At 62.0% G+C, this 56,885-nt stretch carries 53 protein-coding genes (2 of these 53 running past the window's edge); 31 read left to right on the forward strand and 22 right to left on the reverse strand.

Annotated features, from left to right (window positions below; all coding sequences use genetic code 11):
* The 5 genes from FHX10_RS27610 to FHX10_RS27630 form a co-directional block, all read left to right on the forward strand.
* On the forward strand, positions 1-605 hold the 3' portion of the coding sequence (locus FHX10_RS27610) for a sugar ABC transporter ATP-binding protein (RefSeq protein ID WP_063475292.1). It extends 922 nt beyond the left edge of the window; 605 of the gene's 1,527 nt are visible here — the last part of the coding sequence; the start codon falls outside the window, past its left edge; its stop codon occupies positions 603-605.
* Between the two features lie 77 nt (positions 606-682).
* Positions 683-1,687, forward strand: a complete 1,005-nt coding sequence (locus FHX10_RS27615) for an ABC transporter permease (protein ID WP_047616285.1) — start codon at positions 683-685, stop codon at positions 1,685-1,687.
* A 69-nt stretch (positions 1,688-1,756) separates the two neighbouring features.
* Positions 1,757-2,704, forward strand: coding sequence for a substrate-binding domain-containing protein (locus tag FHX10_RS27620; RefSeq protein WP_063475293.1), 948 nt, complete (start codon positions 1,757-1,759; stop codon positions 2,702-2,704).
* 250 nt (positions 2,705-2,954) lie between these two features.
* Entirely contained in the window at positions 2,955-4,010 is a 1,056-nt protein-coding gene (locus FHX10_RS27625; RefSeq protein WP_062939707.1) for a sugar phosphate isomerase/epimerase family protein, read from the forward strand.
* 191 nt (positions 4,011-4,201) lie between these two features.
* Positions 4,202-5,389 (forward strand): Gfo/Idh/MocA family protein, encoded by a 1,188-nt coding sequence (locus FHX10_RS27630; RefSeq protein ID WP_047616291.1) that lies wholly within the window; start codon positions 4,202-4,204, stop codon positions 5,387-5,389.
* Between the two features lie 75 nt (positions 5,390-5,464).
* Here FHX10_RS27630 and FHX10_RS27635 read toward each other — a convergent pair whose 3' ends face one another.
* Complete coding sequence (locus FHX10_RS27635; protein WP_047616294.1) at positions 5,465-5,869, reverse strand: DoxX family protein; 405 nt, start codon at positions 5,867-5,869, stop codon at positions 5,465-5,467.
* A gap of 265 nt (positions 5,870-6,134) precedes the next feature.
* Here FHX10_RS27635 and FHX10_RS27640 point away from each other — a divergent pair, with 265 nt between their 5' ends.
* Together FHX10_RS27640 and FHX10_RS27645 are read left to right on the forward strand one after the other, a co-directional pair.
* Positions 6,135-7,508 carry a GH1 family beta-glucosidase gene (locus FHX10_RS27640; RefSeq protein WP_063475294.1) on the forward strand — a complete coding sequence of 458 codons (1,374 nt, stop codon included), beginning with the start codon at positions 6,135-6,137 and terminating at the stop codon, positions 7,506-7,508.
* A gap of 201 nt (positions 7,509-7,709) precedes the next feature.
* Complete coding sequence (locus FHX10_RS27645; RefSeq protein ID WP_063475295.1) at positions 7,710-9,923, forward strand: putative bifunctional diguanylate cyclase/phosphodiesterase; 2,214 nt, start codon at positions 7,710-7,712, stop codon at positions 9,921-9,923.
* Positions 9,924-9,972: 49 nt separating this feature from the next.
* On the opposite strand, the gene FHX10_RS27650 is transcribed toward FHX10_RS27645, so the two are convergent.
* The 4 genes from FHX10_RS27650 to FHX10_RS27665 form a co-directional block, all read right to left on the reverse strand.
* A complete protein-coding gene (locus FHX10_RS27650) occupies positions 9,973-10,902 on the reverse strand; it encodes a rhodanese-related sulfurtransferase (protein WP_063475296.1) in 930 nt (309 codons plus the stop codon).
* A 72-nt stretch (positions 10,903-10,974) separates the two neighbouring features.
* The gene (locus FHX10_RS27655) at positions 10,975-11,451 is read right to left on the reverse strand and encodes a VOC family protein (protein ID WP_047616302.1); all 477 of its coding nucleotides are present in this window, start codon (positions 11,449-11,451) and stop codon (positions 10,975-10,977) included.
* A 150-nt stretch (positions 11,452-11,601) separates the two neighbouring features.
* Positions 11,602-12,513: a CHAD domain-containing protein gene (locus FHX10_RS27660; protein ID WP_047616304.1), complete on the reverse strand. Its 912-nt coding sequence runs from the start codon at positions 12,511-12,513 to the stop codon at positions 11,602-11,604.
* Complete coding sequence (locus FHX10_RS27665; protein WP_047616306.1) at positions 12,491-12,979, reverse strand: CYTH domain-containing protein; 489 nt, start codon at positions 12,977-12,979, stop codon at positions 12,491-12,493. The genes FHX10_RS27660 and FHX10_RS27665 overlap by 23 nt, the downstream gene beginning before the upstream one ends.
* Positions 12,980-13,133: 154 nt before the next feature.
* On the opposite strand from FHX10_RS27665, the gene FHX10_RS27670 reads away from it, so the two are divergent.
* The 4 genes from FHX10_RS27670 (at position 13,134) to FHX10_RS27685 (ending at position 15,566) form a co-directional block, all read left to right on the forward strand.
* Positions 13,134-13,772, forward strand: a complete 639-nt coding sequence (locus FHX10_RS27670) for a 2-dehydro-3-deoxy-phosphogluconate aldolase (protein ID WP_047616308.1) — start codon at positions 13,134-13,136, stop codon at positions 13,770-13,772.
* A 112-nt stretch (positions 13,773-13,884) separates the two neighbouring features.
* The gene (locus FHX10_RS27675; RefSeq protein WP_047616310.1) at positions 13,885-14,604 is read left to right on the forward strand and encodes a tellurite resistance TerB family protein; all 720 of its coding nucleotides are present in this window, start codon (positions 13,885-13,887) and stop codon (positions 14,602-14,604) included.
* Between the two features lie 63 nt (positions 14,605-14,667).
* Positions 14,668-15,363, forward strand: a complete 696-nt coding sequence (locus tag FHX10_RS27680) for a GNAT family N-acetyltransferase (protein WP_063475297.1) — start codon at positions 14,668-14,670, stop codon at positions 15,361-15,363.
* Positions 15,360-15,566 (forward strand): hypothetical protein, encoded by a 207-nt coding sequence (locus FHX10_RS27685; protein ID WP_047616314.1) that lies wholly within the window; start codon positions 15,360-15,362, stop codon positions 15,564-15,566. The genes FHX10_RS27680 and FHX10_RS27685 overlap by 4 nt, the downstream gene beginning before the upstream one ends.
* 10 nt (positions 15,567-15,576) lie before the next feature.
* Here the strand turns inward: FHX10_RS27685 and FHX10_RS27690 are convergent, their stop codons facing one another.
* From FHX10_RS27690 to FHX10_RS27700, 3 genes are all read right to left on the reverse strand, one after another.
* Positions 15,577-16,653 carry a nickel/cobalt transporter gene (locus FHX10_RS27690; protein ID WP_063475298.1) on the reverse strand — a complete coding sequence of 359 codons (1,077 nt, stop codon included), beginning with the start codon at positions 16,651-16,653 and terminating at the stop codon, positions 15,577-15,579.
* Positions 16,647-17,288: a DUF1007 family protein gene (locus FHX10_RS27695; RefSeq protein WP_047616317.1), complete on the reverse strand. Its 642-nt coding sequence runs from the start codon at positions 17,286-17,288 to the stop codon at positions 16,647-16,649. The genes FHX10_RS27690 and FHX10_RS27695 overlap by 7 nt, the downstream gene beginning before the upstream one ends.
* A gap of 107 nt (positions 17,289-17,395) precedes the next feature.
* Positions 17,396-18,289, reverse strand: a complete 894-nt coding sequence (locus tag FHX10_RS27700) for a LysR family transcriptional regulator (protein ID WP_047616318.1) — start codon at positions 18,287-18,289, stop codon at positions 17,396-17,398.
* A 529-nt stretch (positions 18,290-18,818) separates the two neighbouring features.
* On the opposite strand from FHX10_RS27700, the gene odc2 reads away from it, so the two are divergent.
* The 4 genes from odc2 (at position 18,819) to FHX10_RS27720 (ending at position 23,175) form a co-directional block, all read left to right on the forward strand.
* Positions 18,819-19,952 carry an ornithine/lysine decarboxylase gene (gene odc2 / locus FHX10_RS27705; RefSeq protein ID WP_016737287.1) on the forward strand — a complete coding sequence of 378 codons (1,134 nt, stop codon included), beginning with the start codon at positions 18,819-18,821 and terminating at the stop codon, positions 19,950-19,952.
* A 94-nt stretch (positions 19,953-20,046) separates the two neighbouring features.
* Positions 20,047-20,637: a GNAT family N-acetyltransferase gene (locus tag FHX10_RS27710; protein WP_168332549.1), complete on the forward strand. Its 591-nt coding sequence runs from the start codon at positions 20,047-20,049 to the stop codon at positions 20,635-20,637.
* Positions 20,638-20,865: 228 nt separating this feature from the next.
* Positions 20,866-21,894: a serine hydrolase domain-containing protein gene (locus FHX10_RS27715; protein ID WP_063475379.1), complete on the forward strand. Its 1,029-nt coding sequence runs from the start codon at positions 20,866-20,868 to the stop codon at positions 21,892-21,894.
* Between the two features lie 123 nt (positions 21,895-22,017).
* Positions 22,018-23,175, forward strand: a complete 1,158-nt coding sequence (locus FHX10_RS27720) for a GGDEF domain-containing protein (protein ID WP_063475299.1) — start codon at positions 22,018-22,020, stop codon at positions 23,173-23,175.
* Between the two features lie 31 nt (positions 23,176-23,206).
* Here the strand turns inward: FHX10_RS27720 and cysE are convergent, their stop codons facing one another.
* The 5 genes from cysE to FHX10_RS27745 form a co-directional block, all read right to left on the reverse strand.
* Positions 23,207-24,025, reverse strand: coding sequence for a serine O-acetyltransferase (gene cysE / locus FHX10_RS27725; protein ID WP_063475300.1), 819 nt, complete (start codon positions 24,023-24,025; stop codon positions 23,207-23,209).
* Between the two features lie 89 nt (positions 24,026-24,114).
* The gene (locus FHX10_RS27730) at positions 24,115-24,612 is read right to left on the reverse strand and encodes a GNAT family N-acetyltransferase (protein WP_063475301.1); all 498 of its coding nucleotides are present in this window, start codon (positions 24,610-24,612) and stop codon (positions 24,115-24,117) included.
* Positions 24,613-24,628: 16 nt separating this feature from the next.
* Positions 24,629-25,618 carry a WD40 repeat domain-containing protein gene (locus tag FHX10_RS27735; protein WP_063475302.1) on the reverse strand — a complete coding sequence of 330 codons (990 nt, stop codon included), beginning with the start codon at positions 25,616-25,618 and terminating at the stop codon, positions 24,629-24,631.
* A complete protein-coding gene (locus FHX10_RS27740) occupies positions 25,618-26,712 on the reverse strand; it encodes a CobW family GTP-binding protein (protein ID WP_047616331.1) in 1,095 nt (364 codons plus the stop codon). The genes FHX10_RS27735 and FHX10_RS27740 overlap by 1 nt, the downstream gene beginning before the upstream one ends.
* Positions 26,713-26,859: 147 nt before the next feature.
* Complete coding sequence (locus FHX10_RS27745) at positions 26,860-27,648, reverse strand: creatininase family protein (protein WP_063475303.1); 789 nt, start codon at positions 27,646-27,648, stop codon at positions 26,860-26,862.
* Between the two features lie 85 nt (positions 27,649-27,733).
* On the opposite strand from FHX10_RS27745, the gene FHX10_RS27750 reads away from it, so the two are divergent.
* The 3 genes from FHX10_RS27750 to FHX10_RS27760 all read left to right on the forward strand — a co-directional run bounded on the left by FHX10_RS27750 (position 27,734) and on the right by FHX10_RS27760 (position 30,373).
* Complete coding sequence (locus tag FHX10_RS27750; RefSeq protein ID WP_047616336.1) at positions 27,734-28,246, forward strand: MarR family winged helix-turn-helix transcriptional regulator; 513 nt, start codon at positions 27,734-27,736, stop codon at positions 28,244-28,246.
* A 118-nt stretch (positions 28,247-28,364) separates the two neighbouring features.
* Positions 28,365-29,387: a LacI family DNA-binding transcriptional regulator gene (locus FHX10_RS27755; protein ID WP_003590238.1), complete on the forward strand. Its 1,023-nt coding sequence runs from the start codon at positions 28,365-28,367 to the stop codon at positions 29,385-29,387.
* Between the two features lie 29 nt (positions 29,388-29,416).
* Entirely contained in the window at positions 29,417-30,373 is a 957-nt protein-coding gene (locus FHX10_RS27760) for a 2-hydroxyacid dehydrogenase (RefSeq protein ID WP_063475304.1), read from the forward strand.
* Positions 30,374-30,545: 172 nt separating this feature from the next.
* Here FHX10_RS27760 and FHX10_RS27765 read toward each other — a convergent pair whose 3' ends face one another.
* Positions 30,546-31,325, reverse strand: a complete 780-nt coding sequence (locus tag FHX10_RS27765; RefSeq protein ID WP_047616342.1) for a gamma-glutamyl-gamma-aminobutyrate hydrolase family protein — start codon at positions 31,323-31,325, stop codon at positions 30,546-30,548.
* 292 nt (positions 31,326-31,617) lie between these two features.
* On the opposite strand from FHX10_RS27765, the gene FHX10_RS27770 reads away from it, so the two are divergent.
* Positions 31,618-32,724 (forward strand): TRAP transporter substrate-binding protein, encoded by a 1,107-nt coding sequence (locus FHX10_RS27770; protein ID WP_063475305.1) that lies wholly within the window; start codon positions 31,618-31,620, stop codon positions 32,722-32,724.
* Positions 32,725-32,808: 84 nt separating this feature from the next.
* Here FHX10_RS27770 and FHX10_RS27775 read toward each other — a convergent pair whose 3' ends face one another.
* Both FHX10_RS27775 and FHX10_RS27780 read right to left on the reverse strand, forming a co-directional pair.
* Positions 32,809-34,302: a TRAP transporter large permease subunit gene (locus FHX10_RS27775; RefSeq protein WP_063475306.1), complete on the reverse strand. Its 1,494-nt coding sequence runs from the start codon at positions 34,300-34,302 to the stop codon at positions 32,809-32,811.
* 21 nt (positions 34,303-34,323) lie between these two features.
* Positions 34,324-34,863, reverse strand: a complete 540-nt coding sequence (locus FHX10_RS27780) for a TRAP transporter small permease subunit (protein ID WP_063475307.1) — start codon at positions 34,861-34,863, stop codon at positions 34,324-34,326.
* A 326-nt stretch (positions 34,864-35,189) separates the two neighbouring features.
* On the opposite strand from FHX10_RS27780, the gene FHX10_RS27785 reads away from it, so the two are divergent.
* The 6 genes from FHX10_RS27785 (at position 35,190) to FHX10_RS27810 (ending at position 41,960) form a co-directional block, all read left to right on the forward strand.
* Positions 35,190-37,493, forward strand: a complete 2,304-nt coding sequence (locus FHX10_RS27785) for a putative bifunctional diguanylate cyclase/phosphodiesterase (RefSeq protein ID WP_047616347.1) — start codon at positions 35,190-35,192, stop codon at positions 37,491-37,493.
* A 144-nt stretch (positions 37,494-37,637) separates the two neighbouring features.
* Positions 37,638-38,390: an N-acyl amino acid synthase FeeM domain-containing protein gene (locus FHX10_RS27790; RefSeq protein ID WP_047616349.1), complete on the forward strand. Its 753-nt coding sequence runs from the start codon at positions 37,638-37,640 to the stop codon at positions 38,388-38,390.
* 243 nt (positions 38,391-38,633) lie between these two features.
* Entirely contained in the window at positions 38,634-38,858 is a 225-nt protein-coding gene (locus tag FHX10_RS27795; protein WP_047616350.1) for an aa3-type cytochrome c oxidase subunit IV, read from the forward strand.
* Between the two features lie 153 nt (positions 38,859-39,011).
* The gene (locus tag FHX10_RS27800; RefSeq protein ID WP_063475308.1) at positions 39,012-40,160 is read left to right on the forward strand and encodes a Re/Si-specific NAD(P)(+) transhydrogenase subunit alpha; all 1,149 of its coding nucleotides are present in this window, start codon (positions 39,012-39,014) and stop codon (positions 40,158-40,160) included.
* Positions 40,160-40,558, forward strand: a complete 399-nt coding sequence (locus tag FHX10_RS27805; protein ID WP_003542949.1) for a proton-translocating transhydrogenase family protein — start codon at positions 40,160-40,162, stop codon at positions 40,556-40,558. Before FHX10_RS27800 ends, FHX10_RS27805 begins: the two co-directional genes overlap by 1 nt.
* A 7-nt stretch (positions 40,559-40,565) precedes the next feature.
* Positions 40,566-41,960, forward strand: a complete 1,395-nt coding sequence (locus tag FHX10_RS27810; protein ID WP_063475309.1) for an NAD(P)(+) transhydrogenase (Re/Si-specific) subunit beta — start codon at positions 40,566-40,568, stop codon at positions 41,958-41,960.
* Positions 41,961-42,023: 63 nt separating this feature from the next.
* On the opposite strand, the gene FHX10_RS27815 is transcribed toward FHX10_RS27810, so the two are convergent.
* From FHX10_RS27815 to FHX10_RS27835, 5 genes are all read right to left on the reverse strand, one after another.
* A complete protein-coding gene (locus FHX10_RS27815; RefSeq protein WP_047616357.1) occupies positions 42,024-42,506 on the reverse strand; it encodes a DUF992 domain-containing protein in 483 nt (160 codons plus the stop codon).
* Positions 42,507-42,608: 102 nt separating this feature from the next.
* Positions 42,609-44,261, reverse strand: coding sequence for a sensor histidine kinase (locus FHX10_RS27820; RefSeq protein WP_063475310.1), 1,653 nt, complete (start codon positions 44,259-44,261; stop codon positions 42,609-42,611).
* Positions 44,262-44,789: 528 nt separating this feature from the next.
* On the reverse strand, positions 44,790-45,659 hold the full coding sequence (locus tag FHX10_RS27825; protein WP_047616361.1) for a tetratricopeptide repeat protein: 870 nt from the start codon (positions 45,657-45,659) through the stop codon (positions 44,790-44,792).
* Between the two features lie 134 nt (positions 45,660-45,793).
* Positions 45,794-46,006 carry a 30S ribosomal protein S21 gene (gene rpsU / locus FHX10_RS27830; RefSeq protein WP_003585885.1) on the reverse strand — a complete coding sequence of 71 codons (213 nt, stop codon included), beginning with the start codon at positions 46,004-46,006 and terminating at the stop codon, positions 45,794-45,796.
* A 177-nt stretch (positions 46,007-46,183) separates the two neighbouring features.
* Complete coding sequence (locus tag FHX10_RS27835) at positions 46,184-47,785, reverse strand: adenylate/guanylate cyclase domain-containing protein (RefSeq protein WP_047616608.1); 1,602 nt, start codon at positions 47,783-47,785, stop codon at positions 46,184-46,186.
* Positions 47,786-48,073: 288 nt separating this feature from the next.
* Between FHX10_RS27835 and FHX10_RS27840 the strand changes: the two genes are divergently transcribed.
* Entirely contained in the window at positions 48,074-50,245 is a 2,172-nt protein-coding gene (locus FHX10_RS27840) for a CHASE2 domain-containing protein (RefSeq protein ID WP_047616792.1), read from the forward strand.
* Between the two features lie 5 nt (positions 50,246-50,250).
* Here the strand turns inward: FHX10_RS27840 and FHX10_RS27845 are convergent, their stop codons facing one another.
* Complete coding sequence (locus FHX10_RS27845) at positions 50,251-51,270, reverse strand: FecR domain-containing protein (protein WP_063475311.1); 1,020 nt, start codon at positions 51,268-51,270, stop codon at positions 50,251-50,253.
* Positions 51,271-51,517: 247 nt separating this feature from the next.
* Between FHX10_RS27845 and FHX10_RS27850 the strand changes: the two genes are divergently transcribed.
* The 5 genes from FHX10_RS27850 to FHX10_RS27870 form a co-directional block, all read left to right on the forward strand.
* Positions 51,518-52,771, forward strand: coding sequence for a sarcosine oxidase subunit beta family protein (locus FHX10_RS27850; protein WP_028756873.1), 1,254 nt, complete (start codon positions 51,518-51,520; stop codon positions 52,769-52,771).
* A gap of 115 nt (positions 52,772-52,886) precedes the next feature.
* Positions 52,887-53,228 carry a sarcosine oxidase subunit delta gene (locus FHX10_RS27855; RefSeq protein WP_063475313.1) on the forward strand — a complete coding sequence of 114 codons (342 nt, stop codon included), beginning with the start codon at positions 52,887-52,889 and terminating at the stop codon, positions 53,226-53,228.
* Positions 53,225-56,218, forward strand: coding sequence for a sarcosine oxidase subunit alpha (locus FHX10_RS27860; RefSeq protein WP_063475314.1), 2,994 nt, complete (start codon positions 53,225-53,227; stop codon positions 56,216-56,218). Before FHX10_RS27855 ends, FHX10_RS27860 begins: the two co-directional genes overlap by 4 nt.
* Complete coding sequence (locus FHX10_RS27865) at positions 56,211-56,759, forward strand: sarcosine oxidase subunit gamma (RefSeq protein WP_063475315.1); 549 nt, start codon at positions 56,211-56,213, stop codon at positions 56,757-56,759. Before FHX10_RS27860 ends, FHX10_RS27865 begins: the two co-directional genes overlap by 8 nt.
* A gap of 48 nt (positions 56,760-56,807) precedes the next feature.
* A protein-coding gene (locus tag FHX10_RS27870; protein WP_063475316.1) for a VOC family protein crosses the window boundary here: on the forward strand, positions 56,808-56,885 show its start. The gene runs 321 nt beyond the window's last position; 78 of the gene's 399 nt are visible here — the first part of the coding sequence; its start codon is at positions 56,808-56,810; the stop codon falls past the right edge of the window.

Consider the following 56,885-nt stretch of genomic DNA (forward strand, 5'->3'; position numbering starts at 1 on the left):
CCGGATTGCGGACCCGTCTCGAGGGCGAGGTGGTCATCAAGGGCGAAACGGTTCCCTCCGGCGACGTGCATGCCGCCAATCGCTGCGGGCTCGCCTATATGACCAAGGACCGCAAGTCGAAGGGCCTGCTGCTGCGCTCCGGCATGGTGACCAATCTGACGCTGCAATCGCTCGGAAGGCATGCGCGTCACGGCTATCTCAGCCCGGGAAGCGAGGCGGCCGCCATGGCAAAGGCCAAACGCCGCTTCGACATCAGGGTTCGCGACGGCAATATCGTCGCCGGGCGCATGTCGGGCGGGAACCAGCAGAAGCTGCTGCTGGCCAAGGTCATGGAGACCGATCCTGATATCATCATCATCGACGAGCCGACGCGCGGCATCGATGTCGGCACCAAGCAGCAAATCTATCATTTCATTTCGGCGCTCGCCCGGGACGGGCGGTCGATCATCGTCGTGTCGTCGGAGATGCCGGAGGTTATCGGTCTCTGCACCAGAGTGGCGGTGATGCGCGAAGGGCGTATCGTCGGCATGCTCGAAGGAGACGAGATTTCCGAGCAGGAGATCATGCGTTACGCCGCCGGGCTCAAGAAGAAGGCGGCCGCCTGAGGCTGAAGCAGGGCTTCGCCGATCAGGACGACAGATAAGATGCCCAGAAAATATGGGACGGGAGGTTGGTTTTGGAAATGAGTGTCAACGAGGAGACCAGGGAAATCCGGCGCCGATCCTGGCGGGATGTCGACCTGCGTGCGGTCGCGCCCTTTGTCGCCCTGGCCCTGCTCCTGATCGTCGGAGCCCTGGTCAATCCCAATTTCATCGGCATCACCAACCTTGCCAATGTCGCGACGCGTAGCGCCTTCATCGCCATCATCGCGGTCGGCGCGACCTTCGTGATATCAGCGGGCGACCTCGATCTGTCTGTGGGCTCCATGGTGGCCTTCGTCGCCAGCCTGATGATCCTGCTGATGAATTCGGGCGCCGTCGAAAACCCGGCTTTGATGCTGACGGTCGCGGTCGCCTTCACCATCGTCGCCGGCGCGCTCTGCGGCCTGGCAAACGGCCTGATCACCACAGTGGGCAAGATCGAGCCGTTCATCGCGACGCTCGGCACGATGGGCATCTATCGCGGCCTGACGACATGGCTGTCGCAGGGCGGCGCCATCACGCTTCGCTCCGCCGATATCCAGACGCTCTATCGTCCTGCCTATTTCGGCAATATCGCCGGCGTGCCGATACCGATCGTGGTGATCCTGGCGGTGACGGCGGTTGCAGCCTTCATCCTCTATCGCACCCGCTACGGGCGCCATGTCGTCGCAGTGGGATCGAACAGCGATGTCGCCCGCTATTCGGGCATCGCGGTCAACCGCGTCAGGACGATTGCTTTCGTCATCCAGGGACTGTGCGTAGCCATTGCCGTGCTGCTCTACGTTCCGCGTCTCGGCTCGACCTCGGCGACGACGGGCATCCTGTGGGAGCTGCAGGCGATCACCGCCGTCGTCGTCGGCGGCACGGCGCTCAAGGGCGGCGCGGGCAGGGTCTGGGGCACGATCTGCGGCGCCTTTATTCTCGAACTCGTCGGCAACATCATGCTGCTTTCGAATTTCATCAGCGAATATCTGATCGGCGCCATCCAGGGTGCGATCATCATCATTGCCATGTTCGTCCAGCGCTCGCTGGTGCGCAAATCATGAATTGACCGGGCTGACAGGGCGTCCGGTCCCGATATGGAAAAGTCCCTGAAGTTAGTGGGAGGAAATAGCATGCGTAGATTGATGTTGGGTCTCGCGGTTGCGGCGGTGACGTTCGCCGGCGCCGCTCACGCCCAGGACAAGAAATTCACCATCGGCGTCTCCATTCCGGCGGCCGACCACGGCTGGACTTCGGGCGTGGTGTTCCATGCCGAGCGCGTCGCCAAGCTGCTGATGGCCGAACATCCCGGTCTCAACGTCATCGTCAAGACCTCGCCGGATGCCGCCAGCCAGGCGAACGCCGTGCAGGATCTCGATACGCAAGGCATCGACGCCCTCGTCATCCTGCCGTCGGATCCGGATCCGCTCGTCAACGCCATCAAGGAAGTCAAGGGCAAGGGCAAGTTTGTCGCCCTCGTCGACCGTGCGCCGAGCAACAACGACAATTCCGTGCGCGACCTCTATGTCGCCGGCAACAACCCGGCTCTCGGCGAAGTCGCCGGCAAATACATCAAGGACAACACGCCTGATGCCGAAGTGGTCATCATCCGCGGTCTGCCGATCCCGATCGACCAGCAGCGCCAGGATGGTTTCGACAAGGGCATTGCCGGCTCGAACGTCAAGGTTCTCGACCGCCAGTACGGCAACTGGAACCGCGACGATGCCTTCAAGGTCATGCAGGACTACCTGACGAAGTACCAGAAGATCGACGTCGTCTGGTGCCAGGACGACGACATGGCCGTCGGCGTTCTGCAGGCGATCGAGCAGGCCAAGCGCACCGACATCAAATATGTTGTCGCCGGTGCCGGCTCCAAGGATATGGTCAAGAAGGTCATGGACGGGGATAAGCTGATCCCGGTCGACGTCCTCTATCCGCCGGCAATGGTCGGCACGGCGATGGAACTGACGGCGGCAGCCCTTTACGATCAGGTCCCGGTTCACGGCAGCTATATCCTCGACGCGACGCTCGTCACCAAGGAAAATGCCAAGGACTTCTACTTCCCGGATTCACCGTTCTGATCCATCGATTGGAGACATGCGCCCATTCGTAAGGATGGGCGCATTTTTAATGCTTCCACACAGTGTGCGGCCGAAAATGCTGCACGTACCTCTTGCCCGCCAAAGCCCATCATGATTAGCTCGCGGCCATACCGCATATGGCTTTGCGCCAAATCCGCTGGCAAGGGCGAGGAGGCGCCTTGCGCCCGCAAAATAGCGTGCTACAACACTTCAGAAACGTTTACGGTCCATATTCAGGGAGGAATCTGACATGAAGACGATCAAGGGCCCGGGCCTTTTTCTTGGCCAGTTCGCGGGCGATACTGCCCCTTTCAACTCCTGGGACGCCATCACCAAATGGGCGGCCGACATCGGCTATAAGGGTGTCCAGGTGCCGACCTGGGCCAGTCAGCTGATCGATCTGAAGAAGGCTGCCACGTCGAAGGATTATTGCGACGAATTCGCCGGCAAGGCGCGCGAAAACGGCATCGAGATCACCGAACTCTCCACCCATCTGCAGGGCCAGCTCGTCGCCGTTCATCCGGCCTATGACGAAGCCTTCGACGGGTTCGCGGCACCGGAGGTGCGCGGCAATCCGAAGGCGCGCCAGGAATGGGCTGTCGAGCAGGTCAAGATGGCGCTGACGGCATCCAAAAATCTCGGCCTCAAGGCGCATGCGACCTTCTCCGGCGCGCTTGCCTGGCCGTTCATCTATCCCTGGCCGCAGCGCCCTGCCGGTCTGGTCGAAACGGCCTTCGACGAACTCGCCCGCCGCTGGACGCCGATCCTCAACCATGCGGACGAAAACGGCATCGACGTCTGCTACGAGATCCATCCCGGTGAAGACCTGCATGACGGGATCACCTTCGAGATGTTCCTGGAGCGCGTGAAGAACCATCCGCGCGCCAACATGCTCTATGACCCCTCGCACTACGTCCTGCAGTGCCTGGATTATCTCGACAACATCGACATCTACAAGGACCGCATCAAGATGTTCCACGTCAAGGATGCGGAGTTCAATCCGACCGGGCGCCAGGGCGTCTACGGCGGCTATCAGGGCTGGGTGGAACGCGCCGGCCGGTTCCGCTCGCTCGGCGACGGCCAGGTCGATTTCGGTGCGGTGTTCTCGAAGATGACCGCCAATAATTTCGACGGCTGGGCCGTGGTCGAATGGGAATGTGCGCTGAAGCATCCGGAAGACGGTGCCCGCGAAGGCGCCGAATTCGTGGCCGCTCATATCATCCGCGTCACCGAGAAAGCCTTCGACGATTTCGCCGGCAGCGGCACGGATCAGGCGGCGAACCGGCGGATGCTGGGGCTTTCCTAAAACAGGGCATCTCGTGGGTGCCTCTCACCCTAACCCTCTCCCCGTAAACGGGGAGAGGGGAGTTGCCGCACCAGCCGTCGAGATGGGCGTAAACATCGCGGCATATCCCCCTCGCCCCGTTTACGGGGAGAAGGTGGCGGCAGCCGGATGAGGGGCGCATCCGCACCAAGTTTAAATTTCAGGAGGACAGAATGGCAATCGAAGCATCATCCGAACAGACCCGCGAGCCGCGCATCCGGCTCGGCATGGTGGGCGGCGGCGCGGGCGCGTTCATCGGCGCGGTGCACCGTATAGCGGCGCGCATCGACGATCAGTACGATCTCATCGCCGGCGCGCTGTCGTCAACGCCCGAGAAGGCCGTGCAGTCCGGCCGCGACCTCGGCCTCGATCCGTCGCGGACCTATTCCAGCTATCGCGAGATGGCGATCCGCGAGGCGAAGCTGAAGAACGGCATCGAGGCGGTGGCGATCGTGACGCCGAACCATGTGCATTACGATGCGGCCAAGGAATTCCTGAGGCGCGGCATCCATGTGATTTGCGACAAGCCGCTGACGTCAAACCTGGCCGATGCGAAGAAGCTGAAGAAGATCGCCGACGAGAGCGGTGCGCTGTTCGTGCTGACGCATAATTACACCGGCTATCCGATGGTCCGCCAGGCGCGCGAGATGATCGCGAACGGCGAACTCGGCGATATAAGAGTCGTTCAGGCCGAATATCCGCAGGACTGGCTGACGGAAGCGGTCGAGCAGACCGGCCAGAAACAGGCCGCCTGGCGCACCGATCCGGCGCAATCCGGCGTCGGTGGGTCCACAGGCGATATCGGCACGCATGCCTATAATCTTGCCGCCTTCATATCGGGCCTGGAACTCGACAGCCTTGCCGCCGATCTCGACAGCTTCGTCCCGGGCCGCCGGCTGGATGACAACGCCCATGTCTTGCTGCGCTTCAAGGCAAAAGGCTCGGAGAAGCCGGCCAAGGGCATGCTCTGGTGCAGCCAGGTGGCGCCCGGCCATGAAAACGGCCTGATGGTGCGCGTCTACGGCACCAAGGGCGGGCTGGAATGGACCCAGAAGGACCCGAACTATCTCTGGTACACGCCTTTCGGCGAGCCGAAGCGGCTGATCACCCGGGGCGGCGCCGGTTCGGGCGCGGCTGCCGGCCGTGTCTCGCGCGTGCCGTCAGGGCATCCGGAGGGGTATCTTGAAGCCTTTGCGACGATCTATACGGAAGCGGCGCATGCCATCAACGCCCGCAAGAAGGGCAAAGCTGTCGACAAGGCGGTGGTCTACCCGACGGTCGATGACGGCGTGAAGGGCGTGGCCTTCGTCGAGGCTTGCGTCGCATCTTCGAAGAAGAACGGCGCCTGGGTCAAGGTCTGAATTTGACGTTCCCAGTCACTCAATGAAAAACGCCGAGGCGGGCTCGAGTCGCCTCGGCGTTTTGTTTATTCTCGATCAGGCCGCAGCCGTGCGGCCACGCTTCAGCAGGTTGTCGACGCTGAAGGGTCCGGCGCCTGCCGCCACCAGATAAAGAAATACGAAGCAGAACAGGATTGCCGCGACGCCGCCGTTCTGCGCGGGATAGATGCCCTTCGACGCATGCCCGATGAAATAGGCGAAGGCCATCAGGCCCGAGAGCACGAAGGCGGCGATACGGGTCTGGAATCCGACCAGCACCAGGAAGCCGAGGGTGAGTTCGAGAAGACCGGCAACCCAGGACAGCGAGCCGACGGGAGGCACGCTTGCCGCAACCGGAAAATGCAAAATCTTCTGCGTTCCGTAGCTAAAAAGCACAAGTGAGGAGATGATGCGCAGCAAGCTCAACAGATGCGGCTGCAGCAGATGGATCGAAGACAGCATTGGATTCCTTTCCTGTTTGTGATGTCTTGGCTGTGCAACGATCGCGGGCGCGCCGGCAAGTCACGACTTCTGACGTTCACGTTATGGGAGCAGTCCGCGCCGGAAAGTGCGGCAGGTCAGGGCGACCGAATACTGCAGTCGCCGCCGCTTCGCGGCCGTACTGTAACGTTGCAGTTTTTCTGCGTCCGGGCCTGTACTTTGCTTTTCGGCTTGGCTAAATCCGAACCCAAACGGTTCACCCACACGCCGAGAACGGGATTTACAGATGATCGATCCGAAAAAACTCGCAGACCGCTTTCCAGGCGATTTCACTTTCGGCGTTGCCACCGCCGCCTTCCAGATCGAAGGCGCCAGCAAGGCAGACGGCCGCAAGCCGTCCATCTGGGATGCCTTCTGCAATATGCCGGGTCGCGTCTATCATCGCCATAATGGCGACGTTGCCTGCGATCACTACAATCGCCTGGAGCAGGATCTCGATCTCATCAAGGATATGGGCGTCGAAGCCTACCGGTTCTCCATTGCCTGGCCGCGCATTATCCCCGACGGCACAGGTCCGGTGAACGAGGCCGGCCTCGATTTCTACGACCGGCTGGTCGACGGTTGCAAGGCGCGGGGGATCAAGACCTTTGCGACGCTCTACCACTGGGACCTGCCTCTGCTGCTCGCCGGCGACGGCGGCTGGACGGCGCGCTCGACCGCCTATGCCTATCACCGCTATGCCAAGACGGTGATGAACCGCCTTGGCGACCGCCTCGATGCCGTCGCGACCTTCAACGAACCCTGGTGCATTGTCTGGCTGAGCCACCTTTACGGCATCCATGCTCCGGGCGAGCGCAACATGCAGGCCGCCCTTCACGCCATGCACTACATGAACCTTGCCCATGGCCTCGGCGTCGAGGCGATCCGCTCGGAAGCCCCTGATGTGCCTGTCGGGCTCGTGCTCAACGCCGCCTCGATCATCCCTGGCTCCGACAGCCCGGCCGATCTTGCCGCCGGCGAGCGTGCGCATCAGTTCCACAACGGCGCCTTCTTCGATCCTGTCTTCAAGGGCGAATATCCGAAGGAATTCGTCGAAGCGCTCGGCGACCTCATGCCCGTCATCGAAGATGGCGACATGAAGCTCATCAGCCAGAAACTCGACTGGTGGGGCCTGAACTATTACAAGCCCGAGCGAGTCACTGATGATGCCGATCGCAAAGGCGATTTCCCCTGGACGGTGGAGGCGCCGCCGGCAAGCGACGTCAAGACCGATATTGGCTGGGAAATCTATGCGCCGGGCCTGAAGCTCTCCGTCGAGGACCTCTACCGCCGCTACGAACTGCCGGAATGCTACATCACCGAGAACGGTGCCTGCGACAACACCGATGTCGTCGATGGCGAGGTCGATGACGCGATGCGCCTCGACTATGTCGGTGAGCACCTCGATGTCGTCGCCAACCTCGTCAAGGACGGCTATCCCCTGCGCGGTTATTTCGCCTGGAGCCTGATGGACAATTTCGAATGGGCGGAAGGCTACCGCATGCGCTTCGGCCTCGTCCACGTCGATTACGAGACCCAGCAGCGCACGGTGAAGAAGAGCGGCAAATGGTATCGCGACCTTGCGGCTCAATTCCCGAAGGGCAATTACAAAGCGGGTTAGCGCCATTCCTCGCGCGGGCAGTTGATAAGGCGCCTCTTGAACTCGAACTACCGGCCGGCACGGCAAGCTGACGCTGCCTGCCGTCAATGTCACGGCGGCCGGCGGCACGCATAAAAATAGATTGTCAGAAACGTACAACAGGCGGTTGCTTAAACGTTTTTGAACCCTTGACTGGCAAAGTCCAACGGTCAGGGAGTCGTAATGCAGACAGTCGGAAAGTCGCAAAGCAAGGGATCGGGAATAGGCCGCCACATCGCCGTCACCGGCGTGCTTTTCTCCTTCGCGGTCGTCGTCGCCGTCGTCACCATCATGGTGCTGACGGCGCTTGAACGCGTGGCCGAAAATGCCAATCTCCTCGATGACGAGCGCTCGCGCGAAACGACGATCGGCGCGGTGAAGACTTTCGAGGATCAGCTCGGCGCGACACTCGACGATTATGCCGCCTGGGACGACGCTGCCGTCAACGTCTACGCGCCTGACGGTATGGACTGGACGGTGAGCAATTACGGCGAGATGTCGCTCAACAGCTCGCTGTTCGACATGGCGATCGTCATCGATGACGCGAAGAAGGCGATCATCGCCTATCGCGACGGCAAACCGATGGAGGAGCCGCTCACGGATTTCTTCGCGCCGTCGCTCTGGACCCTGCTCGACACGGTGAAGGCGGCCGGCCCGGCAGATCGTCCTCAAGCGGTCGGTTTCATCACCACCAAGCGGGGCATTGCCGCTGTCGGCGTGGCATTGGTTCGGAAGAAGTCCGGTGCGCTTGACGTGCCCGCCGGCCAGCACCGCTATCTCGTTTTCGCCCGCCATCTCGATGACGACAGGGTGACCGCTCTCGGCCAGACCTATGTCATTGGCGGCCTGAGGCTGGCGCCACCCAGCTTTGCGGCCGACTATCGCGTCCCGATCGTCGATCCGACGGGGGCAACGCTCGGCAAGCTCGTCTGGACCTCGCGTTCACCCGGCGACATCGCCTATGCGCAGGTGCGGCCGATGGTCATCCAGGCGCTCGGCCTCGTCGGATTGTTTTTCGCGGTATTGCTGGTCATCGGCTTGCTTGCCGGCCGCCGCCTGAAGGCAGAGGAAGGCAGCGCCCGCGAGGAGGCGTTGCGCGACAGGCTGAGCGGCCTTTCCAATCGCGACGGGCTCGGGCTCGCCGTCGATCGTTTTGTCGTCGAAGCACGCCAGACCAGGCGCAACGTGCTGCTCCTCTATCTCGACCTCGATGGCTTCAAGGAAGTCAATGACAGCTATGGCCATGGCACCGGCGACCAGTTGATCCGTGCGGTCGCTGCCGGGCTGGAAGTGCTCATTCCACAGGATGCGGTTCTGGCGCGCATTGGCGGCGATGAATTTGCGATCGCCTTTCTCTCCGACAGCGAGAATGCCGCCGCCCTGCAGCTTGCCGAGCAGATCCTCGATTTTCTTGTCGAGCCATTGGAGATCGGCCGCCGCGTCGTCGTCGTCGGGGCCAGTATCGGCATCGCCATGTCACCCTTCGGTTCGATCGGCCGCGAGGAGCTGGTGCGCCGCTCCGATCTTGCCATGTACAAGGCGAAGGAGGCCGGCCGCGCGCGCATGACGCTCTACGATCCGTCGATGGATGCTGATAGAGAGCAGCGCAACGCGCTGGAACTCGATCTCCGGATCGCCATCGAAAGCGGTGACCTGACGCTCGCCTACCAGCCGCTGATCGATGCGACCACCCAGGCGATGACCGGCGTCGAAGCACTGGTGCGCTGGAATCGCCCGGGCCACGGTCCTGTTTCGCCCGAGCTGTTCATCCCGATCGCGGAGACCAGCGGCCTCATCGAATCGCTTGGCCTGTTCGTGCTGCGCAAGGCCTGCGAGACGGCCAAGCAATGGCCGGAACTCAACGTCTCGGTCAACGTCTCGCCCGGCCAGTTCCGCAATCCCGCCTTCAGCGACTATGTGCGTTACGTGCTGAAGCAGACGGAGATCGAAGCCAGCCGCATCACGCTCGAGATTACCGAAGGCTACATGATCCAGAATCCGCAGCGGACCCGCCAGTCGATCGAACGGCTGAAGGGGCTGGGGGTCAAGGTGGCGCTTGACGATTTCGGCTCCGGATTCTCCTCGATCGGCTATCTCAGGCAGTTCGGCTTCGACCGCATCAAGATCGACCGCTCGCTGGTCATGGGCGTCAACGAGGATAAGCGCCAGCGCGAGATGCTGCAGGCGACGGTGGCGCTTGCCCGTTCGCTCGACATTCCGGTGACGGCCGAAGGTATCGAGACCGAGGAGCAGGCGATCGCCATGCGCCTTTTCGGCTGCGACTGCCTGCAGGGCTATTTGTTCGGAAAGCCTGTTACAGCAGACCTCATCACCAAGATGCTGAACGAACGACGGGCAGCGGAGCCGACAGGCCGGCGTCGTATCGGCGCCGCCTGACCGGCGGCCTGATCTTCAGAAAGCAAATTTGATTCACACAGAATCCGGCTCAGCTGCCGATATGCCGCTGGCCGCGCTTTTTGGCGAGGGCGATCTGGTGCTGCCGCTGACGGTAGCGCAGCCGGTCTTCTTCCGTGCGCTTGGGATAACAGTGGCTGCAGGAAACGCCTTCCTCGTAGAGCGGCGAGGTGATCTCCTCTGATGTGATCGGGTTACGGCAGGCATGGCACAACCTGTGTTCGCCTTCCGTCAGCCCGTGCTCGACGGAGACGCGCTCGTCGAAGACGAAGCAGGCGCCATCCCAGAGGCTTTCCTCCTGCGGCACTTCCTCCAGATATTTCAGGATGCCGCCCTTCAGATGATAGACCTCGTCGAAGCCCTCAGCCTTCATGAAGGCCGTGGCCTTCTCGCAGCGTATGCCGCCGGTGCAATACATGGCGACCTTCGGCTTGTTGTGCAGGCCGGGATTGTTGCGCACCCAATCCGGAAATTCACGGAAGGTCTTGGTCTTCGGGTCGAGCGCGCCGCGAAAGGTGCCGATTGCCGTCTCATAATCGTTGCGGGTGTCGATGACGATCGTATCGGGATCGGATATCAGCGCGTTCCAGTCCTTGGCGGCCACATAGGTACCGACCACCTTGTTGGGGTCGATATCCTCGACGCCCATGGTGACGATTTCCTTCTTCAACTTCACCTTCATGCGCAGGAAGGGCATTTTCGAGGCGCGGCTTTCCTTGTGCTCCAGGCCCGAAAATTCCGCCTGGGCGCGCAGGAAGGAGAGCACGGCGCCAATCCCGGCATCCGGTCCGGCGATCGTGCCGTTGATGCCCTCATGCGCCAGAAGCAGCGTTCCCTTGACGCCGTTCTCCTCGCAAAGCGCCTGCAGCGGTGCCTGCAGGCTGGCAAAACGCGGCACGGAAACGAAATGGTAGAGGGCCGCCACGAGGAACGGGCTGGTGTGTGTGAGGCTGTCGGTCATAGGCCTGGAAATACAGAAAATCGGCGGGCCACGCAATTGCCTTCGCCAGAGGCGATTTCGACAGGTGGCGGACTACGCTCGCGCCTGCCATTCGGAAAACGGCCGCACGCCGAAACTCCGGTCGGGGATGGCGTCGAGAATGCTGATGAACTCGATCGAGTGCCCGTCCGGATCCTTGAAATAGATCGACAGCGCCGGCATCCAGCCGAGAACCACCGGTTCCGTTGCCGGTTCACCGTTAAAGCCGAGAGGCTCCACGCCCTTTGCCTTGAGCAAGGCGGGAGCCTGCAGCACACTATCGGCGGTCATGCGGAAGGCGATATGCAGCCGCATCTTCAACGGTCCGGTTCCGGTTTCCCAAAGGCCCAGCATGCCGGTCTTCCGGTCGTCCACCCAGAGGAACGTGACTTTGCGCTCCTCGAACGATGCTGCGGGCTCTAGCCCGACGACATCGCGGTAGAAATCCGTAGAGGTCTTGAGATCGGCAACGGTCAGATGGGTCTCGTAGAGTCCGAGCACCTTCGGCATAGCGGCATTTTCGGCGGTCATTTTTTCCTCGCAGCGTCAGGTCTTTGCTTGTTCGACCACCGGAGGCTAGGACCTCAAGACTGGTTGAGGTCAATGGGTTTGCCCATGATATTTCAGATGCGCTGAGGCATTCGGAAATGCAGCGTTCGCAAGCACTGCCGGTGTCGCCACCTATCGATTCCCGGCGGCCAGCCAGAGAAGCTCGATGCGGTCGGCTTCCTCGTCGGGATCATCGGTGAAGACGATTTCGGCTTTGACAAGCGCCTGCCGCCGGTCTTCCTGCTGGCGGAAGATGATGGCGTCAAGCAGGTGTGCGAGATCGTCGTTGCGGGTGAAGAGCTGCGGTTCGGCCTCCACCAGTTCGGAGAGCACGGCGAGATCGTGTATATGGCCGAGATCTTCGACAAGTTCCGTGGCGGCATCGCGCTTGGCCTTCATCGCGCCCGGCCAGACGTCACGCAGAAGAGCATGGTAGAGCCGATAGTCGTAGGCGCGCTTGCGCAGATCGTGGAAATCGTCGGCCGATGCCTCGCCGTGGCAGGCCGCAAGCGCGGTCTTCGCCTTGCGCGCGGTGCGGCGCCAGCTCTTTGCCAGCATGCGGGCATTCTTGCGGTGGCTGCCGTCGAAGGACACTTTATCCAGGGCTGCAATCGCCGCCGTCAGGACCGCAGAGGTTTCCGTCAGCCGCTGCTCCAGGCCGCTTTCGGCTTCGGCCATCCAGTCACGGCGTCCTTCGAGAACAGTGACGATGCGGCCGAGCGCCTCGCTTTCCTCGTTCCCCCGGGCTGATTGTTGGAGATATTGTGCGGTGCCGATGAGGGCGGCAGCGTCGCGGATCGCCGAAAGCGACGCTGCGGCATCGCGCAGCCTCGTGTTTTCCTGGGCCTGGAAATCCGGCACCTTGCGACGAACGAGGCGGTACAGCGAGCGCAGTCGTTTCACGTTCTTGCGGAAGGAATGGATTGCCTCATCGGTGCCGTCCGGCCGTTCCTCGATAAGCGTAATGGCACGTTCCAGCTGCTGTGTCGCGACGCTGCGGAACGCGTCCGTGAAATCGGCGTCAGGCCGAATGCGATAGGCCATGCCTGTCGTGCTCATATTCTGTGGCAAGGGCCTGGTTGGAATAGCGGAAATCGCCGGTCACTTCGCGGCCAAGCCAGCTGGGTAGGGCCGGATTGTCGGTTTCCGCCGTCATCTCCACCTCGGCGATGACAAGGCCACGATGCTCGCCAGTAAAGACGTCGACCTCCCAGACGAAACCCTGATGTGGAACGCGGTAGCGCGTCTTCTCGATGACGATGCCGATCGCATTCTGCAGCAGCTCTTTGGCATCGGCGATCGGGATGTCGTATTCGAATTCGTCGCGGGTAATCGTGCTGCGGCCGATCTTGATCGTCAGCTTCGCTTTCCTGTCGTCGAGGATGCGCACCCGGACGGAACGGTCGTCCATCGAAGCGATGTAACCCTGCCGGAGAACAGACTTCGTCTCGACGGCGGAACGCCATCCATCGCTGCGTACAAGAAACTTCCGCTCGATCTCTTTCGCCATATCGGTGAACCTTTTGTGACGATTGCGGCACGGTAGACCAATTTCCACCCATTTCCTACCCATCTTGTCATACGGTCTGGTTTTATCTCGACAAGGGTCGGCGGGGGCGTTATTCGGGATCCGAATTCAATCGTTTCAAGGAAGTCGCACGACCATGGGCGAGAAAACAGAAAAGCTCCTTTCCATCCTGAAACTCCAGCCGGTCGTTCCGGTCTTGATCGTCGACGACGCCAAGTCGGCGGTATCGCTGGCCCGGGCGCTCGTCGCGGGAGGCCTGAAGGCGATCGAGATCACCATGCGCACGCCGGCGGCACTCGATGCCGTGCGCGCCGTCGCAGCCGAGGTCGAGGGCGCCGAAGTCGGCGCCGGCACGATCCTGAATGCCGCCCATTGGCAAGCCGCCGTCGAGGCCGGTTCGAAGTTCATCGTCAGCCCGGGCACGACACAGGAACTGCTCGATGCCGCTGCCGACTCCGATGTGCCCTTGCTTCCGGGGGCTGCGACCGCCAGCGAAGTGATGGCTTTGCGCGAAGAAGGCTACCAAGTGTTGAAATTCTTCCCGGCGGAGCAGGCCGGTGGCGCGGCCTTGCTGAAGGCGCTCTCTTCGCCGCTCGCCGGCACGCTGTTTTGCCCGACCGGCGGCATTTCGCTGAAGAACGCCAATGATTATCTCTCGCTGCCGAACGTCATCTGCGTCGGCGGCTCCTGGGTAGCGCCGAAGGAACTGGTCGCGGCCGGCGACTGGGCTGGTATTACCAGGCTCGCGGCAGAAGCGGCGGCACTGAAGGCCTGAGTTTCGGCAGGGGTGGGGTCGGCCTTCGGGCATAATCCCCACTCCTCAATTTGTATTTCACCCGTCGCAAACCTATGTACCTCTCCAGCTTCAAACAGGGAGATGACGAGGAATGTTCGACGCAAAGAAGCTTCTCGACCAGTTCTTGGGTTCGCAGGTGCCGGGTCTCGGCGGTTCGGTCCGCGACAGGGCGGGCGACGCCGTTCAGACGGCTAAAAACAACCCGCTGGCGACAGGCGCGATTGCAGCCGCGCTTCTCGGCACCAAGACCGGCCGGGGTATTGCCGGCAATGCATTGGCGATCGGCGGTCTTGCCGCCATTGCCGGCCTCGGCTACCAGGCCTACAAGAATTACCAGGCGGGGCAGGCGCCCGCAGCCCCCTCGGATGCGCCCTCGGCCAACAATCCGGTTCTCTTGCCGCCGCCCGCCGAATCCGGTTTCGGACCGACATCCCCTGCCGGCAGCAATGAATTCGTGCTGGTGCTGATCCGCGCGATGATCGCCGCCGCCAAGGCCGACGGCCATATCGACGATGCCGAACGCGCCCTCATCATGGACAAGGTCAAGGCCGCCGACGTCAGTGGTGAGGCCGCGGCCTTCATCGAGCACGAACTCGCTTCGCCGACGGATATCGATGCGCTGGTGGCCGCGGCGAGGACCGAAGAACAGCGCGTCGAACTTTACACCGCCTCGCGGCTCACCATCGAGCCGGATTCGCGCGCCGAGCGCGGTTATCTCGATCTGCTCGCCGGCCGCCTCGGTCTTGCCGACCAGTTGGTCGACCATATCGAGGCGACGGTGTCCTCCGCCAAGGTGACCTTGTCACAGTGACAAGCAGGCCGGTTGCCTTTGTCGGGCGGCTGGCCTATCCACTCCTAGACAAGGGGAGTGAACATGCGCGATCTAGCAAATTTCAACGGTTGTCCGGCGCCGACGCCGGTCACGCTCAAGGGTCGTTTCGTCACCGTCGAGCCCTATCGGCGCGCGGAACATCTCGAGGCGCTGTGGGACGGGCTCGGCGGTATGGGCATCAACCCGCTGCTTCTCTATTTCGCGCAGGACGATTTCTCCGGTATCGACGATTTCGCCAACTGGCTGGAAGCCGTCCACACCAAGTCCGGCTGGCTCACCCATATCTTCCGTGACAACGCCACCGGCAAGATTGTCGGTATGGCGAATTACATGCGCGCCGACCCGGCAAACGGCGTCGTCGAGATCGGCGGAGTGGCGCACGGCGCCGAGATGAAGCGGTCGCCGCTTTCGACCGAGGCGCATTATCTGATGGCCAAGCACGTGTTCGAGGATCTCGGCTACCGCCGCTACGAATGGAAATGCGACAATAAGAACGAGGCGAGCAAGACGACGGCCGCGCGTTACGGCTTCAGCTTCGAAGGCGTCTTCCGCCAGCACATGATTTCCAAGCATCGCAACCGCGATACCGCCTGGTTCTCGATGATCGATGTCGAATGGCCGATGATCAACGATGCCTTCGAGGCCTGGCTTTCGCCTGAGAATTTCGACGCCGCCGGCAACCAGATCCGCCGCCTGCAGGATATCCGCGCCGATCTCGAAAAGGAAAGGCTCGTATGAGTCCGGAGAGCCGCTCGCAGGCGACAGCCGCCGGCATCATCCTGCTTGGTGCCGCCTTGGTCATCTATTTCCTGCCGACCATCGTGCTGTGGATCGGCAATTTCTCGCCGACACTGGCGATTGCCGTCGGCGTCTGCCTGATCATGGCGTTCTTCGCGGTGTTCTGGCTGCGGGCGCGCTATCAGCGCGGCAGAGAGAAATAGGGCTACAGCTCTACCCCTGCAGCGAGGCCCCGAGCAGCAGGGCGCCCATCAGCATGACGAGCACGGCGCCGAGGATTTCGATGGCGTTGCCGACCCAGATCGAGGCGGTCGAGCCGCGTCCGGAGAGTCGGACGGCCGCCCCCTTGGCCGTGACGGCAAGTGTGGCAAGCAGGGAAACGGTGATCGCCGTGCCGAGCGACATGGCGGCGACGGAAAGCACGCCGCCGAGATAGAGCCCGTTCAGCAGCGAGAAGGTCATGACCAGCAGTGCGCCCGAGCAGGGGCGCAGACCGACGGCAACGATCGCCGACCAGGCCTCGCGGGCGCTGAACCTGTCGCCGGCGAGCAGGGCCGGATCAGGCACATGGGCATTGCCGCAGGTCTCGCAGGCCATGCCGGGAACGAAGGTATGGCCGGCGTCGATGGCCTGTGCCTTGCCGTTGAAGGCATAGACCTGGCGCTCGGCCGCATTGTCCTTCCAGTCGAGCATCATGCTGACCGGGCCGGCGGACGTCGCCATCAGCCGGCGGCGCGGCATGTTGCCCACCATCGAGCGCAGTTTGCGGAACAGCAGCCAGCCGCCGAAGAGGATGACCATGACGAAGCTTGCGATTTCCATCGCATGGGTCGCCGCCGTCAGCGTGATACCGGTGCCGCGCAGCACCAGCCAGGCGCCGCCGACCAGCGCTACCGCCATCACGCCCTGGACGAAGGCCGAAATGAAGGAAATCACGACGCCGCGTTTCAACTCGACCTCGTTGGCGATCATGTAGGAGGAGATGACCGCCTTGCCGTGGCCGGGGCCAGCGGCATGGAAGACGCCGTAGGCAAAGGAGAGGCCGATCAGCGATGCCAGCTGCCACGGGTCCTGGCGCATGGCCTTCAAGGCACCGGTCAGCGCCCGGTAAAAGGCCTGCTGCTCATAGTTCACGTAGAGCAGAAGCGGTGCGAGCGGCCCGCCGGTCGGCTGGAAGCTCGGCTCCGCCGTGCCGATGCCGAGCGGCGATTGCGCATGGGCGAGGCTTGCCGCCGTCAGCAGCGCGAGAGCTGCAGCGGAAAGGGTGAGGGGTAACCGTTTCGTCAGCATGTGACCTCCAGCCGGGTGGCGAAGAGTTTGGACATGTTGGTGCCGGTGGGATCGTTGAAGAAGGCGTCCGTCAGTGACTGCTTGTTTTCCGAGATCACCTGGTCGGCATCAGGCCTTACCACCTGATGCTTGCAGGCCTTGAAACCGTCGCCGACCGTTGCCAGTTCACCGTCTGTGGGAAAATCGATCGAGGTATAGAGCGTCGGGTCGTAGACGCCGAAGGTGAGCCTGCCCTTGAGTGGCATCTTCTCCACCGGCTTCACCGCAAAGAACATCAAGAGCTGGCCGTCCTTGTAGTCGACATGGATGATGTCGGGCTTCTGGACGGTGATGTTCTTCCCGTTGATCGTCAGGTTCATGTAGTAGTCGTAATCGGCGAGCGATTGCTTCACCGTCTTTCCGACCTCGGCGAGTTCGTTCGGCTCCAGCTTCAGATCGGTGTTCTTGTCGAAATCCATGACGACGGAGGAGGAGAAGACCTCGTCGAAGCGCCAGACATTGCGCAGTTCCTCGACGCTGCCGTCCTTGCCGGCCACGACTTCGAGACGCGCCTCCACAAAGATGTGCGGATGGGCAAAGGCGGCGGCCGGCGCCAGCGAAAGAAGCGCGGCCATCAATATCGTCGAATGTTTCATCTGTTCCGCTGCCCTGTTCGGTGACCCTGACTTCTTGCCAGAAATTGGGACGGAATTGGGACCGGGTTAGTGGTGGCTGGCGCGGACGGAATGTCGCATCCGCCCCATTATGGATGTTTCTTGAACCAGTTGTGCAGGTAGTCGACGAAGATCCTCACTTTGGCCGGCAGATAGCGCCGATGCGGATAGACGGCGTAGATGCCGCGGTCGGTCGGGAGGTAGTCGTTGAACAGCGTCACCAGTGCGCCGCTCTCGATCGGCTTGCGGGCGATGAAATCCGGGATGAGGGCGATGCCGATGCCGGCGAGCGCTGCGCGCAATGTCGCATGCGGGCTGTTGACCTCGATCGGTCCGCTGACGGCGACGGCGAACGAGGTGTTGTCGGGATTGTGGAAGCGGATGCTTGCCTGGGTGCGCGCATTGGTGTCGACGATGAAGGGGACGTTGGAAATGTCGCTGGGGTGCTCGAGATCGGGATGGCGTTCGAGAAACTCCGGGGTGGCGCAGAGATGGACGCGGAAATCCGAGATCTTGCGGGCGATCATGCCGGAATCCTCGAGTTTGGTGACGCGGATCGCCACGTCGAAACCTTCCTCGATCAGGTCGACGAACCGGTCGTCGGCGGCGATCTCCAGCGAAAGGTCCGGGTTCTCCTTGGCGAAATCGATCAGCGACTGGCCGACATCGGCATCGACGAAGGTGCGCGGCACCGAGATGCGAAGCCGCCCTTTGAGCTGTGCATTGTTTTCACGCACGAGATCGGCGAGGTTGTCGATCTCCTTCAGGATATCGGAGGCGGTGCGGTAGTAGGTATGGCCAGCCTCGGTCATTGAGAACTGCCGGGTGGTGCGGTTGAGCAGCAGGGCGCCGAGCTCATCCTCCAGTTCGCGCACATATTTGGAGAGCAGCGCCTTCGAGCGGCCGGTGCGCCGCGCCGCGGCGGAAAAGCCTTCGGCCTCGACGACATCGATGAAGGCCCGTATGCGTGTCAAGGTGTCCATGGCTGTTCCCGAAGCTGTTTCGGAATGTTGAACAAATTGGGCGATTTTGTTCAATTATTTTTTTGGCCCCAGATTAAAAAATCGCTTGATTATGAAGGCGAATATTCTTATTTCCCACTCAGCCCAAAGTCGCACGTGCCCATGGGTGTCCGCCGAACCCTCGAATTGGTGAGGAAATCGGTAAGGTACCTGGAATTAACCCCTCCAGTCGCTATTCCGGCCAACCGGAAAATGCGAGGACGCCTGAAGCAACGACGGTGCGGGCCTTTTTGTTCTCTCCCTGCTTTCCATCAGCGGGGGTTACTGAAGAGGCACACCATCATTGCCGGAAGTGCGGTTGGGATTCTCCCTCCAATCCATGGCAGACAAAGCCGAACTTACACCGCGTCCGCGGCGTTGGTTCACTATCCGCGCATCGAGCGCTTGCTATGGTTCCGGGGTCTCCACCGGCTGGTTCCAATGCGAGCTATCGTATGCCCTTTGTCCTCCGGTTCATGCCGGAGCTCTGGAATTGGAAGAGGGAATCGATATGACCACCCAGCGCATCCGCGACTTTCTCGCAACCCGACGTCCCGACGGTCCCTGCCTCGTGGTTGACCTCGACGTCGTTCGCGACAATTTCCACGCCTTCCGTCACGCCATGCCGGACAGCGCCATCTACTACGCCGTCAAGGCCAACCCGGCCCCGGAAGTGCTGAAGCTGCTTGCAGGCCTCGGCTCCAATTTCGATTGCGCATCCGTAGCCGAAATCGAAATGGCGCTCGAAGCCGGTGCGACCGCCGCCCGCATCTCCTACGGCAACACGATCAAGAAGGAACGTGACGTTGCCCGCGCGCATGCGCTCGGCGTCAGCCTCTTTGCGGTCGACAGCCACGAGGAAGTCGAGAAGATCTCGCGCGCCGCTCCCGGCGCCCGCGTCTTCTGCCGCGTGCTGACCGATGGCGAAGGCGCTGAATGGCCGCTGTCGCGCAAGTTCGGCTGCGTTCCGCAGATGGCCGTCGACGTTCTCGTCTACGCTCATCAGCTTGGCCTGCAGTCCTACGGCGTCTCGTTCCATGTCGGTTCCCAGATGACCAAGGTCGATGCCTGGGATTCGGCGCTCGCCGATGCCAAGCGTGTCTTCGTATCGCTTGCCAAGCAGGGCATCCACCTGCAGATGGTCAACATGGGCGGCGGCTTCCCGACCAAGTACCTGCGCGACGTTCCGTCCGCAGAAGCTTACGGCAAGTCGATCTACCAGGCGCTGCGCACGCATTTCGGCAACCAGATCCCGCAGACGATCATCGAGCCGGGCCGCGGCATGGTCGGCAATGCCGGTGTCATCAAGGCGGAAGTCGTTCTGATTTCGAAGAAGTCGGACAATGACGATGCCCGCTGGGTCTTCCTCGACATCGGCAAGTTCGGCGGTCTCGCCGAGACGATGGACGAAGCCATCCGCTATCCGATCCGCACGGAGCACGACGGCGACGAGATGGAGCCCTGCGTCATCGCCGGCCCGACCTGCGATTCGGCCGACGTGCTCTACGAGAAGAACCTCTATCCGCTGCCGATCTCCCTTTCGATCGGCGACGAGGTCCTGATCGAAGGCACCGGCGCCTATACGACGACCTATTCGGCGGTCGCTTTCAATGGTTTCGAACCGCTGAAGGCCTACGTCATCTGAGGTCGTTTCCGCCGGCCCCGTAACCAGCCGGGGCGGCAACTTCACAATTTTCCTTCATCGCCGCTGATAACGGTATTGGGTACGGGAGGCCAAGATGGCCGCTGTTCTTGATTCTGTCCGCGCATTCTTTGCGCCCACCACTTTCACCATCGACGCCGAGAATCCCTCGGATGTCGTTGCTCGCGAAAACCTGCTCGACCGCGTCATGGGCGCGGATCGCCGCAAGAAATCGTCGGAGAAGATCCGCCGCAACCGCGTCCCGGCCGAGGGTCTTGCGCTCGTCGCGCGTGACCGCGACGGCCGGATCATCGGTACGGTGCGGCTCTGGAACATCGAGGCCGCCGTCAATGACGAAGGTACGCCGATCAATGCGCTGCTGCTCGGGCCGCTTGCCGTTGCCTCGCAACATGGCGGCAAGGGCATCGGTGCGGCGCTGATGCGGGCTGCGATCCTTGAAGCGAAGAACCGCGGGCATGGCGCCGTCCTGCTCGTCGGCGATGCTGCCTATTACGAGCGTTTCGGCTTTTTTGCCGAAAAGGCTCGCCATCTTGTCATGCCGGGTCCGTTCGAACGCTCGCGCTTTCTTGCGCTCGAGCTCACGGAAGGCTGGCTTGACGGCGCGGCCGGCATGATCGTCCCCTCGGGGCGCATGCTGGCCAGCGCGCCGGTTCGCCGCGCGGCCTGAGCTGTGTCGATGGGTCGGTCGGGGTTGGACGTCCTTTCGCCGTCCGGCAATATCCGCGCCGCTTGACCATGGAGGCAGGCGGGCCTGTCGTGGTTGCGGCGCGGATTATTCTTTTGGGCGCGAGCCCAGCTGCGGTCACCTGGGTAAGCATCGCGCGCGGAAACACAATCGCGTGAAAAGTGCCGCAGTCACGCGAACATGGCGCGGCGATATCCTATCTTGCGCCAGATGATCCGTCTTCTCTCCCTTCTGCTTCTCTTCTGCATGCCGCTTGCAGCGGCGGAATCGGCGGTTGCCCAGAGCACGGCTTCCACCGCCGGTGGGCTTGGGCCGCGTCTCGATCGAGTGGCGACCGATCCTGCGATGCGGCCTCTAAAGACGGTGATTGTTGCTCGCGATGGGCGTGTGCTTACCGAACGCGGATTTCATGGTCATTCGCCGGCGGAATCGACCAATATCAAATCCGCTTCGAAATCGATCATTTCGGCGCTGGTCGGTATCGCCATCGACAAAGGCCTGCTTTCGGGGCCGGATCAGAAGATCGCGCCGATCCTGAAGGTCGATCTCCCGCTAACGCCGGATCCGCGCCTCAACGACATCACCATCGGCAATCTTCTCTCCATGCAAGCCGGGCTCGATCGCATGTCGGGGGCGAACTACGGCCGCTGGGTTTCCTCGCGCAACTGGGTACGTTTTGCGCTCTCGCAGCCTTTCGTCGATCAGCCCGGTGGCGAGATGCTCTATTCCACCGCGTCCACGCATCTGCTCTCGGCCATTCTCACGAAGGTCAGCCGGCGGTCGACGCTGGCCTTGGCGCAGGAATGGCTCGGTCCGGTCGATGGTTTCCGCATCGGCGCATGGGAGCGCGATCCGCAGGGCATCTATCTCGGCGGCAATCAGATGGCGATGAGCGCCCGGTCCCTGCTTGCCTTCGGTGAACTCTATCGCAACGGCGGCAAGACTGCCGACGGCCGCCAGATCGTATCTGCCGACTGGATCTCCCAGTCGTGGCAGCCTCGCACCAACTCGCGCTTCTCCGGCGATGCATATGGCTATGGCTGGTTCACGCGGCAGATCGGCGGCGAAGAGGTGCATTTCGCCTGGGGTTACGGCGGGCAGATGCTCTACATCGTCCCGTCGCTCGATCTCACCGTCGTCATGACTTCGGAAGAGAGCGGTCCGTCTGCCCGAAACGGCTACCGGGATCTGTTGCATGGTCTGTTGGCTGATATCATCGGCACGGTGCGGGCCGCCTGACGGCAGCATCCCTTGAATTGTGCTGCAGCGGAAAAACCGCGATCGTTAAAGTCTTAGCGAAGCCTCCAATCAAACCGCAAAGCGCTTGCTGTAGCTTCCCCGCCAGAACTTCGGGAAAGCGCCATGTTGCTGGATCTCAGGACAATCTATTTCATTGTTGCCGTGAGTTGCTTCGTACTGGGCATTCTCCAGCTTGCAGCCTATGCGACCGGTCGCTTTGAGCGGTGGCCGCTCTGGTGGGGCTTGAGCAACCTTCTTGTCGGCATCGGGTCTTTCCTCGTCGCGTTGCGCAATCTCGTTCCCTATTCGGTCTCGATCGACGGCGGCAATATCGTCACCATCGCCGGCTACATGCTGATGTTCTTTGCCGTACGCGTGTTTTCGGGGCGAGCGCTCGACCAGCGTTCTTTCTGGTTGGCCATCTTGCTCGTCAGCGTGCCTGTCGTGCTCATCGTCAGCGATCCCTCGGCGGTATCGGCGAGGCTCCTCTACGTCTCGGTCATCTGCTGCCTCTGTGATCTTGCCGTCGCAAGGGAGGCAATCAGCATTGTCCGGCGCGAGAGGCTTTATTCGGCAGCCCTGCTTGTCGGCCTCTATGTCTGCACTGCCGCGATCTTTGCGGCTCGCAGCATTCTCGCGGCGACCGGCGAGATCGGCGGGCCGGATCCTTTCGGCGCCAATGTGGTCCATAGCTGGATGGCGGTATCGGCGGTCGCGTTCATCATGCTCCGCAGCATGGCGATGGTGCTGATGGCCGCCGAGCGCAGCCGAAATCAGCTGATGGAACTCGCTCACCACGATCCGCTGACCGGCGCGCTCAATCGCGGCGGCCTTGCGCAGCGTCTGCCCGCTCTCGGTTCTCAGCCGGCATCGCTGCTCATCATCGATATCGATCATTTCAAGCAGTTGAACGACCGGCATGGCCACGCCGCCGGCGACGATATCCTGCAGCTTTTCGCCCGTGTTGCGAGAGGCATCATGGGGTCCGGCGATCTGCTCGCCCGTCAAGGCGGGGATGAGTTCCTGGCGGTGCTGAAAAATATCTCCTGCGAAGATGCGGTGGCGATTGCCGAGCGCATCCGTCTCACCTTCGCCGCCGCCGTCATGCAGCGGCCGGATCTGGCGATCTTTCCGACGCTCAGCATCGGCGTTGCCGCGCGTCGGGAAAACGATGAAGATTTTGAACGGCTGATGCAGAAGGCGGATGAGGCGCTCTATCGTTCGAAGCGCGAAGGCCGCAACCGGGTCGAAGCCTTCGGAGAGAATCAGCAGGCCGCGTAGGATCGGGCGAATTCCCCATCTCAGAGCGACCCTAGATATTCTGATCCATCGTCTCGGCCGGGATTTCGTCGGCGCGGTGGACGCGCACGAGCGTTGCCGGCACGCCGGCGACCGTGCAATGGGTGGGCACCGGCTTCAGCACGACGCTGCCGGCGGCGACCTTGCTGAAGGCGCCGATTTCGATATTGCCGAGGATCTTGGCGCCGGCGCCGATCATCACACCGTGGCGGATCTTCGGGTGGCGATCGCCGGTCTCCTTGCCGGTGCCGCCGAGCGTGACGTTCTGCAGGATCGACACTTCGTCCTCGATGACAGCCGTTTCGCCGATGACGATGCCCGAACCATGGTCGAGCATGATCGACGCGCCGATCGTTGCTGCCGGATGGATATCCGGGCCGAAGACCAGCGAAACCAGATTGGCGAGCCAGCTGGCGATCTCCGGCCGGCCGGCGATCCACAGCGCATGGGCGATGCGGTGCGTCTGCAGCGCATGAAAGCCCTTGAGATTGAGAAGTGCGTGCAGAAATGTCGTGCAGGCCGGATCGCGTTCGCGCACGGCGATGAGATCGGCCTCGACCTGCCGCATGATATCGTCGTTCAATGTGGATCGGATGAGATCGAAGATATCCCCCGTTTCCACCTGCGCCACCGAAAGCCGGGCGGCCAGCACGCGGGCGATGATATCCTCATTGCCGGCGGTGTCCGTCACCTGCGCGGCCAGCAGCCGCTGCAATATCGGTTCGCGTGCGGCAAGCTCGGCCGCTTCGGCGCGGATCACCGCCCAGACGGATGCGCCGCCCAAAGCCTGCGTCTGTTGCTCGGCCAAACCGAGGCCGGTTGATTTCGGCATTTCCGTTTCCTCTGTCAGCCAGGCGCCGGCGCAAGCGCTTGCTGCGTGGTTCATGTTTCGCCCGGGCAAGGCATTTGGCAAGCTTTATTCTAGTTGCTGGACGGTTGCAGGGCCGGTGTCAGCGTCGGACGCCGGCGCCAATGATAGAGCACATCCGGCTCTCTTTCCTCGTTATCGGCACCGTCGGTCTCCTCCTCGGCGGTAAAGCCGTGTTTCTCGTAGAAAGCGCGTGCACCGATATTGCGCCGGAACGTCCAGAGCCTGATCTCGTCCATCTCCTCCTTGGCGCGGCCGAGAAGCAGAGAGCCGATGCCCATGCCCTGAAAGCCGGGAAGGATGTAAAGCTGCTCTATCCAGTTGTCGCCATAGGCGATGACGCCGACCAGCCGGTTGGCCATGGCAGCACCTAAGATGGTGCAGTTCGGCAGCAGATGCATGCGCCAATACTGCTCTTCTTCGGCCGGCGTATGCAGGTCCGGCAGCCAGGGCAGCCGCTGCCACAAGGAGACACGTCTGATACCGGCGGCCGCCTGCATGTGGTCGGCCGCGAGCGCCACGATGTCCGGCTCGATCGAAATGTCATTCATCGCCGGCTATGTGGCCTCAAGCCGAAATATCGATGACGCCGCAATCGCCGGCTTCGGAGGCGAAGGCAAGCAGCTTGCCGTTTTTGCTCCAGCTCATCGCCGTGATCGCCCCCTTGCCGGGGCGGCGCAGCAGCGCCTCCTTGCTGTCGGCAATGCGCACGGCCAGGATCATGCCGTCGATGAAGCCGATGGCGAGGATGTCCTCGAGCGGATGGAATTTTACGGCGGTCGCCATGATATTGGCGCGGGTGCCGAGTTCCAGCGGTGCCTTGCCCATCGGCCCGTCCTTGCCCTGGAAGGGCCAGACGATTGCCGCCGGCGCGCCCGAAGAGGCGAGCCATTTGCCCTTGACCGACCAGGAGAGCGATTTGACCTTGGCGGGGTAACCGGTCATGCGCATGTGGCGGGCCTCAGCGCCGGGCTTGATGTCGAGCTTCCAGCCGTGCAGCGCGTTTTCCTGCATCGAGGTGACGAGGAAATTACCATCCGGCGAGAAGGTGACGCCGGTATGCGCACCCTTCCATTCCAGATCGACCGGCTTGGCGTTCATGCCGATCCAATGCAGCGACACACCGTTGTAGCGCGCAGCCGCAATCCGCAGGCCTTTCGGCGCAAAGGCCAGGCCTTCGACCGTGCGCTCTTCGGGGAATTCCTTGGTCGTGCCGTCGGCAAGGCGGACGAGCGAACTCTTGCCGTAGGAATAGGCAACGGCACCCTGCGGGCCGGCTGCGACCTGCGAAATCCACTTGCGCGGCGCGGTGGCGATCTCGCTGACGCTACCGTCGGCGGCAATGCGCAGCACCTTACCGTCCTCGCCGCCCGAGATCAGACTCTCGCTATAGGGATCGCGGATGACGGTGAGCATGCCCTGATGGGCTTCGGACACCCTGTCGCCGCCGTCCAGCCGGTGGAATGTACCGTTTGCGCTTGCGAAGAAGGGAACATCACCTAAAAATTCGACGGCCAGAACGTGGCCGTCGAGATCAAGCGGTGCAACTGTCGGCATCAGGCGGCTGCCTCACAGGCCTTGAAGGAGGCTTCAAGCTTTGCGCGATCAAGATCGCGGCCGATGAAGACGAGACGGCTCTCGTGCTTCTCGCCTTCTTTCCACGGCCGCTGGTGATCCCCCTCGATGATCATGTGCACGCCCTGAACGACGTAGCGCTCGGGATCGTCCTTGAAGGCGATGATGCCCTTGAGCCGCAGAATATTCGGCCCCTGTGTCTGGGTAATCTTCTGGATCCAGGGGAAGAAACGCTCCGGGTTCATCTGGCCGCCGCGCAGCGACACCGACTGCACGGTGATATCGTGGATCGCCGACATCGCACCATGATGATGATCGTGGTGATGGTCATGACCGTGGTGATCATGATGATCGTGGTCATGATGGTGGTGGTCGTGATCACAATCGGGGCCGCAGACATGGTCGTCATGGCCGTGCTCCAGGAAATGCGGATCGTTTTCGAGCGCGCGCTCCAGGTTGAAGGCGCCCTGGTCGAGCACGCGGGCGAGATCGACGCCGGAGCGGCTGGTCTTGTAGACGCGGGCGGCCGGGTTGATGGCGCGGACGATGTCCTCGATCACATCAAGTTCTTCCGGGGTCACGAGGTCGCTCTTGTTGATGATGACGACGTCGGCGAAGGCGATCTGGTCTTCGGCTTCGCGGCTGTCCTTCAGACGCAACGGCAGGTGCTTGGCGTCGACGAGGGCGACGACGGCGTCGAGCTCGGTCTTGGCGCGCACATCGTCATCCATGAAGAAGGTCTGGGCGACCGGGACCGGATCGGCAAGGCCCGTCGTCTCGACGATGATTCCGTCGAAGCGGCCGGGGCGGCGCATCAGGCCTTCGACGACGCGGATCAGGTCGCCGCGCACCGTGCAACAGACGCAGCCATTGTTCATCTCGTAGATTTCCTCGTCCGACTCGACGATCAGGTCGTTGTCGATGCCGATTTCGCCGAACTCGTTGACGATGACCGCATATTTCTTGCCGTGATTTTCGGACAGGATGCGGTTGAGCAAGGTCGTCTTGCCGGCGCCGAGATAACCGGTGAGCACGGTAACGGGAATAGGCTTCTGGGTGGAGATCGCGTCGGTCATGAGAACCTCTAGGATTAGGCGTGCGGCCGAGCGGCTGGGATCGGCTGCTTGAACGGTTGGTCTCATATAATGGCTTGGGCGTGGCAGTTCAAAGGGTTTTATAATGTTATAAGATCACATCGTCTGGCCGGTGCAGGTGACGCATCTTCATCGGAGTTGCGTGACGTCGAATGCATCGACATCTTCGAGCAATTCCGCCAGTCCCTTCACCGCGTGGGTAATCAGCGCTTCACCCTTTTCTGCCGTTGCGGCCGCGGCGTTGCCTGCTGCGCCTGCGGTATTGAGATCCGACATCTTCCAGCCGAAGGCGTGCGGCCCGTAGGCGCGCAGATGTTTGAAACGCGCGGCAAACTCCGTCTGCCGCGAGGAAAAGTCCGCCGCCTTCGCCATATCAACCTTGTCGGGATGAAGCGCCAGCATCACCGAGGTCTCGATATCGCCGCCATGGATGCCGATCGCCTTTTCCTCCGGCGCGACCACGCCATCGGGCATGCCGAAGCGGGTCCAGCTCGTCGCCACCGCCAGCATGGCAAAGCGGATCCGCGCCTCGGTCGCGACGATTGATATCAAGGGCGAATTGCCGCCATGGGCGTTCAGCATCACGAATTTGCGGATGCCCTGCTTCGCCACGCCTTCAGCGATGCCGAGCCAGCGGTTCACCGCTTCGTCGAAAGCAAGCGACTTCGTTCCTTCAACATCCATATGCTCTATGGAGTAGCCGACGGATTCGGCGGGCAGAAAGGTGACCGGCCGGCCGGCAGGCAAGGCCATCTTCAATCGTCCGGCGATACCTTCGGCAATCAGCGTGTCGGTTTCAAAGGGCAGGTGAGGGCCGTGCTGTTCATGGGCGCCGAGCGGCAGCACGGCGATCAGACGGCCTCCGTCCGGGGCAAAGGCCGGGTTGCTGTCCTCGAAGCGCGGCGAAGGCGTCATCATCCGGTCGTAGCCTCTTGTTTATGACGAGATCCTGGGCAATGTCATATCGCAGCGGCGCCGGGGCTTAAAGATCAAAGGGATGGCTATGGGAAAGAAGCACAAGGACGGCAAAAAGAACAAGTCCAAGAAGAAGGACCAGACCGAGTATACGCTCGTCGATCTCTCTCCGGCGCTCACCCAGGCGGCGCGTTCCATGCGTACGGTGCTGTCGCGCAACCTGCTTGAAAGCGGCCTCTATGCCGGCCAGGACGGCGTCATTCTCGCGCTTGCCGAGAGCGACGGCATGACGGCTGGCGGCCTTGCCCAGAAGCTCGGCGTCAAGGCGCCGACGATGACGCGCACGATCGGCCGCATGGAGGCGCAGGGCTTCCTCGAGCGCAAGCCCGATGCCGAGGATGCCCGCCTCACCAAGGTCTATCTCACTGAACTCGGCCGCGGCAGCGTGCAGGGGATCGAGATGGCGGCTTCGGCCTGCGACAAGCTGGCGACGCAGGAGTTTTCCGAAAAGGAAATCCGAAATCTCGTCCGCCTGCTGAAGGCGATCGATGCCAATCTGCAGGCCGAAGCCATTCATATCGAAGAACCGGACGAAGACTGAAATTTCCCTGAAAGACGAATTGCTTCCGCCGATTAAATCTTTTAATTAAACATTTTAAGGGCCGCGCCGGTTTCCGGCGGGGTCTTGCCTGTCTTGCGTGCTGCCTGGAGGAGGACACGTGGTCCAGAAAATCAAGCTTTCGACAATCGCCGAAACACTCGGCATTTCAACGGCGACCGTATCGCTTGCCTTACGCGACAGCCCGCTCGTCGCCGGTAATACCCGGGAGAAGATCAAGGAACAGGCGCGCGCGCTCGGCTACATCTACAATCGCCGCGCCGCCAGCCTTCGCACCTCGCGCTCCGGCATCATCGGCGTCGTCGTGCATGACATCATGAACCCCTTCTACGGGGAGATCCTGAAGGCGATCGAAAGCGAGCTCGACCGCAGCCGCCACACCTTCATCCTGTCCAACCATTACGACAATGTCGAGAAGCAGCGCACCTTCATCGAGACGCTCCTGCAGCTCGGCGGCGACGGCGTCATCATGTCGCCGGCGATCGGTACCCCGCCTGAGGACGTGCAACTGGCCGAAGAGAACGGCATGCCGGCGATCCTGGTCGCCCGCTCGATGGAAGGGCAGGACCTGCCGACCTATCGGGGTGACGACAGCTACGGCATCTCGCTTGCCACCAATCACCTGATCGGCCTCGGCCACCGCTCGATTGCCATGATCGGCGGCACGGACCAGACATCCACCGGCCGCGATCGTTACCAGGGTTATGTCAATGCGCTGCGCAAGGCCGGCATCGAGGTCGATCCGAACCTGCGCATTCCCGGCCCGCGCTCGAAGCAGGGCGGATTCGAGGCCGCCGTGCATTTCCTGTCGCTGCCGCAAAAGCCGACGGCAGCCGTCTGCTGGAACGATCTCGTGGCGATCGGTCTGATGAACGGCATTGCGCGCGCCGGCCTGGTGCCCGGACGCGATATTTCCGTCACCGGTTACGACGATCTCGAGGAGGCCTCGATCGCCACTCCGGCGCTGACGACTGTCTGGAACGGCCAGACCGAAGTCGGGCGCCTGGCCGCCCGGGCGCTGCTCGATCGCCTTGCCGGCAGCCATGAGCCCGACGGCATGCATCTGATCAAGCCAGAAATGCGCATTCGCCAATCCACCAGTCCCCATCGGCCCCGCGCCTGAACCAAGACCGTCATCCAAGAGGAAAAGCCATGTCCCGCATTGCCATTCTCGTCCCTGGGAAGATACACGAGCGTGTTCTCGAAAGGCTGAAGGATCGTTTTGATATCATCGCCGTCGCACGCGAGGAAAGGCTTGCGCTTGAGGGCGAGACTGCCGGCCGTATCCGCGGCGTCGCCGTTTCCGGCCCGTTTCCGGGCGCCTGGATGGACCAACTGCCTGGAGTCGAGGTGGTCGCCAATTTCGGTGTCGGTTATGACGGCGTCGATGTGAAACATGCCGCCGAGAAAGGCATCGTCGTCACCAATACGCCTGATGTCCTGAACGACGAGGTCGCCGATACGGCGATCGGCCTGCTGCTGAATACGGTCCGCGAGTTGCCGCGGGCCGAAGCCTGGCTGCGGGCGGGCAACTGGAAGCCGGGCACGGCCTATCCGCTGTCGCGCTTCTCGCTCAAGGGCCGCCATGTCGGGCTTTATGGTCTTGGCCGCATCGGGCTCGAAATCGCCAAGCGGCTCGAGCCGTTCAAGGTGAAGATCAGTTATCACACGCGGTCGCGCCATGCCGATGTGGCCTACGATTATCACCCGACATTGAAGGGGCTGGCGGAAGCGGTGGATACGCTGATCGCGATCGTTCCGAAGACGCCGCAAACGCACAAGACGATCGATGCCGATATTCTGGCCGCACTCGGCCCGAACGGCATTCTCGTCAATGTCGGTCGCGGCTGGACGGTGGACGAGCAGGCGCTGAGTGCTGCCCTCGCTTCCGGCGCGCTCGGAGCGGCCGGCCTCGACGTTTTCTATGAAGAGCCGACCGTGCCGGCCGACTTGCTGGTGCCGGCCAATGCCGTGCTGCTGCCGCACGTCGCCTCCGCGTCGGTGCCGACGCGCAATGCGATGGCCGATCTCGTCGCTGACAATCTCATCGCCTGGTTCGAGAACGGTGCGGCGCTGACGCCGGTGCCGGAGACGCCGCAGAAGGCTTAGGCGTGTCGCATAGACTCTGCGGCCGGCTCACGCACGCTGTCTAGAGCAATTCCAGGAAAAGTGCGGAGCGGTTTTCCGTCCGGAATTGTGTAAAAACAAAAAGTTAGAGCGGTTCTGCGTTTTCGTGAAAAGCTGAAGCGCTCTAACGCACGGCGCGTCGGCGCCGCGCCGATCAAGCGATTGCCTGCGCGGGGATGGCTGGCAGCTTGCCGGCGGCATAGGCGCGGACGGCGTCGCCGAAAGCGGCGAACAGCTTGTTCGAAGGCTTGTCGGTTTCAGCCCAATATTCCGGATGCCATTGCACGCCGACGGCGAAGGCCTTGGCGTCGATGACGGAAACGGCTTCCACCGTGCCGTCCTCGGCGGTCGCTTCCACCTGCAGGCGCGGGGCGGTCCTGGCAATCGCCTGGCGATGCAGGGAATTCACGCGGACCTCGCCCGGGCCGAGAATGCCGGCGATGCAGGATCCTTCCTTGACGTGGACGCTCTGGCGAACGGCGTACATGCCGTCCCGGTCGACGCCTTCCGGCCGGCGATGGTCCCAGATGCCGGGCTGCTCCTGGATCTCGCTTGCCAGCGAGCCGCCGAGGGCGACATTCAGCTCCTGGATGCCGCGGCAGATGGCGAGCATCGGGATGGCGCGGTCGATGGCGCGGCGGATGAGCGGCAGGCTGGTGGCGTCGCGGGCAGGGTCGAAAGGGCCGTCCTTGTCACTCGCCTCGGCGCCGTAGAGCGAGGGATGAACATTGCTGGCCGAGCCGGAAACCAGCAGGCCGTCGACGCGGTCGAGAATCGCGTCGGTATCGTAGCCTTCCTCGAAAGCGGGGATGATGAAGGCCATGACGCCCGCCGCATTCAATGCAGCACGCAGATATTGATGCTGCGCGGCGTGCCAGGTGGCGCCGTCGAAGCTACGGATATCGGCAGGAATGGCAACGATCGGTTTCGTCATATCAGCCCCGGTCAAAAATGTTATGCTGGTCATTTCTGCCGCCAGAACAGCCGTCAAGTCAACGTTTGGCTGTATCAGCCAGGCAAATTGCGGCGGAGGCGGTGCCGCCGCTGGCGTTTGCCGCTAAGCCGCTGATTCTGATGGGTACGTGTGCGCCGTCCTATTGCCATCTTGATGCCAAAGGCTAATAGACTAAAGCTTGAATCGCGGCCACTGCCATGCTTAGCTTTGCCCTCGCTGCGGGTAGGGGTGAAGACTGGCCGCGCAGTGCCATCTATATGGGAGGTTTTTGATGGATCGTCGTTCGTTTTTCAAGAAGGCGGGAACCGCCAGCGCCGGTGCGGTCGCCGCAACGGCATTGGCAGCGCCTGCGATCGCGCAGGAGAATCCGAAGATCGCGTGGCGCATGACATCGTCGTTTCCGAAGAGCTTGGATACGATCTATGGCGGAGCCGAGGATATCGCCAAGCATGTTGCCGCCGCCACCGACGGCAATTTCACGATCCAGCCCTTTGCGGCCGGTGAAATCGTGCCGGGCCTGCAGGCCGTCGATGCCGTCGCCGCCGGTACGGTCGAGGCAGCCCACACCACCTCCTATTATTTCGTCGGCAAGGACCCGACCTATGCCATCGGAACGGCCATTCCGTTCGGCCTGAACAGCCGCCTGACCAATGCCTGGTATTACGAAGGCAACGGCAACAAGCTGATGAACGAATTCTATGCCACACAGGGCATGTATGCGCTGCCGGCCGGCAATACCGGTGCGCAGATGGGCGGCTGGTTCCGCAAGGAAATCAATACGCTCGACGACCTCAAGGGCGTCAAGATGCGCATTGCCGGCCTTGCCGGCCGTGTCATGGAAAAGGTCGGCGTGATCCCGCAGCAGATCGCCGGCGGTGACATCTATCCGGCACTGGAAAAAGGCACCATCGATGCGGCCGAATTCGTCGGTCCCTATGACGACCTGAAGCTCGGCTTCCACAAGGTGGCGAAGTACTACTATTATCCGGGCTGGTGGGAAGGTGGCCCGACGGTGCACGGATTCTTCAATCTCGAAAAATGGAGCAGCCTGCCCAAGCATTATCAGGCAGCCCTGACCGATGCCTGCGCCTTCGCCAACACCAACATGCTGGCGAAGTACGACACGAAGAACCCGACGGCGCTGAAGCAGCTCGTTGCGGAAGGCGCGACGCTGCGCCCGTTCAGCCAGGAGATCATGGAAGCATGCTTCCAGGCTGCGACCGGCATCTACAGCGAAATCTCGGGCACCAACCAGTATTTCAAGAAGATCTTCGACGATCAGGCCGCCTTCAAGCGGGATGCCTATCTCTGGATGCAGCTTTCGGAATACACCTTCGACACGTTCATGATGATCCAGCAGCGGGCCGGGAAGCTTTAAGCTTTCCGCCGGCAAGCTCGGCAGTTGAGATGAACGCAATGGCAGAACCCCGGATTCCGTCCGGGGTTTTGTTTTTCTGGGCTGCTATTTGGCAGGTGGCGGCGGTGCTCCGGGCAGGCCGTTCAGTGGCGGCAGGGTCAGGCCGGGGATCTGCGGTGAGCCGTTGCCGCCGCCGCCCAGCGGCGGCAGGCCGAGCTGGCCGCCGAAGCCCGGGACTTCGATCTTGATCGAGTTCGGATCGACCTTCGGGCCGCGATCCAGCCAATAGGTTACCGATTGCGGCCAGAAAATCACGATCGCCACCAGGATCAGCTGCATGCCGACCCAGGGGAGTGCGCCCATGTAGATATCCGAGGTCTTGACGTCTTTGCTGGCGATCGAGCGCAGGTAGAAGAGCGCGAAGCCGAAGGGCGGGTGCATGAAGCTCGTCTGCATGTTGACGCAGATCAGCACGCCGAACCAGATCAGGTCGATGCCGAGACTGGAGGCGACGGGGGCGAGCATCGGGATGACGATGAAGGCGATCTCGAAGAAATCGAGGAAGAAGGCGAGCACGAAGATGAAGATGTTGACGAAGATCAGGAAGCCGACCGGGCCGCCTGGTATGCCCGACAGCATGTGCTCGATCCAGCGCGAGCCGTCCATGCCTTGGAACACAAGGCTGAAACAGGTGGAGCCGATGAGGATCATCACCACCATCGAGGTGATATGCGTGGTCGATGTCATCGCCTCGCGGATCAGCGGCCAGGTGAGGCGACGATTCATGGCGGCGAGCAGCATGGCGCCGACAACGCCGAGCGCGCCGGCTTCGGTCGGCGTCGCGAGGCCCATGAAGATCGTGCCGAGCACCAGGAAGATCAGCACGATCGAGGGCACCATGCCCATCAGGACCTTCGCGAGCAGCGCCCAGTTGAAGTCGCCGCGCACCTCTTTCGGCAGCGGCGGCATCGACTTCGGCCGAATGATCGACATCACCAGGATGAAGAGCACGAAGATCGTCACCTGCAGGATCGAGGGACCGATCGCGCCGAGATACATGTCGCCGACCGACCTGCCGAGCTGGTCGGCGAGAACGACGAGCACGAGCGAGGGCGGGATCACCTGGGTGATCGTGCCCGAGGCGGCGATAACGCCGGTGGCAAGGCGGGGACTGTAGCCGTAGCGCAGCATGATCGGCAGCGAGATCACCCCCATGGTGATGACGGAGGCGGCCACCGTGCCAGTGATGGCGCCGAGCACGGCGCCGACGAGGATGACGGCATAGGCGAGGCCGCCGGGTATGCCACCGAAGAGCTTGCCGGTGCCTTCGAGCAGATCCTCGGCCAGCCCGCAGCGCTCCAGCACCGCGCCCATGAAGGTGAAGAAGGGGATGGCGAGCAGCAGGTCGTTGGAGACGATGCCGAAGAAGCGCAGCGGCAGAGCCTGCAGGAAGACCTCGCCGAAATGGCCGGTGACGATGCCGATAATGCCGAAGAACAGGCCGACGGCGGCGAGCGAAAAGGCGACCGGAAAGCCGTAGAGCATGAAGATGACCATGCCCAGGAACATGGCCGGCGGGATAATGCCGAAATCAAACAAATCCGTTTCTCCCAGCTCGCGCTACTGCAGCGGCTTTTCGTATTTCATATCGATGCTGATATGGCCGGTAAGGGCTGCGATCCGCTTGATCAGTTCGGAAATGCCCTGAAGTGAAAGCAACCCGAAACCGGCGACGAGGACCAGCTTGACGGGCCAGCGGATCAGCCCGCCGGCATTGCCCGATATTTCCCCCTGCTGGTAGGAAAGCGCGAAGAAGGGCCAGCAAATCCAGGTGAGGAAGATGCATGCGGGAAGGAGGAAGACGATAAGGCCGACAATGTCGATCCAGATCTTCGCCCTGTCGGAAACCGAGCCATAGATCAGATCGACGCGGACATGCTCATTGTTGCGCAGCGCATGCGAGGCGCCGAGCATGACGACGAAGGCGAAGAGATACCACTGGATCTCAAGCCAGCCGTTCGAACTGTAGTTGAAGGCATAGCGGACGATGGCGTTTCCGGCGCTGATCAGACAGCAGAACAGCACCATATATTCGGAAATTTTGCCCATGAACTGGCTGATCGAGTCGATCAGCCGACTGGCGGCCAGAAGTACCGACATTTTCTCCCCTTGTTCTTATCCTGCCGGTTTTCCGGCAGTTTTCCCTTTGCAACCGATGTAGACTACGGCCTTTGAAATTGGAAGGATAAATGGCTGGCCTTGGAGTATAGTCTTATCCGCGCCGGTCGTGCTTTAGGAGCGTCGAATATTTCGACAACCCAGGCGTGGATAAATTATTTCAATAAACTCGCGAGAAGGATGCATTATCTCGCGTAGGCTGTGCTGTTCATCCTCTGGTTTTAGAAAATTTGACCAAATGTTTGATTCCATTGAAATCAATTTTTAAAGGGTTGGGCTTAGAATTCCCGCGCACAGGGAAAGTGTGGATGAAGCCAGATAACCCGAACAGGGTCCCTATAGATGTGTATCTGTCGTTTGTGAGTTCCCTTTCCGGGAATCGCATGACGCTTCTTGCTGGCGTGATCGTGCATGTCGCCACGTGCCTTGCCGTTGCCGCCAAGACGCAGTTCTTCGTCTATATCCCGCTGGCGGCCGCCTTCCTTCTGGTCTTCTGCGTTCGTATGGTCATCTTCCGGCAGTTCGATTGCGTCGACAAGGAAAGCCTGTCGCGCGCCGGAATAGAGCGTTGGGAGCGGATCCTGGTTGCCGGTGCGGCCTGCACCACCGCCTTGCTTGGCATCGCCAGCGGCTATGCCATCTTCGTCGTGCACGATTCCTTTGCGGAGCTTGCCTGCATTGCCGTCACGATGGCGACGATGGTCTCCGTCGTCGGCCGCAATTACGGTTCACGCCTGGCGGTCGACCTTCAGACCTTCTCCTGCTGTCTGCCGATGATCGTCTGCAGCCTGTTGGCGCTGGATTTTTATCGCGGCCTGCTGTCGATCTTCCTCATTCCCTTCTGGCTGACGACGCGGGCGATGGCAAACGGCGTGCGCGAGTTCCTCTATGAGAATGTCATCGCGCGCCGGGAAATCACCATCATCGCCGACCGCTTCGATACGGCGCTCAACAACATGCCGCATGGCCTGGTCATGGTCGATGCCGAAAACCGTATCCAGGTCGTCAATCGCAAGGCCTGCGAGCTTCTGAAGATCGGTGCGCCGGAGCGGTTGAAGGATCGCGACCTCGGCGCCGTGCTGCGCTATGGCGCGCGCTACAGCTTCATGGACGCCTCGCAGCCGGAGCTGATCCTGCGTCAGCTCACCCAGGTTGCCGAAGGTAACCTGTCGCGCACGCTCATTCATTTCCCCGAGGGCCTGTCGCTCGAATTTTCCGCCAGCCGAAGGGCCGATGGCGGCGCCGTGCTGATCTTCGAGGACGTGTCGAGCCGGGTGAAGGCAGAGCAGAAGATCATGCACATGGTCCGCTTCGATGCGCTGACCGGCCTGCCGAACCGCGAATATTTCGGGCAGCTTGTGCAGGAGTATCTCGGCAAACATCAGAGGAAGTCCGGGCCGCTCGGCTTCATGGTCCTCGATATCGACGAGTTCAAACATGTCAACGACATGCGCGGCCACGTCACCGGCGACCATCTGCTCTGTGCCATCGCCGCCCGCATCAAGCAGGCCTCCGGCAATGCCATCCTCGGCCGGCTGATGGGAGACCAGTTCATCCTGTTCTTCCCGCATGCCAAGGAGCCGGCTTCGCTCGACATCGAGATTCGTCGCGTGCACGCCGCGATCCAGGGTCATTATGAGGTCGACGAGCTGACCTTCCTCGTTTCGCTCAGCGCCGGCTACGCGATCCTTGAAAGCACCGCTTTTGCGATGGATGAATGGAGCGTCAAGGCGGATCTGGCGCTGTTTGAAAGCAAGTCGCGCTTCAGGGGCGGCATATCAGGCTTCGAGCGGGAGATGGACGGCCGTTATATCGAGCAGCAGAAGCTGAAGGCGGATCTGCGCGACGCAGTGTCGGCGCAGGCGCTGCATCTGGTCTTCCAGCCGATGTTCCGGGCCGACGGCTCACGCATCGAATGCGCCGAGGCATTGGCGCGCTGGGTGCATCCGGAGAAGGGCTCGATCCCGCCCGACGTCTTCATCCGGCTCGCCGAAGATATGGGCATCATCTCCGACATCACCCGTTTCGTCCTGTTCAAGGCGTGCAGCGAATGCATGAACTGGCCGGACCATATCGCCGTCTCGGTCAACCTCTCGGCGCGGGACCTGCGCGATGCCGACATCCTTGCGGTGGTTGCCGATGCGCTTGCCCATTCCGGCCTCGATGCGGCGCGGCTGCATCTCGAAGTCACCGAGAGCTGCCTGATAGACGAGCCGGCGGCGGTACGCGCCATCCTGGCGGAGCTCAGGGCTCGCGGCATCACCATTGCCATCGACGATTTCGGTACCGGCTTCTCCAGCCTCAGCTATCTCGACACGCTGCCGCTCGATATCGTCAAGATCGATCGCTCCTTCGTGCGTAACATCGTCGAGGATACCCGCCGGCTCAAGCTGTTGCGCGGCACCGTCCATCTCGCCCGCGAACTGGGCCTGAAGATCGTCATCGAGGGCGTCGAGACCGAGGAGCAGCTCGCACTGCTCAACAAGCACCGCAGTGCCGATCTTGTGCAGGGCTACGTTTTCTCGCAGCCTGTGCCTTCCCAAAATATCCCGCTGCTGCAGCAGGGCATCGGCCGCCGCGTCGTTCAACGCCGTCGCAACAAAGTCGCCTGAGCGCTCTTCATCGGCCGATTTTCTCCACCGAAAGTCACGCGCCGCGTTAACCTTAACAATTTAAAAACGGCCGAAATTATCGGATTTCCTTGCCTAAATTTCGCTGGCGTATGATTAATGATCCGTTAACGAGCGGATCGAGAAATGTCAGAAACACTGTTCAAGCGTAGCGATTTCAGCACAAAAATTTTGGAAATTTTGGATCATGTCGAGTATCGCCGCGTCGAAAGCAGCGAAGACATGGAAGAGGTGGAACGGTTGCGCTACAAGGCCTACAAGGCCCATGACGTGCTGGCGCTCGCCCCGAAGGGGCTGCTTGACGATAGCGATTTCGACAGCCACGCCTATATTTTCGGACTGTATTATTATGGTGAGCTGGTCAGTACGATCCGGGTTCATTATGTGACACCCGAGCATCGCCTCAGCCAGTCCGGCGGCGCCTTCCCCGAGGCGATGGACGAGCTTCTGGATGCAGGACTGACCCTGATCGATCCGGCGCGTTTTGCGGCCGACCCCGAGCTCACCGCCGATCTGCCCTGGATCCCTTATCTGACGCTGAGGCCGACCATCGTGGCGGCAGCGTATTTCCGTGCGGACCGCGTTCTTCAGTTCGTTCGGCCGCCGCATGCGGCTTTTTACAAGCGGGTCTTCTACGCCGATACGGTCGTTCCCGGCCGGCTGGCGAAGAATTACGGGATCGACATGACGCTGATGGCGACGAATGTGATCGAGGTGGGGCGCAAGCTGTTGACGCGTTATCCCTTCTTCATCTCCAGCGCCAGCGAGCAGCGCATGATGTTTTCGCGCAATCCCAACGACACCTTGCCGCCGCTCACCATCATTCCGACGGCACGCTTCGTGCCGCAAGGCGAGCTCGGCACCGACCTGCCGCTGTGATTTGTCCTTGCCCCGACGGAGGGACGATGTCCGCGGGGCCGATGAATTGGGCGACGAATGCAGAGATATCAGCCGCTCTTCGGGCTCTTTCCGGGCCTCTGACATAGTGGTTGTCAGCCGCGCCTGCGGCATTCTCATGCATTGCGCTTTCGCCTGTCATTGTGTAATCCCTGCACGTAGGGACTTCCCTCGCAAGAGCGGGGGAATCAGGCAGCGCAGAGGCATTTCAGGGAGACGATATTTATGGCCGAACATCATACCGGACCGGTCGAGACCGGCGCGCCGATGGATTACAAGGAACATGAAAAGACCTACGACATGTTCATCGCCGGCGCGAAATACGGCTCGATGCTGCTCATCGTCCTCCTGCTTGCAATGACAGCCGGTTTCTTCGGCGGCGCCGGTCTTTTGGGCGGCCTCTTCGTCTTCATCATTCTTCTCGCCATCGGCATCGTCCTGCTCCGCTAATCGCGTAGATTCGGAGGGTCAGAGCGTCCTTTGTGCGTCCGAAAGGTGCACGGCGCTCTGAGGGAGGAGAGCTTCTCCGAAGCTTTGTGAACTAGGTGCTTGGCCCGCGCAGGCTAGCCTGTGGCGGTCCGGCTGACCCGGAGGAGGGGGCAGTTGGGCAATATTGTTTTTGTTGCGAGAGAAACTGAGGGCGAGGAGACGCGTGTCGCCGCCTCCGCCGAGACCGTGAAGAAAATGAAGAGTTTCGGCTTCGACGTTGTCGTCGAAGCCGGCGCCGGTGCGGCTTCCCGCATTCCGGACGGGGAGTTCGGGGCTGCTGGGGCCAGGATCGGCAGTTTTGCCGATGCGGCCTCCGCCGACGTGGTGCTGAAGGTGCGCCGTCCCAGCGGATCGGAAATCTCAGGCTATAAAAGCGGTGCTGTGGTCATCGCCATCATGGATCCCTACGGCAATGACGAAGCGATCGCGGCTCTGGCAAGTGCCGGGCTTTCGGCTTTCGCAATGGAGCTGATGCCGCGCATTACCCGCGCCCAGTCCATGGATGTGCTTTCGTCCCAAGCCAATCTCGCCGGCTACCAGGCCGTCATCGAGGCGGCTGGTGTCTATGACCGCGCCATGCCGATGATGATGACGGCGGCCGGCACCGTCCCGGCCGCCAAGGTCTTCGTCATGGGCGCCGGCGTCGCCGGTCTCCAGGCGATCGCGACCGCGCGTCGTCTCGGCGCGGCGGTCTCAGCCACCGACGTTCGCCCCGCTGCCAAGGAGCAGGTCGCTTCGCTCGGCGCCAAGTTCATCGCCGTCGAGGACGAGGAATTCAAGGCGGCGGAAACGGCCGGTGGCTACGCCAAGGAAATGTCCGCCGACTATCAGGCGAAACAGGCGGCTCTGGTAGCCGAACACATCGCCAAGCAGGATATCGTCATCACCACCGCGCTGATTCCCGGTCGTGCGGCGCCGCGGCTCGTTTCGCGCGCCATGCTTGCCGGGATGAAATCAGGGGCGGTCGCCGTCGACCTTGCGGTCGAGCGCGGCGGCAATATCGAGGGCGTCGTCGCCGGCGAGATCGCCGATGTCGAAGGCGTCAGGGTGATCGGTTTCGCCAATATGCCGGGCCGGGTTGCGGCCAGCGCCTCGGCGCTTTACGCCAAGAATCTCGTCACTTTCCTCGAGACCATGGTCAACAAGGAAACCAGCCGCGTCGTCGTCAATCTCGACGACGAGCTGGTCAAGGCGACGATGCTGACCTATGCCGGCGACGTGGTTCATCCCGCCTTCGGCGGCGCGAAGAAGGGAGACATCTGATGGCCAGTGAAGCAATGGACAGAGCGCTGGAGCAGCTCGACCAAGCGGTGACCGCCGTCATCACGGCGGCGGCCCAGGCACCGGAAGCGGCAAGTGCTGCGACCGGCGGGGCGATCGATCCTTTCGTCTTCCAGCTCGCCATCTTCGTATTGTCGATCTTCGTCGGCTATTACGTCGTGTGGTCGGTGACGCCGGCACTGCATACGCCGCTGATGGCCGTCACCAATGCGATCTCCTCCGTCATCGTCGTCGGCGCGCTTCTGGCGGTCGGCATCTCCACAAGCGGGCTTGCGACCGGCTTCGGTTTCGTCGCCCTCGTGCTCGTCTCGGTGAACATCTTCGGCGGCTTCCTCGTCACGCAGCGGATGCTTTCGATGTACCGCAAGAAGGACAGGTAAGGGACCGATGACCAATATCGCAGCCTTTCTCTACCTCGTCTCCGGCGTTCTCTTCATCCTGGCGCTGCGCGGCCTGTCGCATCCGGCCACCAGCCGCAAGGGCAATCTCTACGGCATGATCGGCATGGGGATCGCAATCCTGACGACGCTCGTGCTGGCGACGCCGAATTTTGGCGGCTTCGTGCTGATCGTCCTCGGCCTCGCCATCGGCGGCAGCGTCGGCGCCTATGTCGCCCGCACCATCGCCATGACCTCGATGCCGCAACTCGTCGCCGGTTTCCATTCGCTGGTCGGCCTTGCGGCCGTACTGGTCGCGGCCTCCGCACTCTATACGCCTGCCTCCTTCGGCATCGGTGAGATCGGCCACATTCACACCGAGGCGCGTGTCGAAATGGCGCTCGGCGTGGCGATCGGAGCGCTGACTTTCACCGGCTCGATCATCGCCTTTCTGAAGCTCGACGGACGCATGTCCGGCAAGCCGATCCTGCTGCCCTACCGGCATGTGATCAATGCCAGCCTGCTGGTGCTGATCGTGCTCTTCATCATCGGGCTTGCCGCCACCGAAAGCCATTTCGACTTCTGGGCCGTCGTGGCACTGTCGCTGGCGCTCGGCGTTCTGCTGATCGTGCCGATCGGCGGGGCCGATATGCCCGTCGTCGTCTCGATGCTGAATTCCTACTCGGGCTGGGCCGCGGCCGGGATCGGCTTCACGCTCGGCAATCTGGCGCTGATCATCACCGGCGCGCTTGTCGGCTCCTCCGGCGCGATCCTCTCCTACATCATGTGCAAGGGCATGAACCGCTCCTTCGTCTCCGTCATCCTCGGCGGTTTCGGGGGTGAGACGGCCATCGGCGGGCCGGACACATCCGACAGGACGGTGAAGCTCGGCTCGGCCGAGGATGCAGCCTATCTGATGGCGAATGCTTCAAAGGTCATCATCGTGCCGGGATACGGCATGGCGGTCGCCCAGGCCCAGCATGCATTGCGTGAGCTCGCCGACAATCTGAAGAAAAACGGCGTCGAGGTGAAATATGCGATCCATCCGGTCGCAGGCCGCATGCCCGGCCACATGAACGTGCTGCTCGCCGAAGCCAACGTTCCTTATGACGAAGTCTTCGAGCTCGAGGACATCAATTCGGAATTCGCTCAGGCCGATGTCGCCTATGTCATCGGCGCCAATGACGTCACCAATCCGGCGGCGCGCGACGACAAGACCTCGCCGATCTACGGCATGCCGATCCTCGATGTCGACCGGGCAAAGACCTGCCTCTTCGTCAAGCGCTCGCTCGGCTCGGGCTATGCGGGTATCGACAATACGCTGTTCTATAAGGACGGCACGATGATGCTGCTCGGTGACGCGAAGAAGATGACCGAGGATATCAACAAGGCGATCGCGCATTGATCGACAAAGATGCAGCCGCCCTCGGGGCGGCTGTTCGATTTGCGGCAGACCTGGCTAGTTTCCTCAGGTCTCGCCCGGCACCAGCGTCATCTTCTCGACGCCGATCGCCAGATTCAAACCTTCCTGCGCCTGAACGTTCAACGGCTGCAGCATGAAGGCCTTGTCGGTGCCGCCGGCGATGACCTTGGCGCCGGCGCCTGCACCGATGCTCGCATCGGCGCCGATCCCGTAATATTCGCCGGCGAGGGCGAATTGCGGGATATCCGTGCCGGTCTTTGCCAGCACCTGCCAGATCATGACGCTCTTGCCGGTCTGGCCGATATCGAGCCCGAATTTCTCGATCTTTCCGGCATAGACCGCCTTGGCGCCGCCGGATGCCGGTGTGTAGGTGCAGATGAGGTTCTTCTGCGAGGTGACGATCAGACCCTGGCCGCCATCCGATCCGCAGACCAGACGGCCAAGCGTGACATAGTTTTCCGCGCCCGCCGGGCTCGCCCAGGCAGCGGCCGTCAGTGCCGCGGCTGCGATCATGATTTGCTTGAACATGGCCTTTCTCCTTTGGAACGACCTGTCCGAAACGGGTGGAAATAGCGATTGTTCCGGGCGCAGATTCAAAGTGACAGCGCGTCTGCAGAGACGCGCAGCGCTCTATTCCCGCTCCAGCGTGGCGCGTTGCGCCGTCAGCACCCACAGCAGACCTTCGGGGCGGAAATCGATCTCAACCGTGCCGCGGAAGGCGGAGGCGGCATGGGCTTTGATCACGGTCGTGCCGAAGCCCGAGCGTGATGGCTCGGTGACCGTCGGGCCGCCTTGCTCCTCCCAGGTGAAGCGGAGCAGGGCATCCGGCTTGTCTTCCTCCCTGATATCGCGCCATTCGAAGCGGACGCGGCCTTGCGGCACCGAGAGCGCGCCGTATTTCACCGAATTGGTGGCAAGTTCATGCAAAGCGAGGCCGAGATTCTGCACGGCATCCGGCTTCAGCACGAAGTCTTGCCCGCTGATGTCGATCTGCTCGCGCGATTGCGGGAAGGCCTGCAGATGAATGTCGACCACCCGTCGCAGCGACACCCCGCCCCATTGCTCGCTGGTCAGGAGCTCGATCGAACGCACCAACCCCTCGAGGCGGTCGGCGACGGCGGCGCGGAAGGTCTCGACGCTGTCGGACTGCTTGGCGAGCTGGCGCATCATTGCCTGGGCTAGCGTCAGAAGATTCTTGGTGCGGTGGACGAGCTCATGCATGACGAAACGCAGTCGGTCCTCGGTCTGGCTGCGATCGAAAGAGGCATTCGAAAGAGCAATCGCCACCTGGTTCGCCTCGATGACGCTGGTCTCGACCGGCGAGACGATATGGCCTTCGCCCATGCGGTTCGCCATTTCGGCGATATCGCGGATGGTGGTACGCACCTGCCTTGCGACGGCATAGGCGCCCAGCACGGCGACGAGCACCAGGGCGACGCCGCCGATGATGAGGAAACGCCAGGTGCTAAGGATCGAAGCCTGGGCGATCGGTCCCCAGATCACTGTCTTCCACGACCAACCTGGGATTTGGGCATAACCGAGGAGCATGTGCGGCAGGATCGCCTCGTCCCGGAAGACGCCACGCGGCGCGGTGAGTGCGGGCAGGATGCGCGGATCGAAAGCCGTGCCGGGTTCTAGATTGGCGGGGCCGGTGGCCGCGACGACATGGCCGCTGTCATCGATGACGGCAGCCGACCAGCCGGTTGCAAGACCCTCGGTGGTCACGAGCTTGCGCAGATCCTTGGCATCCTGGGTAATGATGAGGGCAGCAACGGGATCGTTCTTCCGCGGCAGGGTGACGTTATAAACCCAATCGCCGCTGGTCCGGCCGCGAAAGACGTCCGATGCTTCGATGCGACCGGAAGCCATGACCGCCTCGAGGGCAGGCATGTTCGCCGTCTTGTCGAGCGGTGTGCCGAATGCCCGGCGTGTGTTCAACAACTGCTGGCCGCTGCGATCGACGGCGATGACGAAAAGCGTATTGTCTCGAAGGGCCGTTTCGGTGCGTTCGTGGAAGGCGGCGAGATTGCCATTTTCCAGCTCCGGCGAGCTGGAAAGCAGCCGCAGCGTCGTTGCCATATCCTGAAGCTGGCGATCAATGATGCGCGAAAGGGCGAGCGCATCCTGGGCCGTCTCGCGCCTCAGCGCCGAGCGCTGGTTGTCTTCCAGCTGCAGCAGAAGCAGCGTCACAAAGGCGAAGATCGGCAGTGCGATCGCCACCGCCATGGCGACGAGGTAGGTGCCGATCGAGGCTTTGGGAAAGAACAGTGCGACGATCTTCATCTGCCGCGCCACATGACGTGGGCTACGGCATAATTCCTTAAATCGGATCGATCTAACGGTACAATTATGCAGCCATTCACAGGGTGACTGCATCCTTTACGCGCCTGAAAAGACGCGCGGCGCCGGAATGCGCGTGGCCCGCAACGGTTTTCGCTTGCGGCCAGGAAAGCAAAGATCCGCATCTCTCGCAAACCGCCCCCAACACGTGTTCGAACGCCCGATAGCGGGCTATCGAAGCAGCGCCATGTTAGGGGGAGCAAGAGCAGGTTGCAACATGGTATGACACGCGATCGACGGTGACGGACGCTTTTTCCGGCGTCTCTTCTGAAGGAGGCGCGCGGCTGCTTTTTTTGGCGGGGATCGCTTCCGCCGCCCGGCGCGACACAATCTCACATTGACGATATCGGCAGGGTGCTTCCGCAAGATTCGTTTGAATCTTCAGGGCTTTGGCCGGCGCCCCGATGGGCGGTGCGATCGGCAGGGGCTGCTACGGGCGGCCGATGTTTTCGGGCCGCCCGATTCATATCCTTAGCCGGCTGGGGCAACGCCGACTCGGGCAAGACCGTCGCGTGCCGGCTGGTATTTGGGATCGAGGCCGATCGCGTGGCGATAAGAGCGGGCGGCCTTCGCCTTATCGCCACGACGTTCGTAGACGAGCGCTTGGTTGGCCCAGGATTCGGCGAGGTTGCCGTTGAGCTCGATCGCATGGTTGAAATCGGCAAAGGCGTTGTCGTCGTCGTTCAGCGCGATATAGGAAATGCCGCGGCCATTATAGGGTTCGGCAGAATTCGGCGCGAGCGAGATGGCTTTCGAGAAATCGTCGATCGCCTTGTCCTGCTGATTGCGCTTCTGATAGATCAGGCCACGATTGTGATAGGCGCGGCCATCGGTGGTGCCGAGCTGGATCGCCTTGTCGAAATCGTTGAAAGCCTGATCGTCCTGGCCAGCCATGCGATAGACATTGCCGCGGCCGATATAGGCGACGTCGTAGCTCGGATTGATCTGCAGGGCGGCATTGTAATCGCCAATCGCCTGAGCCTGCTGGCCCATGTTGCGATAGACAAGGGCGCGGTTGGCGTAGGCCTGGAAAAACCGCGGGTTGATCTGCAGCGCCGTGTTGAAATCGTTCAACGCCTGGCGGAACTCGCCGGCGCGGCCATAGGCGGAGCCGCGGACGTTGTAACCTTCTGGATCTCTCGGATTGGCATTGATAACAGCCGTCAGCGAAGCGATGTTCTCTTCCGAACCTTGCGCCTTGTCGATGCGGATCACGGCATCCGAGGTGTTGGTCGTCTCGCAGCCGGCGAGGCCGAACATCGCCGCCAGCGCCAAGGCGGGCAGGAATGCGGTTTTCTGCAAGCGCAAAGCGCGGGACGGATTGAAGGTGTTGACAGCCATTCGGGCTCGCTTTCCCCATGCGGCATATCCGGTGCGCGGATATGCGATCTTCAGCGGCAAACTAAAAAGGCGGCGGCGAACCCATCGCCCCCGCCACAATGCATCTGAAAACGTCGAAAAAACGACGGCAACGCTCAGCGTGCGACCAGACCTTCGCGCTGGGCGCGCTTGCGGGCCAGCTTGCGAACGCGACGAACAGCCTCGGCCTTCTCGCGAGCACGCTTCTGCGACGGCTTCTCGTAGTAGTCGCGCATCTTCATTTCGCGGAAAATGCCTTCGCGCTGCATCTTCTTCTTGAGAGCGCGGAGAGCCTGATCAACATTGTTATCGCGGACAAGTACCTGCACGAGAATCACGTTCCTTTGGTTGGTTGATGCCGGAGGCGGCGCAGCGGCCAGAGGCAAAACAATAACGTTCGCGCGGCCGCAGCCTTGCGATTGGTGATGCGGAATAGCAGATCGGGTATGGGAAGTCCAGATGGATATGGGAGGCAGGTGGAAAAATCACGCCTGCCCCGAATCCGCTCACGATCCGGCCGTTTCGGGCGCGGCTTCATCCAGCGCGGCGATGGCCTCCTTGAGAGCCGTCCTGACCCGGAGGCGGTCGGCCGGCTCCAGCCGGCTCATATCCAGATGCAGGTCAAGGCCGGAGAGATGCTCGCTGAGAACACGGCTCTTGTGATCCGCGCCGAGCGTCAGCCCATCCACCGCATAGGGCACGATTTCGCGCTGGATGCCCTTCATCGTGATCGGCGGCAGGGGATGGGCGTCGACGATTTCGTTCACCAGCGCATAGGTTTCGTAGCTGATGACGATCTCTCCTCCCTGGGCGATCGATTGCAGCCGGGCCGCGAGATTGGCCTCCGCCCCGATAATCGTATAGTCCATACGGTCATTGCTGCCGAAATTGCCGACATTGCAATAGCCGCTGTTGATGCCCATGCGGACGACGAAGGGCTCTTCGGTGCCGTTTCTGCGCCATCTGTCCTTGAGTTCGCCGAGACGGTGCTGCATGGCGACGGCCATGCGCAGACAGGCTTTGGCGTCCTCCTCCGGTCCCTTGGTTTCGGGATCGCCGAAGAAGACCAGCATCGCGTCGCCGATGAACTTGTCCACCGTGCCGCCATGCTCCAGGGCAATATTCGACATTTCGGTCAGATATTCGTTGAGCATCTCCGTCAGCGCTTCCGGCTGCAGGCGCTCGGTCGTCGCCGTGAAATCCTTGATGTCGGAGAAGAAGATCGTCAGGCGCTTGCGCTCGGTATGCACGACCACGTCCTTCTGTCCGGAGAAGATGCTCTTGTAGATCTGCGGCGAGAGATAGCGCGATATCTTCAGCGAAACGCTGGCGAGAAACTCGTTCGCCGCTTCCAGATCCTGGTTGGCGCTATGGATCGCGCGCGCCTGCTGCCGCTGGAGCAGAATGAAGCTGATGCCGATGATGGCGACGAAAAGAAAATAGCAGAGCAGGTATTTGAAGGCGAAGACGTTGCCCGCATAAGGCTGCCGGATGATGACCTCCTGAATGCCGCGCACATCGCCCACCTTCCAATCAGTCTTCGGGCTTTCGGGATGGCTATTGTGGCAGGCAACACAGGCCTGGCCCATGACGACGGGGGTGATGAACCGCAAGGTGTCGGTCAATCCGACGCGGGTGAGATCGTTCAGCGTCTGCTGCGGATTGGCGCGCAACGCGGCGAGCGATTTCTTCTCGAAGTCGTCGAGCTCGTGAGAGGCGCGGCTCTTGAACGGCAGGTCGGAGACGAAACGGTAGGTGATATTGGCCTGCTGTTCCTTAATGACGTCGCCGAGCTCCAGGGACAATGTGGCCGGCAGCGGAATGGCGCCTGGTATATTCGCGTAGTTGTGAGAGACGATCGTGCCTTCGGTCGCGCCGCTGGCATGGGCGGCCAGCACGCGCCCCACGACATTGGCGGAATAGTAGGAGCGGATGCTCGATATCAGCGAGCTCATGTCGCGCGCCTGACGCCGCAGGGTGTTTCCGGAGAGATCGCTGATATCGAGCCAGACGGCCAGCGGCAGCCCTGCGAGCATTGCCAGCACGACGACAATCAGCCAGTGGCCGCTGCGACGCGCGGCGGTTTCGGAAATCACGGCGACCTCCATCGCTCTCGAAAGCATCCGATTTTTCGGTCGCTACAAGAACATTTCGCCGCGCGCCGAGCAAGGTCGAAGCCTTGTCATCCAAGCAAAAGCACGGCCAAAATTGGAGGTGTGTTGGTATTGAAGAGGTTTGCAGGCCGCCGGCCGGAAAACGAAATGCGGGAGGCGGAAAAGACACTGCTCGGGATGCATGTGCGAATGGCGTTTGGACTGAAAGCGGCGTAGCCTGTCTGACGGCAGGTTCGGTCCGCTCTACCCTGTCTGCCGTGGGAGGGGACGCCCGGTGAGATGATGACGCGCGTGCAGCAAATCGGTGTCGTTATCGGCCTGGCGATCGTGGCTGCGCTGACGATCCTCCGGGCCGGCGATCCCGGGATTTTCAAGCTGATCCGCGGCGTGACGTTCGACGAGTATCAGCGGCTGGTTCCCAGAACCTTCGAGCCGATGCCGGTCCGCGTGATCGACATCGACGAGGCATCGTTGCGCGAATTCGGCCAATGGCCATGGCCGCGGGACCGGATCGCCCTGCTGGTGGACCGGCTTTCGCAGATGGGGGCTGCGGCCATCGCCTTCGATATTCTGTTCGCCGAGCCGGACCGGCTGTCGCCGCGCAACGTTGTCCGCGAGGTTGCCGGCGTCGATCCTTCCCTTGCCGAGAAGCTGCCTGACAATGACGAGATATTCGCCAGCGCAATTGCCGAGAAACCCGTCGTCCTCGGCTTCGGTCTTTCCAACGAGGGCAATTACCGGCCGCCTGTCAAGGCGGGCTTTGCCTTCACCGGCGAAAGCCCCGTCTCGGCTCCACCCTATCTCCGCGCCTCGACACCACTCAGGCCGCAATTGGAGGCCAAGGCGGCGGGGCTGGGTCATATCAGCCTCAACCCCGGCAATCCCTCGCCGGTGGTGCGGGCGGTGCCGCTGTTTCTGACCGACGGCACGCAGCTCTATCCGAATCTGGCGATCGAGGCCCTGCGCGTGGCGCAGGGAGTGTCGACCTATGTGCTGTCAGGCGCGCCCGATCGCGCCGGCATCATGACATCGGCAAAGATCGGGGATTTCGTCGTGCCGCTGACGGCGGCGGGCGAACTCTGGCTCTATGTCAGTCCCGACCGGGCCGAGCGGTACATATCCGCCCGGCAGGTGCTCGCCGCCGAAGGGGCCGCTCCCGAGGTCGCGGCCGCCATCGACGGCAGCATCGTCTTCGTCGGCACGTCGGCGGCCGGGCTGCAGGACATTCGCGTCACCGCGCTCGGCGAGAACGTTCCCGGCGTTTCGCTGCATGCGCAGGCTGTGGAGCAGATCCTCTCTGGTCATTACCTGTCGCGGCCCGACTGGGCGGACGGCCTGGAAATCCTGATGATTGCCGTGCTCGGATGCCTGCTCGTCGTGGTGACGACCTTCGTCAGCCCGGCGGTCGCGCTGATCTGCGGCCTGCTGATCACGGCAATGGGGTTGGTGGCGTCCTGGCTCTCGTTTCTCTATGCAGGACTTCTCTTCGATCCGCTGGCTCCAATCGTCAGCGGATCGATCATCCATTTTGCCGCGACCTCCTTCCGGATCCTGGTGATCGACCGGGAGCGGCGGGCGGTGCGGCGGGCCTTCGGCCATTATCTTTCTCCGTCGCTGCTGCATCGCATCGAGCATACCCGCGACGCGTTGCGCCTCGGCGGCGACGACCGCGAGCTGACGGTGATGTTCGTCGATGTCAGGAGCTTTACCGAGATCAGCGAGCGGCTGGCGCCGACGGATGTCGTCGCGTTCCTGAACACGTTGCTCGATGCGCTGAGCCGCCATGTGGTGGCCAATGAAGGCACGCTCGACAAGTTCATCGGCGATTCGATCATGGCATTCTGGAATGCGCCCGTCGATGTGGCCGATCATGAGACCAAGGCGGTTCGCGCTGCACTTGCCATGCGCGAGACGCTGGCCGAATTGAATGCCGGCGACGCCTTCGGCTTCGGGCCCGAACAAAAGGTCGGGATCGGCATCGGCATTCATACCGGCCTTGCCTGCGTCGGCAATATGGGCGCCAAGACCCGCTTCAACTATTCGGCGGTCGGCGACGCCGTCAACGTCGCGGCGCGGCTGGAATCATGCTGCAAGGAGGTTGGCTTCGATATTCTGATATCCGACAGCACGGCAAAGTCGGTGCAGGGGATGGCGCTGATCGAGGCCGGCGCCATTCCGCTCAAAGGCAAGAGCAGCCGAACGCAGATCCTTGCCGTCGTCGGCGACGAACGTGTTGCCGCATCTGCCGAGTTTGCAGCACTTGTTGGCGTTCATCAGCAACTGATGCAGGCCCTGCTTTCGCATTCGAAGAACACCCGCAAGCTTATCGGCACGGCAAAGCTCAGGGCGGTGCAGGTGATCGACGGCCTGGCGGAATTCTATCAACGAATATCCGGCAGGACGGATCATTTTCGCGAGGCGCCCGATGGATTGGAGAAGAGTGCGGCCGACTGAGGGCGTCAGCGGTTGCGATTGAGGCCCCAGCCCTTGCCATGGTTCCGATCCCTTTTGTGATCCCGATCTTTATCGTGATCGCGGTCACGATCCCGATGATCCCCTCGATCGTGATAGTCGTGATCATCGTGCTGATCGTGATGTTCATGCCGGCCACGGCCATCATGCTTATCGGGTTTATCCGGTTTGTCGTGATGCGGCTTGTCAGGCTTGTCGGGCTTGTCGGGCGTGGCCGGCCGCTCTTTCTGCGGCTCGGCCTGCCGCTGCGGCGGATCTTGTCGCTGCGGATTGGGCGCCGGCTCGGTTGAAGACGGAGGCGAGGGCCGGTTTCTCTCTTTTCTGTCCGGCGCGACGGAGGCCACATTGCAGCCGCCGAGCATGCCGATGCCGCCCGAAAGTCGCTGATTGCCGGAGAGGAAGGGGAGGGCGCGCGGATTTCCGAGCGTCTCGAGAACACTGGGATCGACCCGGCGTGCCGCCGACATATTGCCGTTCGGCTTGGCCACCACGCAATCGCAGCGCTGCTGCAACTGCCGGCAGCCGCCCGGGCCGCAAAACTGGGCCGCGCCGTTCAGCAGCACGACGGCGGTCGTGCCGTCAGGGCCGACGTAGAAATCGAAAGCGGTGCCGCGTACGCCGATCGTGCCGGCCGGCGTCAGGATCTGGTAGGCCGAGGAGTTGGAACTGCCGCTGACCCAGCGGAACGTCCCTTTTGCCGCTCTGATGGTCAGTTTCTTGACCGATTGGGAATCATCGAAGACATATTTGTCGATGACAACCGACGAACCCCAGCCGACCGCGAGCTTCGTGCCGTCACGAAACAGGAACTGGCCGAGCCCCGATTGCGATGTCTTGATGCGCTCGTTGCGATGAACTTTGGTGTCGACCTCGATCGGGCCGCTTTGTCCCGTCACCTCGGTCTTGATGACGACAGCCTGGCCGACCGGCTCGGCGGCGGGTGCCGGCCATGCGCTGCTTAACGCGACGCAAAGCGTCGCGACTGATACTGAGCGCCAACCCCACATGATACACATACCCCAGAACATGCGATGATTAGCATTTTAGCAATTGCTTGTCTTCTCACCCTGTTGGGCTAGGACGGAGGAGGCAGAGCATGGCGTCGACCGAAAACCGCGCAGTTTTTCGCCATCATGTCGTTTAGTGTCAAAAGCAAAGCTCTCGCGCGTCGCAAAAGAACCGTTGTGCCGCATTTGGATTTGCGATTTGTATGGGCGCGGAGAACAGCCCCTTGCCCGAAGGAGAAGAAGGCGGATGCGGAAATATTCGGTTTTTGCCGTGGCGCGGGAGGCCCTTCGTGGCCACAAGGGCTGGGAGAAGCAGTGGACTTCGCCTGAGCCGCGCGCTGAATACGACGTCGTCATCATCGGCGCCGGCGGCCACGGGCTGGGTGCCGCCTACTACCTCGCCAAGGAACACGGCATCACCAATGTTGCGGTGATCGAGAAGGGCTGGCTCGGCGGCGGCAATACCGGGCGCAACACCACCATCATCCGCTCGAACTATCTCTATGAAGAGAGCATGCACATCTACGAGCATTCGATGAAGCTCTGGGAAGGGCTTTCCCAGGAGCTCAACTACAATGTGATGTATTCGCCGCGCGGCGTGATGATGCTTTCGCACAATATTCACGACCAGCAGTCCTTCAAGCGGCATATCCATGCCAACCGGCTCTACGGCATCGACAATGAATGGCTGACGCCGGAGCAGGCGAAGGCCTATTGTCCGCCGCTCGATATCTCGGCCAGCGCGCGCTACCCGATCAACGGCGCAGCACTGCAGCGCCGCGGCGGCACGGCGCGGCACGACGCGGTCGCCTGGGGTTATGCGCGAGCGGCCTCGGACCGCGGCGTGCACATCATCCAGAATTGTGAAGTGACCGGGATCCGGCGCGGTGCGGACGGACGGGTGACCGGGGTCGAGACCTCGCGCGGTTTCATCGGCGCCAAGAAGGTCGCCGTGTCGGCGGCCGGCCATACGACAACTGTCATGCAGATGGCCGGCGTGCGTGTGCCGCTGCAATCGAGCCCGCTGCAGGCGCTGGTCTCCGAGCCGTTGAAGCCGATCTTTCCCTGCGTCGTCATGTCAAACACGGTGCATGCCTATATCTCCCAGTCCGACAAGGGAGAGCTGGTCATCGGCGCCGGCACCGACCAGTATAATTCCTATTCCCAGACCGGCGGGCTGCAGATCATCACCCACACGCTCGATGCCATCTGCGAGCTCTTCCCGATGTTCCGGCGCGTCAAGATGATGCGGCAATGGGGCGGCATCGTCGACAATACGCCGGATCGTTCGGCGATCCAGTCGAAGACGCCGGTTCCCGGGCTCTACGTCAATTGCGGCTGGGGCACCGGCGGTTTCAAGGCGACGCCAGGCTCGGCCAATCTCTTCGCGCATCTGATTGCCCGCGACGAGCCGCATAAATTCAATGCCGGGCTGACGCTGGAGCGTTTTCGCAGCGGCCGGCTGATCGACGAAGCAGCGGCGGCGGCGGTGGCGCACTGATGACAAATGTTATGGCTGAGCCTCGGACGCTCACTCCTTTCGTCGCTTACCCCCTCATCCGCCTTTCAGGCACCTTCTCTCTGCTGGGGAGAAGGGGAGGAGAAGGAAATCCCACATGCTGCTGATCCATTGCCCTTACTGTCAGGAAGAGCGTTCCGAGCTCGAATTCCGCGGCGCGGGTGACGCGCATATCGCGCGGCCCGCCGAGATCGCCTCGATCTCGGACGAGGAATTCGAGGCCTACTTCTTTCTGCGCGACAATCCGAAGGGGCTGATCTTCGAACGTTGGCGACACATTCACGGCTGCGGGCGTTTCTTCAACGCGGCGCGAGATACGGTGACCGACAAGTTCATCGTGACCTACAAGGCGGGCGAGCCGAAGCCTGAGATCGGGGCTGCGGCCAGGCAGCATGGGCCTGTCGAGACATATGAAGCCGTGGAAGGAGAGGCGCAATGAGCGGCGTGAACCGTATCGCCGGCAAGGGGCGCCTGACACCGGCCAAGACCGCCCGCTTCAGCTTCGACGGAAAGAGCTATACGGCGCTCGAAGGTGATACCGTCGCCTCGGCGCTGATCGCTAACGATGTGCATCTTCTGGGACGCTCGTTCAAATATCACCGGGCCCGCGGTATTCTGTCTGCAGGGGCCGAGGAGCCGAACGCGCTGATCGACGTCGCCCGTGATACGGCGCGCAAGCAGCCGAACGTGCGCGCCACCGTGCAGGAAGTTTTTGACGGCATGATCGTCAACTCCCAGAACCGCTGGCCCTCGCTCGCCTTCGATGTCGGCGCCGTCAACAATCTGATGTCGCCGTTCTTCGCCGCCGGTTTCTACTACAAGACCTTCATGTGGCCGCGCGCCGCCTGGAAACACGTCTACGAACCGCTCATCCGTCGCGCCGCCGGCCTCGGGGTCGCGCCGACGGAAGAGGATCCGGACCATTATGCCAGCCGCTATGCCCATTGCGACGTGCTGGTGGTCGGCGCCGGCGTTGCCGGGCTTTCGGCTGCGTTGGCTGCGGCTGAGACCGGTGCCCGGGTGATCCTTTGCGACGAGCAGGCGGAAGCCGGCGGTGCGTTGCGCTACGATGCCGGCGTGACGATCGACGGACAGGACGGCTATGCCTGGGCCCAGAAGGCCGTGGCGCGGCTGAAGGCGATGGACAATGTCGAAGTGCTCACCCGCACGACCGCCTTCGGCTACTACAACCACAATTTCGTCGGTCTTGCCGAGCGCGTCACCGACCATATCGCCAAGCCCTCCCACGATCTGCCGCGCGAGCGGCTCTGGCAGGTCCGGGCCAAGCGGGTCATCCTCGCCACCGGCGCGATCGAGCGGCACATGGTATTTCCGAACAACGACCGGCCGGGCATCATGCTCGCCTCGGCGGGGCGGATGTATCTCAATCACTACGGTGTCGCCGTCGGGACCAAGGTCGGCATCTACACGGCGCACGACTCGGCCTATGAAGCGGCTTTCGATCTGAAACGGGCCGGTGTTTCGATCGCCGCCATCGTCGACAGCAGGCAAGCGCCGGGAGCGGCGGTGCTGGAAGAGGCGCGTGCGCTCGGCATCGATGTTCTCACAGGCCAGTCTGTTATCAACACCGCGGGACGGCTGCGCATCTCATCGATGACGGTGGCGCGCAACGGCGGCGGTTCATCGCGCAAGATCGCGGTCGATGCGCTCCTGGTTTCGGCCGGCTGGACGCCGTCCGTCCATCTCTTCTCGCAGTCGCGCGGCAAAGTGGCCTTCGATGCCGAAAGCCAGCGCTTCCTGCCCGGCTCCTATGCCCAGGACTGCCTGTCGGTCGGCGCCTGCAACGGCACCGACGACCTGCAGCGGACGATCGAGGAATCGCTTGCCGCCGGCGAGCTGATGGCGCAGGCCACCGGCAAAAGCAGCGGCGAGAAGATCGCAATTTCGGCCGAGCAAGCCTATGACTGGACGGGCGGCATGATCGGCGCTGCCGAAGGCGCCGGTCCGAAGACCAACGCCAAGGCCTTCATCGATTTCCAGCACGACGTCTGCGCCAAGGATATCCGCCTTGCCGTGCGCGAAGGCATGCATTCGATCGAGCATATCAAGCGCTTCACGACCAACGGCATGGCCTCGGACCAGGGCAAGCTCTCCAACATGCATGGCCTGGCGATTGCCGCCGAAATGCTCGGCAAGGAAATCCCGCAGGTGGGGCTCACCACGTTCCGTGCGCCCTATACGCCGGTCACCTACGGTACGCTGATCGGCCACTCGCGTGGAGAGCTGTTCGATCCGACGCGCAAGACGCCGCTGCACGATTGGGAGGAAGCCCATGGCGCGGTCTTCGAAGATGTCGGCAACTGGAAGCGCGCTTGGTTCTATCCGCGGGCCGGCGAGACCATGCATCAGGCGGTCTCTCGCGAATGCCGGACGGCGCGCGAGTCGGCCGGTATCTTCGATGCCTCGACGCTGGGCAAGATCGAGGTGGTAGGGCCGGATGCGGCGAAGTTCCTCAACCTCATCTACACCAATGCCTGGGATACGCTGAAGCCCGGCAAGGCTCGCTACGGCATCATGACCCGCGAGGACGGCTTCGTTTATGACGACGGTGTCGTCGGACGCCTGGCGGACGACCGTTTCCACGTGACGACGACAACCGGCGGCGCGCCGCGCGTCCTTCACCACATGGAAGATTACCTGCAGACGGAATTCCCGAATCTGAAGGTCTGGCTGACCTCGGTGACCGAACAATGGGCGGTCATCGCCGTGCAGGGGCCGAAGGCGCGCGAGATCGTCGCGCCGCTGGTCGAAGGACTCGATCTTTCGAACGAGGCCTTCCCGCATATGAGCGTTGCCGAGTGCACGGTCTGCGGGGTGCCGGCACGGCTCTTCCGCGTCTCGTTCACCGGCGAAATCGGCTTCGAAATCAACGTGCCGGCCGATTACGGCCAGTCGGTGCTCGAAGCGGTCTGGGCCAATGCCGAACCGCTCGGCGCCTGCGTCTACGGCACCGAGACGATGCACGTTCTTCGCGCCGAGAAGGGTTACATCATCGTCGGGCAGGATACCGATGGGACGGTGACCCCCGATGACGCCGGACTTTCCTGGGCGGTTTCGAAGAAAAAGACGGATTTCGTCGGCATTCGCGGGTTGAAGCGGCCGGATCTCGTCAAGGACGGGCGCAAGCAGCTTGTCGGCCTCGTCACCAAGGACCCGAATCTGGTGCTCGAAGAAGGCGCGCAGATCGTCGCGAGCCCGAACGAGCCGAAGCCGAAGACCATGCTCGGCCACGTCACGTCAGCTTACTGGTCGGACAATTGCGACAGGTCGATCGCCTTCGCGCTCGTCGCCGGCGGCCGGGCGCGGATGGGCGAAACGCTCTATGTGCCGATGCCGGACCGGACGATCGCCGTCGAAGTGACGGATCTGGTATTCTTTGACAAGGAAGGGGGCCGCATCTATGGCTGATGTCGCAATTCGCAAACCGGCGCTTGCCGGCCGTCTCGGCGGCTCCGCAACGGTGCGGCTGACGACCGCACCCGCTGCCAGCCGGGTGGCGCTGCGGGCGCCTGCAGAATCGCTCGCAACACTTTCCGCTGCTCTCGGCCTGTCACTGCCGACCGCCCCGAAAACATCCGGCCGGGCTGGCGCCCGCTCGGCGCTGTGGATCGGGCCGGACGAATGGCTTGTCATCGATGAGGATGGCGCCGACCTGATGGCGGCATTTTCCGGTGCCGGCGCGCTGCATTCGGCGACCGACGTGTCCCACCGCAATGTGGCAATCATCGTCTCCGGGCCGGGCGCGGAGGCAACACTTTCGGCCGGCTGCCCGCAGGATCTGTCGCTTGCTGGCTTTCCGGTCGGAGCCGCATCGCGCACAATCCTGGGCAAGGCGGAGATCGTGCTTTTCCGCACGGAAGAAGACACGTTCCGGGTGGAGTGCTGGCGGTCGTTTTCGGATTACGTCTTCGGGCTGCTGAACGAGGCGGCTCACGACGCCGGGCATTGAGCCCGCGCCAATCCCGGCTGGGTAAGCCTTCATTCAAGGGGTAGGCCAATGCTGCACCATGCTTCTCTCGGCGTTTCCGATATTGAACGGTCGGCGGCATTTTACGATACCACGCTGGCCGCGCTC

The organism is Rhizobium sp. BK591 (assembly GCF_014195045.1).
Taxonomy (GTDB): domain Bacteria; phylum Pseudomonadota; class Alphaproteobacteria; order Rhizobiales; family Rhizobiaceae; genus Rhizobium; species Rhizobium anhuiense.

Coding starts and splice junctions, on each gene's coding strand:
- FHX10_RS27615 (WP_047616285.1), top strand. CDS start 683: ATGAGTGTCAACGAGGAGACCAGGGAAATCCGGCGCCGATCCTGGCGG.
- FHX10_RS27620 (WP_063475293.1), top strand. CDS start 1,757: ATGCGTAGATTGATGTTGGGTCTCGCGGTTGCGGCGGTGACGTTCGCC.
- FHX10_RS27625 (WP_062939707.1), top strand. CDS start 2,955: ATGAAGACGATCAAGGGCCCGGGCCTTTTTCTTGGCCAGTTCGCGGGC.
- FHX10_RS27630 (WP_047616291.1), top strand. CDS start 4,202: ATGGCAATCGAAGCATCATCCGAACAGACCCGCGAGCCGCGCATCCGG.
- FHX10_RS27635 (WP_047616294.1), bottom strand. CDS start 5,869: ATGCTGTCTTCGATCCATCTGCTGCAGCCGCATCTGTTGAGCTTGCTG.
- FHX10_RS27640 (WP_063475294.1), top strand. CDS start 6,135: ATGATCGATCCGAAAAAACTCGCAGACCGCTTTCCAGGCGATTTCACT.
- FHX10_RS27645 (WP_063475295.1), top strand. CDS start 7,710: ATGCAGACAGTCGGAAAGTCGCAAAGCAAGGGATCGGGAATAGGCCGC.
- FHX10_RS27650 (WP_063475296.1), bottom strand. CDS start 10,902: ATGACCGACAGCCTCACACACACCAGCCCGTTCCTCGTGGCGGCCCTC.
- FHX10_RS27655 (WP_047616302.1), bottom strand. CDS start 11,451: ATGACCGCCGAAAATGCCGCTATGCCGAAGGTGCTCGGACTCTACGAG.
- FHX10_RS27660 (WP_047616304.1), bottom strand. CDS start 12,513: ATGGCCTATCGCATTCGGCCTGACGCCGATTTCACGGACGCGTTCCGC.
- FHX10_RS27665 (WP_047616306.1), bottom strand. CDS start 12,979: ATGGCGAAAGAGATCGAGCGGAAGTTTCTTGTACGCAGCGATGGATGG.
- FHX10_RS27670 (WP_047616308.1), top strand. CDS start 13,134: ATGGGCGAGAAAACAGAAAAGCTCCTTTCCATCCTGAAACTCCAGCCG.
- FHX10_RS27675 (WP_047616310.1), top strand. CDS start 13,885: ATGTTCGACGCAAAGAAGCTTCTCGACCAGTTCTTGGGTTCGCAGGTG.
- FHX10_RS27680 (WP_063475297.1), top strand. CDS start 14,668: ATGCGCGATCTAGCAAATTTCAACGGTTGTCCGGCGCCGACGCCGGTC.
- FHX10_RS27685 (WP_047616314.1), top strand. CDS start 15,360: ATGAGTCCGGAGAGCCGCTCGCAGGCGACAGCCGCCGGCATCATCCTG.
- FHX10_RS27690 (WP_063475298.1), bottom strand. CDS start 16,653: ATGCTGACGAAACGGTTACCCCTCACCCTTTCCGCTGCAGCTCTCGCG.
- FHX10_RS27695 (WP_047616317.1), bottom strand. CDS start 17,288: ATGAAACATTCGACGATATTGATGGCCGCGCTTCTTTCGCTGGCGCCG.
- FHX10_RS27700 (WP_047616318.1), bottom strand. CDS start 18,289: ATGGACACCTTGACACGCATACGGGCCTTCATCGATGTCGTCGAGGCC.
- odc2 (WP_016737287.1), top strand. CDS start 18,819: ATGACCACCCAGCGCATCCGCGACTTTCTCGCAACCCGACGTCCCGAC.
- FHX10_RS27710 (WP_168332549.1), top strand. CDS start 20,047: ATGGCCGCTGTTCTTGATTCTGTCCGCGCATTCTTTGCGCCCACCACT.
- FHX10_RS27715 (WP_063475379.1), top strand. CDS start 20,866: ATGATCCGTCTTCTCTCCCTTCTGCTTCTCTTCTGCATGCCGCTTGCA.
- FHX10_RS27720 (WP_063475299.1), top strand. CDS start 22,018: ATGTTGCTGGATCTCAGGACAATCTATTTCATTGTTGCCGTGAGTTGC.
- cysE (WP_063475300.1), bottom strand. CDS start 24,025: ATGCCGAAATCAACCGGCCTCGGTTTGGCCGAGCAACAGACGCAGGCT.
- FHX10_RS27730 (WP_063475301.1), bottom strand. CDS start 24,612: ATGAATGACATTTCGATCGAGCCGGACATCGTGGCGCTCGCGGCCGAC.
- FHX10_RS27735 (WP_063475302.1), bottom strand. CDS start 25,618: ATGCCGACAGTTGCACCGCTTGATCTCGACGGCCACGTTCTGGCCGTC.
- FHX10_RS27740 (WP_047616331.1), bottom strand. CDS start 26,712: ATGACCGACGCGATCTCCACCCAGAAGCCTATTCCCGTTACCGTGCTC.
- FHX10_RS27745 (WP_063475303.1), bottom strand. CDS start 27,648: ATGATGACGCCTTCGCCGCGCTTCGAGGACAGCAACCCGGCCTTTGCC.
- FHX10_RS27750 (WP_047616336.1), top strand. CDS start 27,734: ATGGGAAAGAAGCACAAGGACGGCAAAAAGAACAAGTCCAAGAAGAAG.
- FHX10_RS27760 (WP_063475304.1), top strand. CDS start 29,417: ATGTCCCGCATTGCCATTCTCGTCCCTGGGAAGATACACGAGCGTGTT.
- FHX10_RS27765 (WP_047616342.1), bottom strand. CDS start 31,325: ATGACGAAACCGATCGTTGCCATTCCTGCCGATATCCGTAGCTTCGAC.
- FHX10_RS27770 (WP_063475305.1), top strand. CDS start 31,618: ATGGATCGTCGTTCGTTTTTCAAGAAGGCGGGAACCGCCAGCGCCGGT.
- FHX10_RS27780 (WP_063475307.1), bottom strand. CDS start 34,863: ATGTCGGTACTTCTGGCCGCCAGTCGGCTGATCGACTCGATCAGCCAG.
- FHX10_RS27785 (WP_047616347.1), top strand. CDS start 35,190: ATGAAGCCAGATAACCCGAACAGGGTCCCTATAGATGTGTATCTGTCG.
- FHX10_RS27790 (WP_047616349.1), top strand. CDS start 37,638: ATGTCAGAAACACTGTTCAAGCGTAGCGATTTCAGCACAAAAATTTTG.
- FHX10_RS27795 (WP_047616350.1), top strand. CDS start 38,634: ATGGCCGAACATCATACCGGACCGGTCGAGACCGGCGCGCCGATGGAT.
- FHX10_RS27805 (WP_003542949.1), top strand. CDS start 40,160: ATGGCCAGTGAAGCAATGGACAGAGCGCTGGAGCAGCTCGACCAAGCG.
- FHX10_RS27810 (WP_063475309.1), top strand. CDS start 40,566: ATGACCAATATCGCAGCCTTTCTCTACCTCGTCTCCGGCGTTCTCTTC.
- FHX10_RS27815 (WP_047616357.1), bottom strand. CDS start 42,506: ATGTTCAAGCAAATCATGATCGCAGCCGCGGCACTGACGGCCGCTGCC.
- FHX10_RS27820 (WP_063475310.1), bottom strand. CDS start 44,261: ATGAAGATCGTCGCACTGTTCTTTCCCAAAGCCTCGATCGGCACCTAC.
- FHX10_RS27825 (WP_047616361.1), bottom strand. CDS start 45,659: ATGGCTGTCAACACCTTCAATCCGTCCCGCGCTTTGCGCTTGCAGAAA.
- FHX10_RS27835 (WP_047616608.1), bottom strand. CDS start 47,785: ATGGAGGTCGCCGTGATTTCCGAAACCGCCGCGCGTCGCAGCGGCCAC.
- FHX10_RS27840 (WP_047616792.1), top strand. CDS start 48,074: ATGACGCGCGTGCAGCAAATCGGTGTCGTTATCGGCCTGGCGATCGTG.
- FHX10_RS27845 (WP_063475311.1), bottom strand. CDS start 51,270: ATGTGGGGTTGGCGCTCAGTATCAGTCGCGACGCTTTGCGTCGCGTTA.
- FHX10_RS27850 (WP_028756873.1), top strand. CDS start 51,518: ATGCGGAAATATTCGGTTTTTGCCGTGGCGCGGGAGGCCCTTCGTGGC.
- FHX10_RS27855 (WP_063475313.1), top strand. CDS start 52,887: ATGCTGCTGATCCATTGCCCTTACTGTCAGGAAGAGCGTTCCGAGCTC.
- FHX10_RS27860 (WP_063475314.1), top strand. CDS start 53,225: ATGAGCGGCGTGAACCGTATCGCCGGCAAGGGGCGCCTGACACCGGCC.
- FHX10_RS27865 (WP_063475315.1), top strand. CDS start 56,211: ATGGCTGATGTCGCAATTCGCAAACCGGCGCTTGCCGGCCGTCTCGGC.